The organism is Vibrio minamisatsumaniensis (genome assembly GCF_050337445.1).
GTDB lineage: Bacteria > Pseudomonadota > Gammaproteobacteria > Enterobacterales > Vibrionaceae > Vibrio > Vibrio artabrorum.
In genome coordinates, this window is the sequence record NZ_JAKJSY010000009.1 from 1 (window position 1) to 57,671 (window position 57,671).

Sequence of the window (57,671 nt, forward strand, 5' to 3'; positions counted from 1 at the left end):
AGCTATGTGTTTGATTTTTATCATCTTGTTTAATATAAATATAAAATTAAGTGATTATTTATCAATCTTATTGGTGGCTAGAGATGCATTGGTTAATAGTAATGGAAAGTTAGGAATCATCGATCTGGTAAATATAAGAATTACTGGTTATCTATTCCCTCACAATTATCAATTTAATGCTGTCGAATCGACAAGAGGCTACTTGAATGTTAGAGAAAAAAGACGCAATGAGTGCTATTGCAAGCTACAGAATGGAAAGCACTTTGCGTGGCGTTGACTTAAATCTTTTGACTGTCTTTGATGCAGTAATGCAAGAACAGAATATTACGCGAGCCGCTCATAATTTGGGGATGTCTCAACCTGCCGTAAGTAACGCTGTGGCTCGCCTAAAAGTGATGTTTAATGACGAACTATTCATGCGTCAAGGTCGTGGTATTCAACCGACTCAACGTGCTCGTCAGTTGTTTGGGCCAATTCGCCAAGCGCTACAGTTAGTACGCAACGAACTACCAAGTTCGGTGTTCTCTCCAGAGTCATCTTCTCGTCAGTTTAAACTGGCTATTTGCAGCCCTTGTGACATGCGTTTTGCACCTAAGATTATGTCGACAATCAACGAACAAGCACCAAGCGTTAAACTGCATATGGATGCCGAGTTTGACCGTCAACTTTCTGAGCGTATGCGTTATCAAGAAATTGACTTCGTTATTGATTATGCTCGATTTGATGAACAAGGTTTCTCAAGCACTGAAATTTTCCAAGATGAATTGGTTGTGGTTGCTTCCGCTTTTCACCCTCGTATTAACAGTGAAGTGACAGCAGCAGAATTACATAATGAAAAGCATGCAAAACTGTCTCGTATTCATGGTCAACGTAGCTTCTCTGAACAGGCTTACCGCGACTTAGATTGTATGCCTTTTTATGAAGGTACTAGCTTGAGTAACGTTCTTTACGTTGTCGGTCAGTCTGAACTTGTTACGATTGCACCTCGCTGGATGGTAGAACATGCAGCAAACAAAGAGCAGCTTCAGATTCTGGATTTCCCATTCGATAATGCGGCGATTTCCGGCTTTCTAAGTTGGCATGAATCAAGTGAAAAGGACAAAGGACACATTTGGTTACGAGATCAATTAATGATGATCTGTGGCGAAGTCGTTGCGCTTAACTAAGCCTTAATTCTATGATTTATAAGCCCTTAACTAGGTTTCTAGCTAAGGGATTTTTTATGTTAACAATCGGGGAAAGTATAAAATGCGAGGTGAGATGTACTATTACTGATAACTTAGAACTTCGTCAGTTGCCTTTTTTATGATCGAAGGTACACTTGTGCGCTCAAAAAAGCTTGCAGGTGTAAGCCAAAGGTAAAGAGATGGCCTATTTAGATTTTCATATTGTAAAAAGACTTCGTGACCAAATAGCCCAAGGTGGCAACCGTACAGCGTTGAAGCACAAAGTCGACAATGTATGGCAAGGTATTAGTTGGGAGCAGTTTGGACAGCAGATTGATACGCTTTCATTAGCGCTATTAGCCCAAGGGTTGAGAGTTCAAGATAAGATCGGTATCTTCTCAAATAATATGCCTCAGTGGACGGTGGCCGATTTTGCCTCTTTACAAGCTCGTCTTGTTACAGTGCCTATTTATCCAACAAATACTGCAGCGCAGTCTTCTTATATCATTCAGAATGCCGATGTGAAGGTCTTATTTGTCGGTGAGCAATCTCAGTTTGATGCGGCGGTTAGCCTGTTTGAAGAGTGCGAGCAGCTAGACATTGTTGTGGCTATGTCAGATGGCATCGACCTGCAAGGACACAGCTTTGCCGTATCTTGGAATGACTTCATGGCGCGTGGCGTTGAAGCACAACAAGCCGAACTTGATGTGCGTCTTGCTGATGCAAGCATGGACGACTTACTGACTCTTATCTATACCTCGGGTACCACCGGTCAGCCAAAAGGTGTCATGCTTGATTACTCTAATATTGGTTATCAGTTAGAGGGGCACGATGAGCGTCTAAGCTTAAGCCAAGATGATGTGTCATTATGCTTTTTACCTTTATCGCACGTATTTGAACGTGCTTGGACTTTCTACGTTCTCTATAAAGGTGCAACCAACTGTTATTTGCAAGACACAATGCAAGTACGTGATGCTCTAGGTGATGTGAAACCAACCGTAATGTGTGCGGTTCCACGCTTTTACGAGAAGATTTTCTCTGCGATTCACGAGAAGGTATCCAAAGCGCCATTTCTTCGTAAGGTGGTATTTACTTGGGCGGTGAATATGGGAGCTAAACTCTCGGTTTGTCACCAACAAGGGCGCACACCATCATTGATGCTGAAAAAAAGTCATGCGCTAGCCGATAAGCTTGTGCTATCTAAACTGCGAGCTCTACTCGGCGGTAACATCAACTTCATGCCATGTGGTGGCGCGAAGCTTGATGAAACCATTGGTCGCTTTTTCCATGCTATTGGCATCAATGTAAAACTGGGCTACGGCATGACAGAAACCACGGCGACGGTGTCATGTTGGGATGATCGTTGTTTTAATCCTGACTCTATCGGCATGTCTATGCCGGGCGCAGAAGTGAAAATTGGTGCTAAGGATGAAATTCTTGTCCGAGGCCCGATGGTGATGCGCGGTTACTATAAAATGCCCGAAGAAACTGAAAAAACATTTGATGAGCATGGTTTCTTAAAAACTGGCGATGCGGGCCATTTTGATGAGAATGGTAACCTGTTTATTACCGATCGTATTAAAGAGTTGATGAAAACATCAGGCGGCAAGTACATTGCACCGCAAGTGGTAGAAGGGGCGATCGGCAAAGATCACTTTATTGAACAAATTGCCGTTATTGCTGACACGCGCAAATTCGTTTCTGCATTGATTGTCCCTTGTTATGACTCGCTAGAAGAGTATGCAAAAGAACTGAATATTAAGTATCACGATCGCGTTGAATTGATTAAGCATCACCAAATTGTGGAGATGCTGGAGAAGCGCGTGAATGGGCTGCAACAAGAGTTGGCTAAGTTTGAACAAGTGAAGAAGTTCAAACTGTTACCCAAAGCATTTTCTATGGATGATGGCGAACTGACACCGACTCAAAAATTGCGTCGTAAAGTTATCAACGACAAGTATCAAGATGAAATCGAAGAAATGTATACTGAAAAGCCTAAAGATAAGTAGTTTTTAGGTGAGATAAATGCTCAGTTGTTTGAAAATCCCTCTACGAATGTGATTGCATTTTTAGGGGGATTTTTTATATCTGATGATTTATCGCAATGTGCGAGAGCGCACATCCCAACGATCTCTTTCTATGGGTTTATTATGTGATTTTTTATTATTAAGTGCTTTTTTTTATTCGCTTTCTAGTTGTTAAGGCTGTTTTTTCGATTTTATTTGGTTTTTGTTTGATGGTTGTCTGTTTGATGCTGGTTGTTTCCACTATTGCTTATTAGTGGGTGTTAGACCGAGTGATAATAAAGCGTTAAAGTTGTTTCGTATTACTGATTGTTGTTATCACGACAGACAGTCATAGCCGAGAAAGTGAAAATATTTCGAATTAGGCTACGAATAAGCCCTAGACTATGTAAAACCAGCCCAACATGTTCACCAAATGTGATTGGAAACTGGTGAGGAGAGTAATATGACAACAAAACCTGAAACAGCAATGTTATCTGGCGCTGAGATGGTGGTGCAGTCTCTGATTGAAGAAGGTGTAGAACAAATCTTTGGTTACCCAGGAGGATCTGTACTTGATATTTATGATGCACTGCATGCTAAAACCGACGAAATTAAGCACGTATTAGTACGCCACGAACAAGCTGCTACTCATATGGCTGATGGTTATACCCGTTCTACCGGTAAGCCGGGTGTGGTTCTGGTCTGTTCTGGTCCTGGTGCGACCAATACCGTTACTGGTATTGCAACGGCCTATATGGACTCAATCCCAATGATTGTTATTTCTGGTAACGTACCAAATAACCTGATTGGTAACGACGCCTTCCAAGAGTGTGACATCGTGGGGGTATCACGCCCTATCGTTAAACACAGCTTCTTGGTTAAGAAAGCGGAAGATATCCCAGACGTCGTTAAAAAAGCATTCTATATTTCAACGACAGGACGACCTGGTCCTGTGGTTATTGATTTGCCTAAAGATATTCTCAATCCACAAATCAAGCTTCCTTATGACTACCCAGAAACGATTAAAATGCGTTCGTATAATCCAACGCTTACGGGTCATAAAGGACAGATCAAAAAGGCACTAAAAGCACTTCTTGATGCGAAAAAACCGGTCCTTTACGTCGGTGGTGGTGCGGTAATTTCTGAGGCAGATAAGCCGCTGTTAAAATTAGCAGAGGCACTGAATTTACCCGTGGTAAGTACCTTAATGGGGCTTGGCGCTTTCCCTGGTACCCATAAAAACGCCTTGGGTATGTTGGGTATGCATGGCTTGTATGAAGCCAACATGGCGATGCACAATGCAGACTTGATCTTTGGTATTGGCGTACGTTTCGATGACCGTACCACCAACAACTTAGACAAGTACTGCCCTGATGCGAAGATCATGCACATTGATATCGATCCATCTTCTATCTCGAAGAACGTGAAAGTGGATCTACCGATTGTTGGCTCTGCGGAAAAAGTACTAGAGAGCATGGTGAATCTGCTGGTTGAGCAAGGTGGAACCAATGACGCACAAGCGATGGAAAGTTGGTGGAGTGAAATCCAGCAATGGCAAGAACGCGATTGTTTAGCCTATGACAAATCTTCTGAGCGGATCAAGCCACAGCAGGTTATTGAAACACTGTATAAAGTAACCAATGGCGATGCCTATGTTGCTTCGGATGTTGGTCAACATCAAATGTTTGCTGCGCTATACTACCCGTTCTATAAACCACGTCGCTGGATTAACTCTGGTGGCTTAGGCACGATGGGCTTTGGTCTACCTGCCGGTATGGGCGTTAAGTTTGCCAAACCCAACGAAGAAGTCGTTGTTGTCACTGGTGACGGCAGTATCCAAATGAATATCCAAGAGCTATCAACTGCGTTGCAATACAATATTCCGGTTAAAATTATTAACCTTAACAACCGTTTCTTAGGAATGGTAAAGCAGTGGCAAGATATTGTTTATCAAGGTCGTCACTCTAACTCATATATGGACTCTGTTCCTGATTTCGCGGCGATTGCAGAGGCTTATGGTCATGTTGGCATGCGTATTTCATCTCCAGATGAATTGGAATCAGGCTTGGAAAAAGCATTAGCAATGAAAGATCGTCTGGTATTTGTCGACATCAGTGTTGATGACACCGAGCACGTTTACCCAATGCAAATAAAAGGCGAGGGTATGGATAACATGTGGCTAAGCAAAACGGAGAGAACATAATATGAGACACATCATTTCACTATTAATGGAAAACCAACCTGGTGCACTTTCTCGAGTGGTTGGTTTGTTTTCTCAGCGTGGCTACAACATCGAATCTTTGAATGTATCCCCAACGGATGATCCAACGCTTTCTCGTCTGAACGTGACCACTAATTCTAGCGAAATGCAGCTTGAACAAATCCAGAAACAGCTCCACAAGCTGATTGATGTACTTAAGGTACAAGAGGTCTCTGAGTTTGAGCATCTCGAACGTGAATTGTTGATGATCAAGGTACGAGCAAGCGGTTTTGCTCGTGCTGAAGTGAAACGTACCGCTGATATTTTCCGTGGCCAGATAGTCGATGTAACGGCTTCGCAATATACCGTTCAAATGGCGGGCACCAGTGAGAAGCTGGATGCTTTTATTCAAGCCTTATCTGAAGTAACCGAAGTGCTTGAAGTGGCTCGCAGTGGTGTTGTGGGGATCGCACGAGGTGAGCGAGCCTTAAAAGCCTAAGTTGACTCGTCCAGTATTGAGTAAATTGAAGGTGATTATTTGAAATGGTTATTTCGAATATAATGTGTTTTAGTCGCTTCTAAGCCGCTTCTAAGCCGCTTCTAAGCCGCTTCTAAGCCGCTTTTAAAAGCGGCTTTTATTTTGTTCATTTTCTAGGGTGCTATAATCGGTGCTCTCTTTTTTACCGAGCTAGTAATGCGAAACAAAAAAGCCATCTTAACATTACTGATCATCTCAATCACACTCTGTTCAGCGGTCGCTCTTTATTACTTACAGCGATACAAAGAAGTCAAACAGCAGAGTTTTGATTATTCGGCGATACAAGCTGTCCATCAGCTCGTGTATGCCAAACGAGATTATGACCTGATTAAGACCCAATTGGTCTCCGTCATGGGGTTGCTCAGTCACAGTCAGAGCCTTGTTAATTTTGCGATATCGCCATCTGAACAAACCAAAAGCTTACTCGAAGAGGTTTGGCAATCTGTACTTGTTAATCAGAAATGGTATCGACAGATTTATCTTTTAGACACCACTGGTCAAGAACGCGTTCGAGTCAATTACTCTGTAGACACAGGGAATGTCACGATCCCTCAACAGTTACAAGATAAGTCTGATTCCAACTATTTCCAACACGCTCAAGACCTAGAAAGCGAGCAGATTGGTGGTTGGGGGATTGAGCTTGATGCGGAGAATGGAGAGTTAACCTTCCCTTATATGCCTCCAATCCGTGTATTTACCCCCGTAGAAACCGCAGGTAAGCGAGTGGGGTATCTTGTTATTAACCTTGATATTATGGATTTATCGTCACGTATTAGCTTTTCTCCGGATAATGATCTTAGAGCGGAAGTACTTAATGAGGCTGGCTATTACATATCGAGTAGCGACAGCGGCAAGCTATTTGGTGACTCTATTCCAGAAAGAAAGTCGTACAACCTGAAGAACATCGCACCGAAGACATGGGAATTGATGTCGAATGAGCCGGCTGGACATGTTTTCGAAGATGGGAATTTGTTTGCGTTTAATACGGTTACGCTCGCTAACAATCAAAAGGCTCATCTGCTGATTCAACTTAATCAGGAGCAACTGATGAAGCGAGCTGAGCGCGACCTGAATGATCTCGTTCATGAAGAGATGATCGTTCTGTTTACGGTGCTGGTTTTTGCCTTTCCGTTTGCCTATTTTGTGACGCATTGTCGGCGTCGAAGTCTAGAGAGTAAGTTGGCACGCGCTGCATTAAGCGGGATGTCGGCCGTGATGATCTCTGATAAGCACCATCGAACTATGATGATCAATAGCGAATTTGAAAATATGACGGGTTACAGCAAAAGCCAAGTCATCGGGCATAATGCCTTGCAGTTACTTCTGGAAAACACCGATCAGGAGCTTTCTAGTGACTCAATTTGGCAAAACCTTGAGCAAGAAGTATGGGAAGCAGAGGTTCTGTGTAAGAACAAATATCGCATTCCATTTACTGCCATCATGAGAATTCAGGCGGTTCAAAACAACGCCGGAAGGATCAGCTACTATATAACATCCTTAGTGGATATTACCGTAAGAAAACAGCTTGAAGTTCGCCTACGTTTTTTAAGTGAGAGAGACTCTTTGAGCAACCTTTGGAACCGAAGAAAGTTCGAAGAACAGTTAGCGTACTACGCTCGATTAATTGAGCATTCTCCTAATGAAGCCACGACTTGTTTGGCTTTGGTTGATATCGATAACTTTAAGCGAATTAATGACGAGCTTGGTCACGATGAAGGTGATCGTGTGATAGCGGGTGTTGCTCAGCTCTTACAGAACAGCCTTCGCAGTACCGATTTCGTGGCTAGGGTAGGTGGCGAGGAATTTGCACTCCTGATGCCGCATACTTCATTGCCTGAAGCGAAGCGCATACTGGAACGCTTACGCATTGAGATAGAGCTAACCGCGGGCACTAAAGTAACAGTGAGCATCGGATTCACGGATTTGACGAGTAACACTACTCGTTCATACAAATGCGCGGATGTTGGGCTCTATCAATCGAAATCTTCTGGGCGTAATACCGTTTCTATGTATCCAAGTCATGCTGATGTTGCTTAACGTTTTATCGATCCGGCTTCTATGTTTTATTCGAAATCGCATTGTTGAGCGAGCGATATCACAAAATTCATACAGTTAGACTAAAGTCTAATGTCGGTACTAATTTGAGCTAAAATAAATGATAAGTAAACGACATTGTTTCAGATTGCATCACGCTAAGCCCTATACAAAATAGAGTGTTGAGCCGATGTAAAGGACGATACTGTTTGGCCCTTATCAATAATTTGACTGGCAGCCATCATGAAGTTCGCTGAAGCAAGAGTTTAAGGGATCATACTGTCTGGTTAAAAGAGGCGTGGTATGTTTGTCGATTTTTTAGTGAGGCTAACTATAGGTGCATTAGCGGTTCTTGGCTTTCAACTTAGCGCGTTGTATTTTTTACCTATGGTTGTACTGCTCAATACTCATCACAAAGAGTTTTTTGGGTGGTAGTTCTGTGAATCAAAAGGGTGTGCGCTTTTGTTTATGTTGACGGAGCTGCGCACTGGCCATTTAGGAACGTTTTTTTCATAAAAAAAGAGGGCCGAAGCCCTCTTTTCTATTTTATACGAATCGGTTCATTGTTATAGAACGTGAACAGATGCTGTATTTGTCGTACCAGAAGCAACTAGAGCACCAGATACCATCACTACGATGTCGCCTTTGTTACCTAGACCTGATTGTAGAGCAATCTCTTTACCGTTGATGTAGAAAGCGTCAGTGCTTTCAATTGAATCAACAAGAACTGGCTTAACACCTTTAGTTAGTACAAGCTGTGCAGCAGTCTTAGCGTTAGTCGTCAGCGCTAGAATGTTGGCTGTTGGGAAGTACTTACGTACTGAACGTGCAGACTTGCCGCCGTCAGTTGCTACCACAATTAGAGGAGCAGCTAGTTTTTCAGCTGTATCCACTGCGCCTTTACATACAGCTTCAGTGATGCGTAGACGTGGGCTGTCTAGACGAGAACCCAGTTCAGCTTTAAGAGCAGAATCAGTACGGTTTGCGATTTGAGCCATAATAGTCACAGCTTCAACTGGGTACTTACCTTTAGCCGTTTCACCAGAAAGCATTACTGCATCCGTACCATCCATGATTGCGTTCGCAACATCACCCGCTTCAGCACGAGTTGGACGTGGGTTGCTGATCATAGAGTCAAGCATTTGAGTTGCAGTGATAACCATCTTACGTGCGCGGTTACACTTCTCGATCATCATCTTCTGAGCGAAGATTACTTCTTCTGCTGGGATTTCAACACCTAGGTCACCACGAGCAACCATGATGCCGTCAGAAGCTTCAAGGATTGAATCGAAGTTATCTACACCTTCTTGGTTTTCAATCTTAGAAATGATGTGGATGCTCTCGCCGCCGTTAGCGTTTAGAAGTTCACGGATTTCTTTCACATCGTCTTCTTTACGGATGAAAGAAGCCGCTACGAAATCAACGCCTTGCTCACAGCCAAACTTAAGGTCAGCTTTGTCTTTTTCAGAAAGCGCTGGAAGTTGAACAGAAACGCCAGGAAGGTTAACACCTTTGTTTTCGCCTAGAGCACCGTTGTTAAGAACTTTACACTTAACTTCAGTGTCTGTGGTTGCGATAACTTCCATTTCGATCAGGCCGTCATCAACAAGAATCGTGTTACCCGCAGATAAGTCTTTCGCGAAACCTAGGTAAGTTACGGCTACTACGTCTTTGTTACCAACAACTGTAGCATCAGTTGTGAAAGTGAACTCTTGACCAGCTACTAGATCTACGTCGTTACCATCTTCAAGTTTGATAGTACGGATTTCTGGACCTTTAGTATCTAGAAGGATAGCAAGTTGCTCGCCTTTGTTTTCCATTACTTTACGGAAGTTCGCGATACGAGTGCCGTGCTCTGCGAAATCACCGTGAGAGAAGTTAAGACGCATAACGTTCATGCCAGCATCTACTAGTTCAGTTAGCTTCTCTACAGATTCAGTTTTAGGGCCAATCGTACATACGATTTTGGTCTTTTTCATGGAAGGTACTCTCCGGTAAGTATTGTTACAATTTCAAATTTATTTAAGTTCTGAAGAATTGGTCCGCTACATCAACATTTTGTGCCTGTTGTGTAAAAGCGCGGGACTTCCAATATGTCCTTCAGAGTTGTAAGTCTTTCATCAATTTTAGTCATTTTATGACCAAAATATTTTGATTCAATATCGGTTTTCTGTGACTTACCCCACTATATAGGTGGTAAGTTGCAAAAAAATAACAGTCAGTTTTGTAATTTTTTTTCTTTTCGGGTGCGGATTCTACCACCTAATGAGTTCAATATCACGGCTTAACAATTGTCTTAGGACAAGGTTTTATCGCTATTTATTAATTTTTTGGATCGAAATAAATGGACTAAATAGTTTCGTTGTAACTATAATAAGTTTCACATCGAAACATTATGGTCTTTTATAAATGTCGAAACGAAACACTCAGCTCAGAAGACATGCAATTTCACAGCTAGTGAACGAAAAGGGGGAGGTTAGTGTTGATGAGTTATCCGCTAAATTCGAAACCTCTGAAGTCACTATTAGAAAGGATTTGGCGTCTTTGGAAACAAACGGTCAACTCTTACGCCGTTATGGTGGTGCGATTTCGTTACCGAAAGAAGTGGTCAACGAAGAGTTGGGTTATAAGGTTTCGAATCGAAAGGTTTTGTTGGCAAAAGCCGCTGCAGATTTAATTCGCGACCATAACCGTATTGTGATCGATAGTGGTAGTACTACGGGGGCCCTAATTCAGCAGCTTAATGCCAAGCGTGGTTTGGTTGTTATGACCAACTCATTGCACGTTGCGAATGCGCTTAATGAGCTTGAAAGTGAGCCGACGTTATTGATGACTGGCGGCACGTGGGATACCCATTCGGACTCTTTCCAAGGCAAAGTCGCAGAGTCGGTGCTTCGCGCTTACGATTTTGACCAACTATTTATTGGGGCTGATGGTATCGACCTTGATAGAGGCACAACCACGTTTAACGAACTGGTTGGCCTGAGCAAAGTAATGGCTGAAGTATCACGAGAAGTGATCGTGATGGTTGAGTCGGAAAAAGTGGGACGAAAGATCCCGAACTTAGAGCTGGCATGGGAACACATTGACATCTTAATTACCGATACAGACTTGGGCGAAGAATCTAAAGCAAGTATCGAATCACATGATGTTCGCGTGATCCTGACTGATCCAGCGTAAAAACAAATTTAAATATTATGCATTTCCCTTCCTATAATTGATCTTAATAAAGATATGGCCTTTGCTTGCTGCCAATAGGAATAAAACAACATTGATGGAGTGAAACTATGTGTGGAATTGTTGGTGCAGTAGCACAGCGTGACGTCGCCGAAATCTTGGTCGAAGGCCTTCGCCGTCTAGAATACCGTGGCTACGATTCAGCAGGTGTTGCTGTTGTTGATACCGAATCGAACCTAACTCGTGTGCGCCGCCTAGGTAAAGTACAAGAGCTCGCTGACGCGGTAGAAGAGCAACAGGTGATTGGCGGTACCGGTATTGCTCATACACGTTGGGCGACACACGGTGAACCGTCTGAAGCGAACGCACATCCACACATGTCGGGCGATATTGCCGTGGTACACAATGGTATCATCGAAAACCACGAAGCACTGCGCGCTCTGCTGCAAGAACGTGGCTACGTGTTTACTTCACAAACGGATACCGAAGTGATTGCTCACTTAGTGGAGTGGGAACGTCGCACTTCAGCTTCTTTGCTTGAAGCGCTACAGAAAACGGCAAAACAGTTAGACGGTGCTTACGGTACGGTTGTTATTGATCGCAAAGATCCTAGCCGTATTGTTGTGGCCCGTTCTGGTAGCCCTATTGTGATCGGTTTTGGCGTCGGTGAGAACTTTCTTGCCTCTGACCAGTTAGCGCTGCTAAGCGTCACTCGTCGCTTTATGTACTTAGAAGAGGGCGATGTGGCTGAGGTAACTCGTCGTGATGTGACGGTATTTGATGTCGCGGGCGAGCGTGTTGAGCGTGAAATTGTTGAATCAAACGTAGAACACGATGCCGGTGATAAAGGCCAATATCGTCACTTCATGCAGAAAGAGATCTTTGAGCAACCCACTGCGTTAATCAACACGATGGAAGGTCGTATCTCTGACTCATCAGTTATCACTAACGCGATTGGCGTTAAAGCGGAAGCGATCCTAAGCAAGGTTGAACATGTGCAGATCATCGCATGTGGTACGTCTTACAATTCAGGCATGGCGGCGCGTTACTGGTTTGAGTCTTTAGCTGGTGTAAGCTGTGATGTCGAGATCGCCTCTGAATTCCGCTATCGTGATTTCGTTGTTCGCCCGAATAGCCTACTGGTGACTCTGTCTCAGTCTGGGGAAACCGCGGATACGCTAGCTGCGCTTCGTCTTGCAAAAGAGAAGGGTTACATGTCAGCAATGACCATCTGTAACGTTGCGGGTTCTTCGCTGGTTCGTGAATCTGATTTTGCCTTCATGACTCGCGCAGGCACAGAGATCGGCGTGGCTTCGACGAAAGCCTTCACCACTCAACTCGCCGCAATGCTGATGATGGTCACGTCAATGGGTCGCCTACAAGGTCGCATCAATGAACAGAAAGAAGCAGAGATCGTCCAAGCACTTCATCAACTGCCAGCTGATATCGAGAAAGCACTCGCGTTTGACAAAGAGATAGAAGCGCTAGCACCTGATTTTGCTGATAAGCACCACACACTGTTCTTGGGGCGTGGTGAGTTCTACCCAATCGCAATGGAAGCATCTCTTAAACTGAAAGAGATCTCTTACATCCACGCAGAAGCATACGCAGCGGGTGAGCTTAAGCATGGTCCTTTGGCGCTTATCGATGCCGATATGCCTGTGGTGGTTATTGCACCAAGCAACGACTTACTAGAGAAGCTGAAATCGAACGTTGAAGAAGTACGTGCTCGTGGTGGACTACTTTACGTATTCGCTGATGAAGACGCTGGCTTTGAAAGCGATGAGAACATGAAGATCATCAAGATGCCTCACGTTAGTGAGGTAATAGCACCTATCTACTACACCGTCCCGATGCAGCTGCTTTCTTATCATGTCGCGCTAATCAAAGGTACCGACGTTGACCAACCTCGTAACCTTGCGAAAGCAGTAACGGTTGAGTAAGTCTAGATTATCTGAGAAGTAGATAATAGAAAGCCCATCTCGTGATGGGCTTTTTGTGTCTGTAGCTTAAAGCAGTGGCGTCATTAAGCGCTCAGTGCTTGCTCTAGATCAGCCAAGATATCATCAATGTGTTCAATACCTACTGAGAGGCGAATCATCTCTGGTGATACTCCAGCTTGTTTCTGTTCAGCTTCGCTTAGTTGACGGTGTGTCGTCGAAGCAGGGTGACAAGCGAGAGATTTCGCATCACCAATGTTGACCAAGCGTTTGAAGATTTGCAGTGCATCGTAAAAACGAACCCCGGCTTCGTAACCATCTTTTAAGCCAAAAGATAAAATCGCAGATGGTTTACCCTGCATGTACTTTTCGGCGAGTGGGTAGAATTCTGAATCAGGTAGGCCAGCGTAACTCACCCAACTGACTTTCTCGTGTTGCTTAAGGTATTCAGCTACTTTCAAGGCGTTCTCTGTGTGTCGCTCCATACGCAGCGATAGCGTCTCCAAACCTTGCATCAGCATGAAAGCATTCATGGGTGACAGTGCAGCACCTGTATTGCGTAGGGGAACGGTTCTAGCACGACCAATAAACGCAGCCTCACCAAAGGCCTCGGTATACACCACACCATGGTAAGAAGGCTCTGGCTGATTAAATACAGGGAAGCGGTCCTTGTGCTGTGCCCATGGGAATTTGCCTGAATCGACAATCACGCCACCTAACGTTGTACCGTGACCACCCACGTATTTGGTTAGTGAATGCACCACGATGTCGGCCCCAAAATCGATAGGTTTACACAGCACGGGTGTGGCCACCGTGTTATCGACAATCACAGGCACACCTTGTGCGTGAGCAAGTTCTGCAACACGCTCTAAGTCGATAATATTACCTGCTGGGTTACCAATACTTTCACAGTAAACCGCCTTGGTTTTTTCATCGATCAGCGCTGCTAAGCTTTCTGGTTTGTCATCTTTAGCAAAGCGAACTTCAATCCCTTGGTTTGGCAGCATGTGAGCAAATAGGGTGTAAGTACCGCCGTAAAGCTGAGGTGTTGAAACTATGTTGTCACCGATTTGAGCCAATGTTTGAATCGCATAGTTGATTGCTGCACTGCCCGCACTCACGACCAAACCCGCAATCCCACCTTCTAAGGCAGCCATACGTTTTTCTAGCACATCATTGGTTGGGTTCATTATGCGAGTGTAGATATTACCTGGTACCGCAAGGTTGAAGAGGTCAGCACCGTGTTGTGCATCATCGAATTCGTAAGCAACGGTTTGGTAGATTGGTGTGGCAACCGATTTGGTTGTTGGATCAGTTTCGTAGCCGAAGTGAATCGAGAGTGTTTCGTCTTTCATGAGTCTTCCCTGAACGATTGAATAGTCTGTGTACTTTTTTTATATTGCCGATTTTTTTATAAAAGAAAAGCATCTTTAGTCAAATAGAGGGAACTCGATGAGAGAGTCAGATTGTTGAGCGAGAAGGTGCAGAGCTAGAAAAGCAAAAAGCCAGAGCAGTGTAAACTGTTCTGGCTTTTCTAATTTGGTGGCCCTCCCAGACTCAATTTTTAACATTAACTTATTGTAAATTATAATATTATTTTGTTCTTGTTTTTATTGTTGGTACATTTAGTGGTACATTGCGTTTTAGGTACAACAATCCATAAATTACACTTAGRACAATTTGAAATATTAATTATGTTTAATATTTCAGTGTTTAAAGAGCCCTAGAGCTTTTGTTGCACTTTGTACGCTAATCACAACTTGTCATTATTCATCACTTTAATTACATGCTTTTCTATTTCGGTGCATCTTTTTTGTGATAATTCAGGTAAAAGCTTCACATCAACCTTTAGCGCTACAGTAACGCTTTGTATGCTGCTACCTTTACTTGATCACAGACCGTAGGATTTCTAGTTAATTCGAGTAACCTAACTTTAAGGGTATAGATTATATCTTTGTATTCAAAGTGCCCTTTCTCACCGTAGATTTGATAGCTGAGTTCCCCTTTCTGTGTGGCTGCTTTTGAGGCTAAGTATTGCTCGTAGTTGATATGATCCTTGTTACTAAAGAATGATGTGAAGCTGAGCAAAAAAAACGGAGTCAATTCAATGAAGCCAGTTAATTTTGTTTTGTCTTTTTTCGAGAGTCTTGAGCATCGCCGAATCAGGTTCATATCTTCTAAATCCTTCAGCCGATCACTCACTTTATAGGTGTTTGTACCGAGTTTATCCGCTATCCATTTTCCTCCTATAGGGACTCCACCAATCATTAAATCAAAGTTCTTTGCTAACAACATAGTGACAATAATTAGGTTCTGGGTGCGCTGCTGGCGAAACCCCAACTCTTGAGCTTTTTTCTCTATGTATTGGTAAATGTTGTCGTACTCAACTAGTGATGCCCCCATAAAGTGGGTCTGTCTTGTTGACTCACTGAGGGGGTGAGAGGGTAGAACATAGATCTCAGAGTTTGGTTCAAAGGGCTTTGTCATTGGTTGGAAATCAGCCCATGAGTTGAGTTGGATAAGTGATGAGGGAGTATGTTGTCTACGCGTAAATCTACCATCTGTTTTTTGGCTATCAGTAAGTACTAAAAACTCATTTTGACGATCAAATGGATTAATGAAGTTGTGCAACGGATGTTGAGAAACTGCGGTTTCTTTTAAGTTGTTTTGGGAGGCTTCATTGTTGAACATTGAGTAATTTTCCACGTTTTTTCGATTTTGCTAGATATACCATTATAAATTTATTCTTCCAACTTGATTGATTTTTATGTAAAAAATATTTTTTAATAGTCTTGTCTTATGTGAGTAAATGAGGATGCGTTGGGTTGTTGTGGCGTGATGGTTTGCTGTTGAAGTCGTGGGCATTATCGAGCTCTCTCTTCATTAACTAGAACAATGGATTGTCATTTAATTTGTAACTTACTTGGATTCGAGAGTGGGGAGAGGACATCGATTTTCCGCAGTTCAGTGCCTAGGTGTTGATGGTTAACTAGCACTTGCCCCTTTAGATGGACAGGAAATTCATACGTAGCAGTTTTTTGCATTGTCTGTCTGGTTAGTATTATTACAGTCATATCTACCATACCTATTCACCCATTACATCGACATATTACCCTCTACTGAGTCACCCCTAGTGACTCACAGTACGCAATTAAAATTAACGACACAGACCTATCTATGAACCTAAACACAGGAGTAGATAGGAATGAATGTACGTTCTAGAAAAAACAAAAACCTCAGACTAACCACCAAGAAAACGTTTCTGGGTAGACCTATCCAGACCGAGCACGGTCCACTCTATCTCGACTACTTAGAGAAAATGCACAATACGATTGATATCGCATTGGACGAGTATCCTCGGTTGATGGCTATTCGCGTGGATTTGAGGTTTCCTAAGCTAAGGAAAAATGAAATGAGCGGTAATGTGATGACCGATTTTTTACGCTCATTACAGTCGCAGATTGATCACTCCGGAAAACGAAAGAAAAGAGAAGGGAGTGTTAGGGTGCACCCCTGTAAAGTGCGGATTGCTTGGGTGAGGGAACGCTCTAGCTCGATAAACGACCACTATCACCTAGTACTCATGTTCAACAAAGATAGATTTAACTGGTTGGGGAAAACTCAAACGCAACAGGAGAACTTAGGCTCTTTTATCGTAGAGGCATGGGCGAGGGTGGCCGGTGTCGACTACGAAGAAGCTAATGGATTAGTCCATTTTTCAAAGCGAAAGAATAGCGACAGTGTGGTCATCCACCGCTTGAATTGTAACTCTGATGCGTTTGATGATGCGTTTGATGAGTTCTTCAAGCACATTAGCTATCTAGCAAAAGAGAACACTAAGCACTTTGGTAGCGGTAGACGAAATTTCGGACATAGCCATAAGTAGCTTAAAAAAAACGGTAGTCACAGTTCCTGTGGGAATAACAACAAACCACAGGAACCAATCATGACTCATCAACTCAACGTGGCTCATCAAAGAGCCCACACTATCACTCATGACAGAACCTTCAATGGGAAACCACTCTACTACTTTGAGGATGGTCTCGTCCTCGAATACCTAGAGGAGATAGACCGAGTGCTGACTGAAGCACTAAACAAATATCCAAGAATCTATGCTGTTCACATCAACCTAAACCTACCGAGTGACTTCGGGGGAGATTACCTAACGGTGTTTGCCCATTTCTTTCGTATTTTAGAATCGGAGACTAATGAGCTCTGTAAGGACAAATACACCGATAGAACTTATCGATACCAGCAAACGGTTATTCGCTATATCTGGACGAAGGCGAGTGAGTCCACCAGCGATCACCATCATCTTATCTTGCTCTTTGATAGGGATCTCTTTCAAAACTTAGGCACTGGTCGAGAGGGTTGGGGTCGATTTCTCTACAAAAAAGTGAGGAAGGCATGGGATAGCGTGGTTGAAGCATATTACCGCCAACCATGCTCTGGATTAGGCTACTCTCCTACGAATGAAGGTTTTGAGCTGTTGTCTGACGCTGAAGTGTTCCCGTTGCAGTTAAACGAGTTCTTCTATCGAATCAGTCGTCTCGCGAAGCCCATTACCAACTTGAACGATCACCGAAACAAGAGCTTTGGTTGCAGTCACGACTGACCTTAAAAAAATACAACGCGAGCAATGCCTATGTCATTCACACACAAAAAGGCATTACTCATGGCGAATAGAACCTACCTCCCAAGCATTACTCTTGATAGAACTTTTGAAGATTACCCGCTGTATTACAGCGACAAGGGGTTATACGAGTCAGCACTGACCTCAATGGTCGATGTTTTTGAACAGGCACTCAGTCAGTTTGACATCGCTCTTGCTACACGTTTGGACTTGTTTTTGCCAGAAGACCATCAAGATACCGACCTCAGTATCCTCAACGATTATTTTAATCTGCTTAAAGAAAAGCTTGATACGGATTCTCTGTTCTATGTATGGCGTAAGCGGGAAGACAAGGTGCCATCCCACAACTATCGTGTGATGCTGTTTACTGACTATAGCCAGCACTTTGGTCCCGCTATTTGTTGGGACAAGCGCAACGAATTGGTTGAGCACCTTAAAACGGCTTGGCAAGAAGCGATAGAAAAGCACTACAGCGGCAAAGCGCGTTCATTGGTGTTTCTCAATGACCGAGGGAACTATGGCTTGGGGACACGCTGTAGAAATAAAGACACGAACATCAAACGCACGGTCTTTCATCGCATGAGCAGTCTTGCTGAAGCATGGAAAGAGCAGCGTTACTTCTTTGGTTCTAGCTTGGAATAGACCGACTGCATTTTTTTACAATGGCGGCTTATCACATGGGTATATACAAAGCAGGAGACGATTCCCAGTGAAAATGAAATTTCTACGACTTAAAGACGTGATGTCACTAACAGGGCTAGGCCGCTCCACTATCTATAAATTCATGGCTGATGAAACCGACTTTCCGAAGAGTGTCCCACTCGGTGGACGAGCAGTGGCCTGGCTAGAAAGTGAAATCGAAGAATGGATGGAGCAACGTCTAGCACTGCGAGACAACCAAGAATCCTTTCAGTAATACAAACATCAACTGGGCGCAGGCTAAGCAAAGTCATGCGCCCTTTTTAATTAGAGAGAGATAAAAAATGAGTTATTCAATTTACGTAGATGGCGCAGCCCCACTTAATCTGGATCCGCGCACTTCAAACATAATTTATAACTTTATAAACGTTTAGCTGAGCCATTAACCATGGTAGTCCATGCAGTACACAGGATTTATTTAAAAGATATATGCAAGTCAGGAAAATAAAAATAAGTGATGCTCAGTCAGTGCTAGACCTCATGTATCAATTAGATAGTGAGTCAAAGTTTATGATGCTAGAAGAGGGCGAGAGAACGACTACTCTTGAGCAACAGATTAAATCCCTAGAGTCTTTTAATCAGAGTGGTTCGAAGGTAATGTTCGTTATTCAAGATGGACATGAGATTTGTGGCTTTGTTGCTGGTGTTGGTGGTACATATAGGCGAAACCGACACTCGATGCATTGTATTATGGGTACTAAGCAGTCAGCATCCGGTAACGGTTATGGCAGACTACTATTGGAGTATCTAGAAAACTGGGCTTTAGGCTATGAGTTTACCAGAATGGAGTTGACGGTCATGTGTCACAATGAAAAGGCTGCTCATATTTATCTGAAACATGGCTTTAAGATCGAAGGTACTAAGCGTAATTCTTTAATAGTTGATGGTCAGTATGTCGACGAGTTTTATATGTCAAAGTTATTTCATATATAGTCCGAACGGTGATCCTTGAGATAAATATAGCCTTTGTAATGTGTCAGATGCATCGCCTCCTCTGATATAAACTGTAAATGTGTATTTCCACTAGTTGCTCCTGATTTCTCATAGTACGTGACTTTATTCAGGTTACGTATAGATAGCTTGGTAACTTTGATCGGCGTGTAGTGGGTTAGTTTTACATTGTCGATGGCAACACTAATGGTTTTGACCTTCTTTGTGAAAGTGTAGTTTGTTACGGATACTATTTGTCAGCTGTTCCTAAGCTCATTAATCAGCACCTGCTTAGTCATAATGTTTACAGAACTTAAACTTAGTACATGTGATTCTGACGTGGTGCATGGAGGGGGCATTCGAGTCAGTTGAGCTCGCTGATGACTTTTTCGATGAATGCTTGGCGGACGGGATCTTTAAACTCTGAGTTCCATAATAAGCCTACAGACCACTCAGCGTCCTCACCAGAGAGCGGAACAAAACGGATCTCTGGTTGGCTGATACGGGCGACACTTGCTGGAATGATCGTATAACCCAAACGAGCAGAGACGAGTGCAAGTACAGTGATTATGTCGTCTGCCTCTTCAATCACAACAGGGCGCTGTTGGGCTTCCCACAAGTAAGCGCTGATATGTTTGTTCATTGTTGGGTTCTTTCCTTGACTCAAAGCGAGATAGTTGTGGTGGCTTAAGGATGCCCACAAGTTATCTTCATCGATATTTTCTTTTTCGTGAATGGCTATGGCTAGTCGATCAGAAAACAACGGAATTGCGTTTAGTGGTGGTGTTACAGGTAGTCGATCAAATCCTAATTGTAGATTGCCTACAGTGAGTTCTTCCACTAATTTGTGTGATGGGTAGTCATTCAAACTAACATGTACGTTTGGGTGGTCTTGCTTAAACTGAGCAATATAGTTTGGTGCTTCGTGAAATGATGAGATTCCAAAGCCGATATTTAGATGCCCAGAAGTCCCTTCTGCAACAAATGCAGCCAGAGTTCTAAATGACTCAAATCCTTTCAATATGCGCTTTGCTTCAGGTAGTAAGATTTTTCCCATAGGGGTTAGTTCTGCGCCATGTCGACCACGATCAAATAATTCAACATTTAGCTGTTCTTCGAGGCGTTTTATCTTTTTCGTTAGCGCAGACTGTGTGATGTATAGGTGTTCCGAGGCTACGCGGAAGTTCTTGTCATCGGCAAGTTGGCAAAAAGTGCGAAGTAAATCTGTATCCATTCCGGTTTGGAATCAAAAATTGAATTTGTTTCATTATAACTAATCATTTGTCTCTTTTATAGTCAATTGCAAATACGGACACCCAAAGGGTGAGATACCACAAAGAGGCTAAGTTGTAGGCAAGTAGTCCTGCATAAAATGATTTAGCTGTGATAACTCTCGATACAAGTGTCTGATGCTCTTTTTAGATTGCGATTTCGAGGGTTAGCATGAGCTGAAGTTAAAACTCCCGAGTTAAGCCAAGGACAACTTGAAACAAAATCTAAGAAAAAGATTAAGCAAGATAACTCACGATGAGTTCTCTGAATAAAAAACCCTACTCTTCGCTCTAACAATACTTTTATAAGATGAGTCGGATCCAATAATGTGGAAGGAAATACTATGAAAAAAACACTAATGAGCCTAACAACCGCGTCTATTCTTGCTGCCGGCGCAGTCAATGCTGCTGATTACAAGCTAACAGTCCCTCATGTAACGAGTACTGACGGCTATAACCACCAGTCATTACTAGTTTTCAAGAACTTCGTTGAATCGCGCTCGAATGGTCAAATTGAGGTAGATATCTACCCATCAGGCCAGCTGTGTTCAAATGCAAAAGAGTGTATTGCCGGTGTGCAAGCAGGTATGTTTGATTACTTCCAAACAACCATTCCTGAGCTAGGTAACTACTGGCAACCTGTTGGCGCATTTGACCTACCTTACATGCTACCAAATGACCGTGTAGCAGAGTGTGTTTATGACAACGAAAAATTCATCGGTGATGTTCGTGGTGAGCTTCTGAAAAAAGCACCAAACGTTCGCTTGATGGCGGTTTCTAACTCTGGTGGTTGGAGAAACATCGCAACAACTAGCAAGCAAGTTAAGAGCCCTGAAGACGTGAAAGGTCTTAAACTGCGTACCGTACCTGCAAAAGTACAGCAAGAGCTAGTGACAGCGCTTGGCGGTGCACCAACGCCTATCGCTTGGCCTGAAGTATACACTGCGCTTTCGACAGGCATGGTTGATGGTACTAAGAACGGCGTTGTAGACATCATCATGAACAAATTCCACGAAAGCCTTGGTTACATGATCCTTGATGGTCATGGCTACATGGGTGGTGCATGGGTATTTAACGACCGTAAGTTCAAGTCATTCCCTGATGGTCTGAAGAAAGTGGTTATTGACGGTATCGCTGCACAAAACCAATACCTACGCTCATATCCAAAACACAAAGAGTACTCAGCGTATGAAGAGTTCAAGAAAGCTGGCGGTGTAATTTACAACCCAAGTGCAGCTGAAAAAGACGCGTTTAAAGCGGCGGCTGCTCCAGTGAAAGTGTCATTCTTGAAATCAGCAGGGGCAGAAGGTCAGAAATGGCTTGAGCGTTTTGAGAACGAAATCAGAACCTGTGAAGCAAACATTCAAGCTGACTACGATATTCAGTTTAACTAATTTGCCAGCGTATCTTTGATACGCAGTAAATCAGGGTGCACTTCCCTAATGTGCGCCCAAACCAATCACCTCGGTGAAATGACCTAAGTTGATAAAGCCAAGCCTGATAGAACAAGGCAGAGCAACAAACTCATCAACAAAGTTTTTCGTGATTTAGTCCTAGTGTGATTCACATCAGCGATGTGATTGGGATCTTTTTGCCCAAATTTTGGAAGCCGCCCTAATGAAACTTGTCCAAACCCCAAATGGCTTTACGATCAGCCATAAAAACAGAACAGTATTTGAACACTCTGAAAAAAGCCCTGCGTTGTATCTAGGCATTGGTCAAGGCACCTTTGATATGTACCGCGGCAACTTTGATATTTCCGATTATGTTTCAGAGCGTTTACCGCTTAAGAAATTCTCAATTTCTGAAAACTCAGACGATGTAGTCGTCATCTTCTCTGTTGATGGCGAGGCTGCATTAGAAATGCGTCTGTTTGAGACCGCTGAAACTCGTCTAAAAGCCGAGTTTACAGCCCTTGATGATAAATTTAACCGTTTCTGGATCCGTGTAGCGGCGACAGAAAACGAAGCTGTTTACGGATGTGGTGAGCAGCTAAGTTACTTAAACCTTCGCGGTAAGAACTTCCCTCTATGGAGTTCAGAGCCTGGCGTTGGTCGTAACAAGAACACATACACCACCTGGCAGGCAGATGTAAAAGATAAAGCTGGTGGCGATTACTACACGACTAACTACCCTCAGCCGACGTTTGTGTCAGACAAGAAGTATTTCTGTCATCTAGAGACAACGGCGTACGCTGATTTTGACTTCACGCACTCTGATTACCATGAGTTGCAGTGTTGGAATATTCCTGAGTATCTATTGCTTGATGCAGAAGAATCATTCCCTGCATTAATGACCAACATTACTGACGTGTTTGGTCGTCAGCCAGCCTTACCTGAGTGGGTCTACAACGGGGTTATTTTAGGCATTCAGGGTGGTACTGAAATCACCCTAAACAAAGTTGCTGCAGCGCGTAAAGCGGGTGTAGAAGTTTCAGGTGTTTGGTGTCAAGACTGGCAAGGCATCAAGATGACTTCGTTCGGTAAGCGTTTGCAGTGGGATTGGAACTGGAACGCTGACCTTTACCCTGAGCTAGATACGAAGATCCATCAAATGAAAGAGGATGGTGTCCGTTTCCTCGGCTACATCAACCCGTATGTTTTAGAAGACTTCCCTCTGTATGAAGAAGCATTCGAAAAAGGTTATTTAGCAACAAAAGAAGACGGCTCAAAATACGTGGTCGACTTTGGTGAGTTCTACTGTGGTGTGGTTGATTTCACGAATCCTGAAGCCTGCGAATGGTACAAAGGCGTCATTCAAACCAACATGATCGACTTTGGTCTCGATGGCTGGATGGGTGACTTTGGTGAGTATCTGCCAACAGACTGTTCGCTGCACAACGGCGTCAGCGCCGAAATTGAACACAATAAGTGGCCTTATCGCTGGGCGAAAGTGCAACATGAAGCGATTGAAGAGGCGGGTAAAACTGACGACATTCTGTTCTTCATGCGTGCAGGTGCGACGGGTATGCAAGGATACTGTCACGCACTATGGGCAGGCGACCAGTCGGTTATTTGGGAGAAGGACGATGGTCTAGCGTCAGTCATTCCAGCAGCTTTGTCAGCTGGCTTAATGGGCAACGGTATCAGCCACAGTGACATTGGTGGATACACCACACTACATGGCAATACACGATCGAAAGAGTTGTTCCAACGCTGGGCTGAAATGGCGGCATTTACTCCAATTATGCGTAGTCATGAAGGTAACCGACCGGATGATAACCATCAGTTTGATACCGATATTGAGACTCTGACTCATCTTGCTCGTATGACGAAGATTTACAAACACCTTAAGCCATATATCAAGTCAGCAGTGGAAGAGAACGCAGCCAAAGGTATGCCAGTGCAGCGCCCGCTGTTCATGCACTACGAGCAGGACTCTGAAGCGTACCAAATTCAATACCAATACTTATTTGGTCGCGACCTATTGGTCGCTCCGGTATACAACCAAGGTGAACAGGTTAAAGAGCTTTACCTGCCTGAAGATGAATGGGTGCACGTATGGAGTGGTGAAACCTTCAATGGCGGTTGGATCAAAGTCGACGCGCCTATTGGTCAGCCTCCGGTGTTCTACCGCAAGCAGTCAAAAGATGCGCAGCTATTGGCCGCGATTAAGAGCATCTAGCTAAGTACCTAATTCACTTAGCTAACTTAATAATAAAACAATAACTCAGTGCCTCCAGAAATGGAGGTACTCCCCAAATTCGTTTGAACAAAATCTGGAATAACTATGTCTGATCTAATCCTAAACAGTAAAGAGTCATTTGTAATGGACTCAATTGAGGGCACGCTTTACACCAGTACGCGTGAAAACTTAACCTTCCTCGACTTTGATAATGACATCAAAGTAGTAGCGCGAAGCGACTGGAACAAGGACAAAGTCGCCCTTATCTGTGGTGGCGGCTCTGGCCACGAACCTGCTCACGCGGGCTTTGTGGGTAAAGGGATGCTGACTGCTGCGGTATGTGGCGATTTGTTTGCGGCACCAAGTGTCGATGCGGTGCTCAATGCTATTTTGCATGTCACTGGTGATGCGGGCTGTTTGGTCATTATCAAGAACTACACAGGCGACCGTTTGAACTTTGGTTTAGCTGTAGAGAAAGCCAAAGAGATGGGTCGAAAGGTAGACCTGATTGTCGTTGGTGATGACATATCTATTCCGGGCAACCCTCAGCCACGTGGTATTGCGGGTACATTGTTCGTACAAAAAGTCGCGGGTTATGTTGCTGAAAGCGGTGGTTCGCTGGAAGAAGTGAAGCAAGCTGCGATTGAAGCTCATGATAAAACCGCGTCTATTGGCGTCGCGCTAACTAGCTGTTCACTTCCGGGTGAAAGCAATGACCGTATTGCGCAAGGAAAAGCAGAGCTAGGTTTGGGTATTCATGGTGAAGCGGGTATCGAAACCATCGACCTACCAAAGGCAAAAGCGCTTGTTTTAACTATGGTCAGCAAATTAGTGGAAGCGAAGCCAACCGCAGACAACGCCATTTTGATCAACAACTTAGGTGGCTTGTCACCTATCGAGATGAATATTGTCGCGAAAGAGGTAATGGAATCTTCGCTAGGTAAAAAAGCGAAATTCATCGTCAGTGGCGCATTGATGACTGCGATTGATATGAAAGGCTTCTCGATCTCTAGCATCCAGCTTACTGATAGCATTAGTAAGGCGTTAGTTTCTCCTGTCGAAACCGCTGCTTGGCCTGGTGTTGTCGCTCGCCGCGAAGTTCCAGTCACACAGTGTCAAAACCAGATCTCTAAGAAAGCATTCACTGCTTCGCACGATGATGAAACCGCACTTGTGTTGACCAAAGTATGTCAGTCAATCATCGACATTGAAGCTGAACTAAACCACTTAGATTCGATTGTAGGTGATGGCGATACTGGCTCTACGTTTGCCGCTGGTGCTCGTAACATTTTGGCTCAACTTGAGGCGAAACAGCTTCCTCTGCAAGATAAAGCCAAGCTACTGACCACGATTGCTGATTGTTTAACGTCGGTGATGGGTGGCTCATCAGGTGTATTGCTGTCGATTATGTTCACTGCCGCTGGTCGAGACTTTGAATTGAATGGCTCACTACCTAAAGCACTGCAAGCAGGTTTAGGCCAGATGATGGCTTACGGTGGCGCGAAACCAGGTGATCGCACCATGATCGACGCACTCTATCCTGCGCTAGAGGTTTGGGCTGACAAGGGCTTTAACTCAGCTATTGAAGCGGCTAAAGCAGGTGCTGAATCAACCGTTGCCATGACCAGTGCTAAAGCGGGGCGCTCTTCTTACCTAAACAGCGACAGCTTAACAGGTACCAAAGATCCAGGTGCGTTTGCAGTCGAAACAGTGTTTAGCCAATTTTAATCCAATTAAAGGGTCACTCTGAGTAGTGACCCGAGTCAGTACGTGAAACAGAATTAGAAAAGGACTCCATTATGGACAACATTATTATTTCCCCAAGTAAGTACATTCAAGGTGAAGGCTCATTAGATAATGTCGGTAAATACGTATCGGTGTTTGGTAAAAAACCACTAGCCATTGCTGATGATTTCGTTATGGGCTTGGTTCGTGATCGAGCTGAGACCAGCATTGTCGGTGAAGGCCTACAAGCAAGTTTTGATACCTTTGGCGGTGAGTGTTCTCGCGTTGAAATTGACCGTCTAATCGAGGTGAGTAAGCAGCAGGGTAATGATGTCATCATTGGTATTGGCGGTGGTAAGACGCTCGATACAGCCAAAGCTGTAGCTTATTACTCAAAAGTGCCAGTGGTGATTGTTCCAACTATCGCATCTACTGATGCTCCTACCTCTGCGCTTGCGGTGATCTACACGCCAGATGGTGAGTTCAGTGAGTACCTACTGTTCCCATCAAACCCGAATATGGTCATCATGGATACCGGCATTATCGCAGCCGCGCCTGTACGCACGCTTGTTGCAGGTATGGGTGACGCGCTATCGACTTACTTTGAAGCGCGCGCTAACGGTCTGTCAGGTAAGGCGACTATGGCTGGTGGAGCGCCAACGCGTTCAGCTCAGGCACTCGCAAAACTGTGTTACGAGACGCTAATTGCAGACGGCGTGAAAGCGAAAGCAGCAGCGGAAAACGGTGTTGCAACCAAAGCGGTTGATAACATCATTGAAGCGAACACGTACCTATCAGGTATCGGCTTTGAAAGCTCAGGTCTTGCGGCAGCACATGCTATCCACAATGGCCTAACTAAACTAGAAGAGTGTCACCACCTACTACACGGTGAGAAAGTGGCATTTGGTACGTTGACTCAGCTTGTTTTAGAGAACGCACCTCAAACGGAAATTGAAGAAGTGCTTAACTTCTGTCGCTCTGTAGGCTTGCCAACCAACCTTCACCAAATGGGTGTTAAAGAGCTTAACAACGAGAAGTTGATGGAAGTGGCGGAAGCATCTTGCGCTGAAGGTGAAACCATTCATAACATGCCTTTCCCGGTAACTGCTCAGTCAGTTTACGCGGCTATCCTAACCGCGCATAAGCTGGGTTCTTAGCCCATAAATCTCTTAAAATAGAAAACGGCTCTCAGTTGATTGAGAGCCGTTTTTTAATCTATGAATATTGTGTGCTTTAGGCAATTAGGCACACAAGAAACGCAGGGAGCCCCGAAAGCAATAGCCGAATACAGAAGGTGCTGTTTTCAGAAAAACGTTCATCGTCAATTTCATCCACAACGCTTCTATCGACCATGGAGTCAGTGACTTGGTCTTCTCTGTCTGTTGTTGGCCCAATCCCCCCGAGTGGCGGGTACATGTAGAACAACGCTGCTGTTCCCCAAAGCATGATCGTGACGAAGAATGCGTAGTCAGATAAGTATTTAAGACCAAAGAACTGAGTGGAGGCTTCAATGCCGACAATTAATGTAGAAGCAATGAGGTTGCTGATAATGAAGAACTTGATTGATTTAAGCATTGATCCTCATCTTCCTGAGCATGGTGTTGACGGGTGATAGAGGATACTAAGCTAAAATTTATGGTGGCGCATTAAAAACGGTAGCAGTGCTACCGTTTTTAATTTGGGAAGTTAGTGATGTCTAAAAACTGACATTTTTGAACACCAGCATACAGCCAAGGAAGAGTAAGAAGGTGTGAACGATCTTGTGATAGTCAATTTTGTATTTCTGTAAGTAGTGGTAGCCAATCATACCGCCTGCTAAACCTACAGCAAACGCAGGTAGGGCAGAGATAACATGCGAGACGACGGCATCGGTGATCAAGCCTTCGTTCCAGAAGCCGATGTTCGCGCCGATCATTTGCAGCATAAAAAAGAAGGCGAGTGTTGATTTAGTTTGATCCGCTGTCCATGGCTGCATGGAGGTATAGGCAATAACGGGTGGTCCTGACTCGCCAACACTGGCTCCCAGCACGCCCGAGGTAAAACCTGCGCCAACAGTGATAGGCACAGAGGTCTTTTTAAATAAAGGCTTAGTCGATATCATCGAATGTAGACTTGATAGCACAAGTACAATGCCCATGGTTAACAGAATGTACTGTGACGGCATGGTTGCAAGCAGTTTTGCACCGACAAAAGAAGCAGGAATCGATCCTGCAAATAAGATCAAACCCGTTTGACGCTGGATAGAGTGTCGCATTTTCCACACGACAGGCAACGTCACTAGCCAACCAAAAATGCCTGCAATAGGCACCGCAGTTTGTGCACCTACTATCATTGATAGCAGTGGTACAGAGACGAGTGCAGAGCCAAAGCCAGTCAAACCTTGTGCGAATCCAGCTAAGGCTATGATCATCGAAATGAATATTATCGTAGTGTCCATGCGTCTATTTTCTGATCTAAATGAATGAAGGCTCATTATAGATTTATTGAAATTAATTGCCATTGCTTGTGTCACATTTTGTTGTTTTTTGTCTGTTTGGTTTCGATTCGTGACCATCATCTCGGTTGAGTTTTACCCCTTTCGTATAATAACCACTCAATAAATAGGCTTGTTGAACGGGTCAGAATGCCAATGCGTCAATTTATGGATTGGGTATCGGCATTTTGATTTCAAATTTTTAATGAGGTTAGTGATGGATAATTTCCAAGCACAAAAAGTGAACTTGTACGGGCTAAGTGCAAGACAGCATACAGACGCAAGGGGAACAGAAGCATTCGATAAAGTGTATGGGCTCGGCTACGAAGTTGGCCATGAAGATTGGTCACCCTTCCCACGTGTGAACAAATTGCGCCAAACGTTTCTTGATAGACCGTACGAAATTGATGTTGAAAGGCTGCGATTAGTAACTGAATCGTACAAGCGTAATGAGTCGATGCCGCGAATTCTGCAATGTGCTTATGCCTTTGAAAACATCCTCCTCAACAGCACCTTGCACATCTATCCAAATGATCTGATTTTGGGGGAGATAGCTGCTCCTGCAAAAGCATCACCGATTTATCCAGAGTTTTCTGTCGATTGGATTATTGACGAGATCTTAAACTCGCCGTTTGAAGAGCGTGCTAATGATCAGTTTTATATTCGCAACGAACAAGATAGAGCTGAAATCTTAGAACTGTGCCAGTACTGGAAAGGAAAAAGCGCCAACGAGTTTATCACGGCTCACCTTGATGATGACCAAAAGAAAGGGTCACACATGGGAGAGAAAGTATTTCAGACCAACAACTACCACTTTGCGGGCATTGGTCACTTCACGATGGACTTCGAAAAGCTAATGACTTTAGGTTACAACGGAGTATTACAGCAGGCGAGAGAAGCGTTCGCTCAACTTTCTAAGCAAGACCCTGACTACAGCGAAAAGCGCGACTACTACAAAGCGACCACCATTACTCTCGAAGCTGCTATCAAGTACATTACGCGTTACGCCTTGCTAGCGGAAGATATGGCGTTTTCTGAATCTGATTCCGTGAGAAAGGAAGAGCTGCAAGCGATTTCGACCAACTGTTATCAAATTGCTGGTGGAGCACCGCAAAGCTTTTGGCAAGCGGCTCAGCTATTCAATTTTGCGGTGACTTTAACGCAAATCGAAGGGAATGGTCACTCAATCTCTTACGGGCGTATGGACCAATGGATGCTGCCGTTCTACAACCTAGATGTGGTGGAGAATGACGTCCCTAAAGCGTTTATCCTCGAAGTCCTTGAAGTGCTTTACGTCAAGATGAACAACCCAATCAAGCTAAAAGATAAAGGGACGGTTAAAGTACGAAATGGCCGTGGCTTTGGGGGTGAGAGCTTAACCATTGGTGGTGTCGATGAGCATGGTAACGATGCCACCAACGACCTCACCATGCTGATGCTGGAAGCTTCGGTGCATACTCGCATGATGAACCCGTGGGTCTGTTTACGTATGCACGAAAACACGCCTTATGAACTAAAAATCAAAACCATAGAGTGCGTTCGCGCGGGCTATGGACACCCTAAGCTGTTCAACGACGGCCCAGCAATTAAAGCAATGCTGGGTAAAGGAGTGTCTCTTGAAGAGGCGCGGAGCTATGCAGTTGTTGGTTGTGTTGAACCCACCATTCCTGGAAAAGAGCACGGTTGGCTAGATGCTGGGTATGTTAATACCGCTAAGATGATGGAGATGGTGATCAACGGCGGGCGAGTATTATCTGGCCCAAATGCAGGCATGCAGCTAGGCCCTGATACCGGTAGCTTGGAAACTTATCAAACGTTTGAAGAGGTGTTGGAAAGCGTTGATAAGCAGTTCGCTTATTGGTGTGATCAACTGTGCAGCTGTCTTAATGTGACGGATAAGATGCATAGAATGATTAAGCCGACCCCGTACATTTCGGCATTCTTTGAAGGTTGTATTGAGTCAGGCAAAGACATGACATTTGGCGGTGCTAAATACAATGGTACTGCTCCTCAAGCTGCAGGTATTGCGACATGTGCGGATTCACTCGCCACGATTAAAAAGTTGATGTTTGATGACCAAAAGTACACAGGTAAGCAATTGCTCGATGCCGTGAAGGAAAACTGGGATGGCCACCAGAAGCTGTATGCATTGGTCAATAGTTCAAAGATCCCACATTATGGCAACGACATTGACGAAGCGGATGAGCTGTTTACCTTCATGTTTGAGTGTTACTGCCGCCACATTAAAGGGCGAGAAAACCCGCGTGGTGGAAAATTCAGTCCTGGGGTCTACACCGTGAATGCCAATGTGGGAATGGGGTTATATACCAACGCCTCACTGGATGGGCGTAAAAATGGTGAGCCGATCTCAGACAACATGGGACCTGTGCATACGGCGGGAGGATCGCATGATACTCAAGGGCCAACCGCTGTGATTAACTCAGTGACTAAAGTCGACCATAGCTTAGCGACCAATGGCACACTGCTTAACCTCCGTTTCCCTGAAGATGCCGTTTCTGGCGTAGAGGGGCGCGATATCTTAGTGAGTTTCGTCGATGAATATATGAATAAGCAAGGCATGCATGTTCAGTTCAACATCATGAGCTCTGAGAAGATGCGAGCGGCGCAAAAGAACCCTGAACTCTACAAAGATATGCTGGTGAGGGTTGCAGGTTACAGTGCTTACTTCGTTGAGCTAGGTAAACCGTTGCAAGATGACTTGATTCAACGTACCGAACTTAGGTTCTAACGAGTCTCCTTCATGACTTCAGCATAGGCTGCTGAAGCCTTGAAGGAGCGTTTAACAAGTCAGAGGTAAAAGTGTCAGACTTAGCAAAGGTACTTAACATACAGAGGTTTACGCTGCATGATGGCCCCGGTATTCGTACTGAAATATTTCTTAAAGGCTGTCCGCTGCGCTGTGATTGGTGTGGAAACCCAGAAAGCTTCAATCGTCGTATTGAGGTAGGGGTGTTTCAAAATAAATGTATATCCACCGAGCACTGTGGATCTTGCCAAGAAGTCTGCCCGAATAGTGACATGCTGATTTATTCCGATGCTGCTTTATCTCAGGTTGATCGCCATTTGTGCACAGGGTGTTTGAACTGTGTAGAAGAGTGCCCTTCTGAGGCGATTAAGCAGTGGGGAGAGTCGATGTCGGTCGATGATTGCATGGCGCTGATTAGAAAAGATCGTGGTTTTTACGATCGCTCTGGTGGTGGCGTCACTGTGTCCGGTGGTGAACCTCTACTACAAAGTAGTTTCGTTCGTGAACTCTTTAAGGTGTGTAAGCAGGAAGGCATTCATACCTGTTTGGAGTCCAGTTTCTATGCCAACTGGAATCGTATTGAACAGGTGCTTCGTTACACAGATCTATTCATTTCAGATATTAAGCTGATGGATGACCAAGCTCATAAACGCCATACTGGCGTTGAAAACCGCAAAATACTGCGTAACTTAAAGTTGCTCGTGGCTGCTGACAAAGATCTGATACTAAGAATCCCAGTTATTCCGACGGTAAACGAAGACGATGCCAACATAGCAGCGACAGCGGATTTTATTGAGCGTGAGCTGAGTGGTCGGGTACAGGTAGTACAGCTCTTGAGTTTCATGCGTCTAGGCGAGGAGAAGTACCAGTCATTAGGGCTTGAGTACAAGATGCGCGATCTCGTTTTCGATCGTCATGAATTTCAACAGCGAGTTGGCAATATTGCTGACTATTTTAATCAACGCGGAATTCGCTGTGTAGTCGGGACAAAGGCGCAAGATGCCGCCTGACTAATGCAATATGATAATAACACTGAGGCAATAACGTGAAACTAAAACAACAGAACTGGGGCGAGGTCGCAGGACAGTCGATACCTGTACAGCTTTTTACCCTCGAAAACAGCCAAGGTCTGAGCTTATCGGTCACAAACTATGGCTGTATCGTAACTTCGCTAGAGGTGCCTGATCGACAAGGCCATAAAGCGGATGTAGTGCTAGGCTATGAAAGTCTAGACAAGTATCTCCAAGGCCATCCGTTTTTTGGTGCAGTCGCCGGTCGCTATGCTAATCGTATAGAGAATGGATGCTACACACTAGATGGTGAGTCATTTGAGTTGGAAACCAATGAACTGCCAACAGGGCAACATCTGCACGGGGGAAGCAAAGGGTTCGATAAGTACGTGTGGAACTTCGCCATTGAGCAGCAACAAGATGCGATTTTCATCCATTTTAGCCGTGTGTCGACCGATGGCGAATCAGGTTACGGTGGCAACTTGGTCGCAAGCCACAGCATAGGTTTGGATGAAAACAACCAAGTCCACTTCAACTTCAAAGCAACCACCGACAAACCAACAGTCGTTAACTTGTGCAACCACAGCTATTACAACTTAGGCGGGCATGACTCAGGAAGCGTCGATAGTCATGAGTTAAGACTGTATGCCAGCTTCTACACGCCTGTTGATGACAACTCCATTCCAACCGGTGAAATACGAAGTGTTCTAGGCTCAGGTTTCGATTTTACGGAGACGAAGTGTATAGCGGACAACAAAGCGAGTATGCCCAATGGTGGCTTTGACCACAATCTAGTACTTGATGGTTCTAAGGTTGAGGGTGAGTATAAGTACGCTGCTGAGCTGTATGAGCCTAATAGTGGTCGTATGATGACAGTATTAACCACTCAGCCGGGTGTTCAGTTTTACAATGGATTCAAGCTATCCAACAAGCAGTGGGTTGGCCGTCACGGTGAGCGCTATGAGTCTTGTCATGGCATGTGTCTTGAGACCCAACATTTCCCTGATAGCCCTAATAAAGCGCATTTCCCTTCAACGCGCTTGAATCCGGGCGATGTGTATGAAGAGAAAACCATTCACCGTTTTTCAGCAAGATGATGACATTCGAGGGACAAAAAAACGGCTTGTCATGAACAAGCCGTTTTCAGTTATGTTGGTTTTACTAAGAGCAAATGACTAACTTAGTATCGCCTTTCTTAGCCGCCGCTTCGATAGTTGGGCTTGGCTTCTTATCGGTCAGGAAGTAAGTGACATCTTCAATGTTGGCCAAAGTGATCGAGCCTTTGGGGATGAACTTGCTAGAGTCCATCGCGACCAATACGTGGCGCGCTGACTTCATGACTGTTTGAGTTATCATGGTTTCGTTAAGATCGTACTCGAGCAGAGTACCATCCACATCGACAGACGCGGCACTGGTCACAAGGTAGTCAAACCTAAAGTTTGAGATGAAATCCATCGCCTCGGTGCCAACAATACCGCCATTGAACGCTTTTACTTTGCCACTAGGGATCAAAACATCAATCGACTTATTGGTGTGTAAAACGCTGGCGACTCGAAGACTATTGGTGATGACCTGCAAATTGTTCTTCTTCGCTAAATGACTCGCGATAACTTCAGCCGTTGTACCTATGGTAATAAACACCGTTGAGTTGTCAGGAATCAAGTCAGCAATTGCTTTGCCAATCGCATGCTTCTGCTCAGTATCAGAAACTTTACGAACTTCATAATCTAGATTGTTCTTAGTAGCTGGAGAGCTTGCACCACCGTGATGGCGAATGACCAATCTATCATTGTTGAGCTTCTTGATATCGCGACGAATGGTTTGTGTAGAGACATCAAGCATTTCTGCGAGTTCTTCTACACTGTAATAGCCTTTGTCGTTAACGAGCTTAATTAACTTATCTTGTCTGGGATTAGTCACTTCAATCCTTCGCTTTGTTTATTTTTGTAATTTTTGGTCCACTTCTAATCTAGTCGGGATTCCTTCTCGACCACCTCTTTTGGTGCATTTTAGCGCGGCAACCATATTAGAGAAAACAATAGAGTCACGACTTTGTTTTGATTCTGCGACCGCTACCGCTAAAGCGCCATGGAAAACATCGCCAGCACCTGTTGTATCTACAACATTTACCTTAATCACGGGTTCGTGGCAAATTTCGTCACCTTCTAGCCAGTAACACCCCTTAGAGCCTACAGTAACATAAACTTTGCCATCTGTTTGTTTTTGCGCGACTTTCAAGCCCTCGATAGGGTCACTGGTGCCAGTGAATTTCTCTAGACCAGGCTCTGAGAAGGCGACGTGATCCGCTAGTTTGACTAGGTCATCGATTGGATCTGGAGCAATGTCTGCGTCTAAAACCGAAGGGATGTTGTATTTTTTTGCTTGTTCTAGCGCGTATTTGGCACCTTCTGGCCAACGCACGTCGGTTAAAACTGTCTTATATTGAGAGAAATCGACACGTTCGAGTGATTTAGGATCGCGGCTGAGTGACTTATCTTGGTAGTTAATGATCATGCGCTCACCTTCGTCATCGACCATAACAGCCGAGAACGCAGACGACGCACCCTCAATATGTACCATCTTATCTACATTAACGCCGTAACCGCTTAACTCTGAGAGCAGGGTATCGGCGACGCCATCTTGGCCAACTCGGCCAATGAAATCGACGCTATGACCAAGTTGAGCAACTGCAACAGCCGCTGTAGCAGCAGGGCCTCCGCCAACTTCGAAATAATCTTTAGCGACGTACTTACCACCAGTGGTTGGTAAGTTGTCTACACGTTGAATTCGGTCGAGTACTGTAATGCCTACGCATGCGATTGTCATGATTCTTCTCTTCGTAATCTAGTTTGTTGATCTGCTGAGTTGCAAAGTATGGGAACCAGTATATCTATATTTGGAATTTTGGTTGGGATAGTAATCACAAAACAACCGAAATGGACACAAAACAACAAAATGTGACATTTGTATCGGTCAGGGATGAGATTAGAGTTTATATTAGGTGCCAATTAACCACTAATGTGAAGGGATTGGAAATGTCGACGATTGGATTTATTGGTTTAGGTCAGATGGGTACACCAATGGCACTAAATCTGATCAAAGGCGGTCACACGCTAAAAGTTTTTGATATCAACCAGGCTGCGGTTCAAGAGCTTGTAGACCAGGGAGCAGTCGCTGCCACATCACCAGCGAATGCGGCTATAGACGCAGAGTTTGTCGTTACCATGTTGCCTAATGGTGCTCTTGTTAAGCAGGTAGTGTTAGGTGATGAAGGCGTTCTTACTACTCTAGATAAAAACGCTCTGTTAATTGATATGTCGACGATTCATCCCCTAGAAACGGATGCGTTGATTAAAGAGGTAACTGATAAAGGCTTCTCAATGATGGAAGCGCCTGTGGGACGCACATCAGAGCATGCGGTTAAAGGCGAGCTATTGATCATGGCTGGTGGTTCAAAACAGCAAGTTGAACGAGCACAGCCACTGTTTGATTGCATGGGTAACGAAACCGTTGACTGTGGCGGAGCGGGTAAAGGTATCCGTGTGAAGATTATTAACAACTACATGAGTATCGCGCTCAATGCCCTGTCAGCAGAAGCGGCAACCCTGTCTGAAGCCATTGGTCTTGAGTGGGAAACGGCGATGAAAGTTATGAGTGGCACTCCTGCAGGTAAAGGGCACTTCACCACAACTTGGCCAGGTAAGGTACTAGCAGGTGATCTGTCGCCTGTGTTCATGGTTGACCTTGCGCATAAAGACCTAGGTATCGCTCTTGATCTGGCAAACCAGGTCAATGTTCCTATGCCTTGTGGTGCGGCTTCGCGTGAGTTGTACAGCATTACTCGAGCTGCTGGTCGCGGACGTCAAGACTGGACATCTGTCTTGGAACAGTTGCGTGTTACTTCCGGTTTGGAGCCAAAAATCAAGTAACCCCTTCATTCTTGAATCTGCAGCTTTGTTAACTGCGCTAATTCACCGGAACGCCGGCCGCCCTAATCACATAAAACACTTATGTTCATAGGGCTGAATTGTCTTGTTGCCGCGCTGCAATTCCAATTATTTTGGGCTGAATTCATCATGTTATATCCATCGAAATGAAAGTTATTCAACAATAATTGACATTTCAGACCTCGTATTTCACTCCTACCCCCGATTAAGAGAGTGATTTTACAAAACTCTATGTTGGCCCTGCTCCATTTTCGTTGGAGTAGGATCTTTTTTATGCGCCGATGATAATGGGCATATAAACAAAGGGTTACTTAAATAGATGCACTATAATTGTAAAAAAGAGGGTGGGTTCTATCTCTTTGATTTTAAGTTATATTTCATGTCTTTCATTTGGTTCAGTATTACAGATAAGTAGCGCTTTAGGGCCAACTTCTTGCTCTGGTTCTTTATTCATTTGATAAATATAGCTTGCATAAACCCCCTTTTTTATGTGTTTTGTGATCGTGTGTACATTAATGGTAATTTGTGTCACTTTATGGACATGAAGTGTTATCTAGCTAACAGAAACAGACAAGTTAGATTGGTACTTTATATTCAACGAAACAATGGTGTTCAAAATACATTTAACATAAGGGAATAAGCACAATGCCTTACGTATCTGGTAAAACAATGATTCAAGAAGCGTGGGAAAACGGCTATGCCATCGGCGCTTTCACTGCTCATAACCTAGAAACATTCAAAGCTGTACTTTTAGCTGCGGAAGAAGAGAAATCTCCAATCATGATTCAGATTGGTCAAAAGGCTATCAATGAAATGGGGATGAAGCCACTGCGTGATGCTGTAGATTCGTTGATTCAACATCACCAAATTACGGTGCCTATCTGTATCCACCTAGATCACAGCCGTAAGTTCGAGCAGTGCATGGAAGCTGCAACTCGTGATTTTCAGTCACTAATGTTCGATGGTTCAGCACTGCCATTTGAAGAAAACATCCGCATTACTAAAGCTGTGGTAGAAGTTGCCAATGCGCTTGGTTTAGGCGCTGAGGGTGAGATTGGTAAGATCGGTGGCACAGAAGACGATATTACCGTGGACGAGAAAGATGCCATGATCACAACCGTTGAAGAGGCGCTCGATTTTTCTGAACGCACAGGTGTAGATTACCTAGCTGTGTCTATTGGTACTGCCCACGGTGTATATAAAACAACGCCTGAGCTGAAGTTTGATCGTCTATCTGAAATTAAAGCTGCGGTTAAGAAGCCGATTGTGCTACACGGCGGCTCAGGTGTACCTGATGACCAAGTGGTTGAAGCGATTAAACGTGGTGTGGCGAAGATCAATGTTGATACTGAGCTTCGTCAAGGCTTTATCCACGGCGTTCAGGCACATTGGAAAAATAACGAGTCTGACTACATTCTTGCGGACGTAATGAACACAGGTATTGCTTCGATGAAAGAGGTGGTACGTCATAAGATTCGCCTGTTCGGTTCAAACGACAAAGCAAAATAATAATAAGCAGATTTTAAGCAGGGTGTTGAATGTCTCGCACCCTCAAACTTTCTAATCCAATAATGGTGTTTCTATGTTAAGAGCCATCGAAAAAGCGCTAAACACGGTTACAACGCCACTCTCTAGGGTGTTGCGTCATGTAGCCGGTATTTTGCTGTTGGTAATGACAGTGATTGTTGTCGCGCAAGTTCTGTTTCGCTACATACTCAATATCCCACTAAGCTGGACTGACGAATCGTCTCGATTCCTAATGATCTACATGACCTATCTTTGTTTGCCGTTCGTCTATTTGACGGACAAAAACATTGCGATGACCTTCGTCACTGAAATCCTAGAAAAGAAAATGCCTAGGCTGTTTTCTTTCCTTGGTCTGCTAGCCCATATTTCAGCAATTCTGGTGTTTGCTGTGTGGATTAAATTCGGTTGGAACTTCTTCCAAACAGGTGCGGTAATGGCTGACAGCCTGCCGATCCCTATGTTCTACGTATACATTATTCCACCGGTAATGATGGGTGTGACCATCTTGTATGCCTTGCAAAAGTGTGTTGCTTCGCTTCGTGGTGTTTTTGGTGACTTTGTAGATGTATCGCACACGGCTAAGACAGCTGAATTATTTGAAGCGCCTGCTGCTGAAGAAGCACCTGAGCAAGCGCAAAAGCAGTCATTTGAACCAGAAACTGAGGCTTAAGAGGGTGTTATAATGGTTTCTCCAATTTTCTTACTCTACTTTATGATTCTTCTGATCATTGGTGTGCCGGTGTTATTTACGCTTGGCCTGTCACCTATGATCACGCTATTTCAAAACGACCAGATGCTGTTTGCCAATATGCTTTATCAGCGTCTGTACTCGGGACTAGATAGCTTCCTGCTATTAGCGCTGCCTTTCTTTATGTTAGCTGGCGAGTGTATGACGGCTGGAGGTATTACGCCACGTATCATTGCTTTTGCTCAAACTATGGTGCAGCACCTACGTGGTGGTTTGGGTCATGTGGTTATTCTAGCCGCAACCATCTTCGGTGCACTGACTGGTTCAGCGGTAGCCGCGACTTCGGCGATTGGCGGTATGCTGATCCCTGAAATGAAGAAGTACAAATATGATACTGGCTACTCTGCGGCATTAACGGCGGCAGCGACGGTTCTAGGTAACATTATTCCGCCATCAGGGATCATGCTGCTGTACGCATTTGTTATGAATACCTCGGTTGCCGCAATGTTCTTGGCGGGTGTGACTCCAGGTATCATCTTCTGTATTGGTCTAATGATCATGAACAGCTACCAGATCCGCAAATACCCGAACGTGAAACCGATGGAACGTGCCCCTGCAATGGAGCGTAAACAAGCTTTCCGTCTTGCAATGCTTCCTCTACTGACTCCAGTGATTATTCTTGGTGGTATTTATGGCGGTATTTTCACGCCGACAGAAGCAGCGGCGGTTGCGGTAGCGTATGCGATTGCTGTGTCACTATTCATCATTAAAGTGACAAACACCAAAGCGACTTACGCACTGTTTGCAAAGGTAGCGGTGAACGCAGCGTCAATCCTAATTATTGTTGCAGCAGCGAGTGGTTTCGCTTCATTGATCAGTCTGTCTGGCGTATCGAATATGGTCGCTGACTTCATGAACGGAATTACTGACAACCCATACTTACTGTTTGCGATTATCAACGTTCTACTGTTCATCATCGGTATGTTCCTAGATGCGGGCCCTGCGATTCTTATTTTCGCGCCAATCTTTGCTCCAATCATGATTAACGCGGGTATTGACCCGGTTCACTTTGGTGTAGTGATGTGTGCAAACCTCTCTATTGGTCTAGCTACACCTCCAATGGGTCTCGTACTGTTTGTAGCATCAGGTGTATCTAAAGTTTCTGTATCGGAAATCTCTCGCAAGATAATTCCTTTCCTAATGGTTGAAATCGCGTTGATTTTCATCGTGTCGTGTTTCCCACAACTGGTTATCGGGTTACCGAAGCTAGTGGGCATTATGTAGTTGGTTCTACAGCAAGCCTTTATGCGCGGCTCTTGGCTTCTGATCAAGTGTCGCGATTCAAGAATCAGGAGAAATTAAATGATTAATGACAAAGGTAATTTACAAGCGAAAGCACAAAAAATATTGGGCGCGCTTGGCGGCATCGAAAACATCGCCGAAGGGAACATTGATAACTGTGCGACACGTCTACGAATTCAAGTAAAAGATATGGGCGCGGTAGACGAAAACATGCTTCGTCGCCAAGGTGCTCTAGGCTTTATTCGCCTTCCTGAAAACCAAATTCAAGTGGTGTTCTTCGATGTTCATAGCTTGGCTGACGAATTAAGAAAGCAGGCGGAGTGCTAATCAATAGCAGCTCCACACGCATTGAATAAAAAGATTAGATTATTAAGGTAACGTTGAAATGAAATGGATAAATACTCGCTCTCATGCTTTCTGGTTAGAAACTGAAACGGATCGTATTTTTGAGTTTGGCCGCAACTCGGTCGTGCCAAATGGTTTTGGTTGGATTGGTAACAACGGCAACGTTCGTGAAGAGATGGGCACACGCCTTTGGATTACAGCACGCATGCTTCACTGTTACGCACTGGCTGCGCATATGGGGCGACCGGGTGCTTATGATTTGGTAGAGCATGGTATCGCCGCGCTAGAAGGGCCATTGAAAGACAAAACTCATGGCGGTTGGTTTGCGACCATTGATAACGAAGGCGAAGGCATTATTGATTCGTCGAAGCAGGGTTATCAGCACGCTTTTGTACTTTTAGGTGCAGCGAGCGCCGTGACTACGGGTCATCCACGTGCGCAAGCGTTACTGGATGAGGCGATCAGTGTATACGAGAACCACTTTTGGGTAGAAGAGAAACAAATGTGCTTTGAGTCTTGGGATCAGGCTTGGACTGAAACGGAAGACTATCGTGGTGGTAACATGGCAATGCACTCGGTAGAAGCGTTTTTGATTGTTTACGATGTGACTAAAGATAAGAAGTGGTTGGATCGCGCACTCAATATTACTGAGTTCATGATCAACAAAACGGCGAAAGGTCTTGGTTACCGAGTCAATGAACATTTTGATTCAGACTTTAACCCTCTACCTGATTACAACAAGGATACACCAGCGAGCCACTTCCGTGCTTACGGTGGTACACCCGGTCACTGGATTGAGTGGGGCCGCTTGATCTGTCATCTGCGCGCAACACTGCAAGAAATTGGTGCTCACTGCCCGGATTGGTTGCTTGAAGATGCTATTGGTTTGTTTGATGCCACTGTACGTGATGCGTGGCATGTCGATGGTGCGCCTGGTTTTGTTTACTCTGTTGACTGGGAAGGTAAACCAGTTGTGCGTGAGCGTATTCGTTGGGCTCCAGTTGAAGCTATCGGCACGGCTTATGCTCTATACACAGTCACAGGGGATAAGAAATACGAAGATTGGTATCGTACATGGTGGGATTACTGCCGTACCTACTTGATCGATTACGAAGGTTGCTCGTGGTGGCAAGAGCTGGATGTCAACAACCAAGCTGGCGGCAGCGTGGTTTGGGATGGCAAGCAAGATATTTACCATCTAATGCATTGTCTCGTTATTCCTCGTTTACCATTGACTCCAGGTCTAGCACCAGCGTTGGCACAAGGGAAGTTGGATGAGAACTTAAAATAACCACATTTCAGCGAGTCGAACTATATGCCAGCTTCTCAAAGGAGCTGGTTTTTTATATATAACATATACCTACAAACAGGTGTGTTGAGGCAAAAAAAGAATGGGGAGTGTGATTACTCCCCATTGTCGTTTTTATCGTTGCTGGTGGTGTTACTTTTCTTTAATGATTTCACACCCTTTAGGTACCGTTATAATCGATATATCCTTGCCTTCCTTTTGTGCCTTTTGTACATCAACTTTGTATTGAGTGCATTTGCCCACACTGACGTTGATTGCACCTGTTTCTGCAGGTGGGTTACCTCCTAGCGCTCCTCCTCCCTGAGCGAAAACAAAAGGCGTGATTAGGGTTGCAAGTAAAACAAGAGTGTTTGTTGTAGCGTGATTCATGGTGCTTCTCTCCTAGTGACTTTGAGATTAATCAGAGGTTGATTCGGCTTTAGGCTGGCACTGAGTGGCATCAGAAACTTGTCCGTTCAACTTGCCGCACACATCGGCAGTCCAGTGAAGCAATACGCCAGCAACGAGGGTGGATTGTGGGCCTTGTTTACCATTCCACTGCTTTTCTAAATAGTCCTTAGAGACGTTCGGTGCACCGCCGAGTGCAGCGGTTGCTAGAAATGAGGTGGTCATTGAGGCAGCGACTAGAGTAGCTAATAGGAGTGGCTTTAGATTCATGGTGTTTTCCTTATCAAGTAGAACTAGGGTTCATGAAATTTGAATTGCCGAAGGTTAGAAGGTGTAGACAAAGGTGCCAGCGCTTGAGGTGACTTCGATTTCTTTCACGCTTTCTACTGTGCAGTTGTTGCTGTATCCGGTGTAGGTTTCACCGAATTTCAACGAAACGTTTCTAGATAGCTCTGAGGCTGTACCTGCGGGTAGACGGCAGTTGCCTCGATTGATGACCACATCGGTTATAGCTGTGCTATCAGTGGTAGCTTGAACATCAAAGACCAGTGTTCCCCAATGTGGGTTGGTGGATATCGACACTTCAATATCGGCGGTGACGGTTTGCGCAGCTTCTTGCTCGTTGCAAGCCGCAATACTGAATAGCAATAGGGCCATCATGATGGTGCGAATGAGGGTATTCATAGGTATCTCTCCGTAGTGGTGAGTTAAATTTGGGATGCACTGATTCCATCGTGTTCACGCATGAACCGCTCAAGATTGAAATCAGTGGGATAGGTAAAAGAAAACGTCGACACACTGGCCTCATCAATCAGAGGTAGGGCTAGGGTGCGTATCGTGTGTTGGCCGGATAATCGAAAGAGCAGCAAGAGCGCGTCACACTGAACCGAGAGTCCCAGTGGCTCAATGAGCGCCTTCTCTTGCTGCAATATTTGGCTCGATATCTTGAGCATACGGTTGTGCAGTAATGCCGTGTGTACCGCATTCAATACTTGCCGTTGCTCGTCACTCCACTCGCGAATGGTGGGCAATGCCACATGTACTTTGGCTAACCATGCTTGCTCTTTTGAATGTGCTGAACCCTTGTGTGGTAAGGGTTTGTCTCTCTCCGAAGAGGACCCTTGCCCATAATTCAGTGCATCAGGAACTAGCGGTAGTAAGTACTTGTTGGTCAGTTGCCAATAGAGCATTTCCTGTTTGTTGAGCTTCAGTAATTGCTCTGAGGTTTTGCGATAAACATGGGGCATGCTCATCGAATCACACTCCACGTTAAACACGTCCACAATGACTTCATCGAGGTAGCGTTTAATGCTGCGCGTGGTGCGGTGGATATCGAATAGGGCTAATTGCTGCTGCAACTCTCTAACGGTAATCCATCGATGTTGAGGAATAAGCATCAGCGTGTGCAGCAAAGCGGATAACCCTTCAATGCTGGTTTTATTGCTCATGACTACTCTCTCAATACATCAAAGCTCCACACCGGAGTCGGACATTTAATGTCGGGAGAATAGAGGTGGGTCAGACACATAATGTCCAACGGTGAAAACAGCATCAATCGGCATCACCAAAGCGTGAGCCGATTAACATTAACGAGGCTTATGCTTATCACTGAGCTCGGCAATCGCTGCCAGTAACCCAATTAACAGCACCACCAGAAACCCTAAAGTGGATAGGGCTCCGATGGCACCGAAGAACGGAGATAATGAGAACAACGTGATGAGGGCAGTGACAAGTTTGATGATTTGTAGAAGAAGGGAAGTCATGAGTTATTGCGGGGTGACTACTATCTCGTTGTAGGCTTCCATATCGACATAGGCAAGAAAGTTACTCTCCCATAGCCGATACAGCTCTTTAGCATCAGGGCTACCCTGCATTGGTAGCCAGCCACGATAGGCCACAAAGAACTGCCCAACTCGAAAATCAAAATCCAAATTGCGCTCAAGCTCTGGATAGTAGTTCCCCATATAAGCAAAGTCGGTGATGTACTCAATGCTCCATTCTCCTGTTGAGGTTTGGCAAATAGCCATTTCAACCGGATGAAAGCCGCCTTCTTCCGCGCTGTAACTTTTATCGCGAAAGTTAAACACCAGATAACGGCTGGTGGTCAGTGCTTCATTACTTAGCAAATGAGCGGTGAGTTGCTCACTTAGCAGCTTTTGCAGTTTCTTTGACACAGGTAATAATGATGCTGTGAAGTTTAATTTGGACATAGTGAGTCCTCCTTGTTTCAGGATTCAAATAAGAAATAACAGAGTGAGAATTATTGGAACGTGCCGACCATCGTCAGTTGCACGTCATCAAAGACGTTTCTGGAAAGGTGGCGAGCAAAGGCTTTCATCCATACCGAGAGCAGCTCTTGTACCTCTGGGTGGGATAAATCAGTGCTCCCGACATCGGGTTGATAGCACCAGCGATTAGCCTGGTGAAAATACAACTCAGGCTCAACGGTTGTGCTGTTGTCATCGGGATAAGAGAAGCTGGCAAAGAACACCACCAACCAAGGACTAGAGGCTGACTCACGTTTAAGTTGCACCTCAATGGGATGTAAACCTTGTCGATGTCGGTAGTAACTCATTTGGCGACAGTTCGGCACAAGTCGTTCAGCGTTCTCTGGGAGAGTGTATCGATTCAAAAGTGCTTCCAGTGACGAATGTAAAGCATCATCAATAGAAAGCTCACCATAATGTTGCTCAATCATAACCAACCTCTTTCAGCAAATGAGGTGCAGGTATCGCCTGTCACGATATGGTCGAGAACGCGAACATCCACCAGCGCTAATGCATCTTTGAGTCTTTCTGTTATGCGTCTGTCCGCTTGAGACGGCGTTGAGTCACCGGATGGATGGTTATGGGCAAATATCACCGCTGCGGCATTGACTTCCAACACTGCTTTCACCACTTCACGTGGGTAGACGCTGGCCGCATCCACAGTTCCTTGAAACAGTTCTTTAAACTCAATCAGTCGGTTTTGGTTATCCAGTAGCAATAAGGCAAACACTTCACGCTCATGGCTGCCTAGCTTACAGCGCACATACTCTTTAGTGGCATCAGGATTGGTTAGCGCATCACCACGCACGTAGCGCGTAGCCAGTATCTCAGCGGCATGCTCTAGGATTTCATTTTCCTGATAGCGTTGCTGCTTTTGGTAATCGGAAGTTTTGGGATTCATTTCAAGCTCCTGTCGGAATCAATGATGGGGTTTCACATTGATGACATATGCCTGAAGATTTTTGGATTTAGGGCTTTAGTTACCTAATCATAATTTTAAAGTGAAAAATAAAGAGAGATAATAATCAAATCACTATAAATCATGTGCTTAGGTTGTTTTTTTTGATCTTTATTACGTCATTGGTTTCACTGGGAGTTGATGAATATGTAGTTGCTATCACAACAAATAACCATATGTTTTTGCTAGATTAGTCCTCTAATTAAGGTAATCGAATAAGGTTGTGTAGAGTGTGGTCTGATAAAGAGTCGAGTATTGACTTTCTCAATTTTAGTGAATTGTCTGAGTCTATTAGAGACTTAATTGTCGAAGAAGATCTCTTACCTCTAAGCATAGGTGTATTTGGAGACTGGGGTGCAGGAAAGTCCTCAGTTCTAGAGCTAACTAAAGATCGCATAGCTGCGGAGAATTCTGGTCATATTCAAATTCATTTTGATGCATGGCTGTTTCAAGGTTACGACGATGCAAAAGCTGCTCTACTAGAAGCTATCGCTAGAGAATTAATTAGCGTGGCTGAAGCTAGAGGAAATCAAACGGTTATATCTAGAGCTAATAAGGTTTATAAGAGAGTCGATAAAATTAGAGCCTTAGGTATGGCAATGGATATCGGAGCAACTGCATTTGGTATTCCTACCGGAGGTGCAATATCAAAGTTAATCGGTTTTGCTAGGGATGCAACTGATGAGGATGGTATTAATGAAGACAGTGATACCCAAGGGGCTATTGCCGCCGGGCAAAAGCTAGTGAGAGATAGTCAAAATCTACTAAAGGCGGAAAAAAAACTTTCTCCACCAGAAGAGATTATGGCGTTTAGAGATGAGTATGCGTCATTGTTGGAAGTGCTGGATTCTCCTTTGATTGTCTATGTAGACAACTTAGATCGATGCTCTCCCGTAAATGCGATATCTACGTTAGAGGCTATACGGTTGTTTCTCTTTTTGCCTAATACTGCTTTTGTTGTTGCTGCAGATGTAGATATGATCCGAACAGCTGTGCAGGAATACCATAAAGGTTCTAGTAAAAGGCATCAAACCGATTATCTGGATAAGCTGATTCAAGTACCAATTCACGTTCCTAAACCTGGTCAATTAGAGATTCGAGCATACGTGTTGATGCTAATGGCTCAAGATTTGGCTTTGGAAGATGTTGTTTTAAACCAATTGAGATCGAGACTTGAAAAGGATCTGCGTGAGGCATGGAAAGGCGAGCAGAGAACGATAGATGAGCTCTTCAATGGAATGGATTTTAATGAGAAAGAAAAAGCGGTTCTCGTCTTGAAAACGGCAGAAAAGCTAGCGCCAATATTGGCGACTTCGCCAAACATCAATGGTAACCCTAGAATTGTTAAGCGCTTATTGAATCAGATAAAAATGAGGAAGAAAATAGCTTCAAGGAGGGGAATGCTACTTGATGAAGCAACGTTAACTAAGTTAGTTATTTTTGAACGTTGTGTCGGAACTAATGCAGCACGATACCTATATCAGCTAATAGAAACCGAAGACGGAAAGCCCGACTTACTATTGAAGTTAGAGGAAGGTGATAGCTCATTTGATTGGCCTGATGAATGGCTCAGCGAAAAGGATTTTATTATGGCTTGGGCTAGACTTCCTCCTTCATTTTCAGACAAGAACCTCCTACCAGCAGCTTACTTGAGTAGAGAAAGTATACCACTTGGCCAAATTAACACCGTTATATCTGCTGCTGCACAGAATCTGCTAATCGCTTTAATAAAGCAAGCGAATCGAACAAGTAAAGCTAATACAAGATTAATCAATGAGACTCCGAAAGAAGAATACATGGCTGTAATGGAGGGGTTGATTGAAAACTTAGGGCACATTGAAGATTATACCAAGATGCCTAGCGGTGTAATGGGAGGAGTATTGCTCGCTGATCATGATGAGAAATGTAAGGCACTGTTTAAGGAGTTTTTAATCTCATTGCCGAAACAACGATGGATAACATCGCTAATAAAAAGTATGGAGAGTAAATAAGATATGGGTACATCGGCATCTAGTTCTGGTCCAAATAATAGTAGCCCGCTTATTCCACCATGGGCGGAACATAGTGAACCATTGGAGATCATTCCTGGGAATAGTGATGGGGAGGAGTCTGATGGTAATCAACCAAATGATTCACATGAAATAGATAATGGTTCTATTCAGGAGCTTATTCCTGGCCCTAAAGCTCCAACATTACCTAGTTCTCGTTTTTCGGGAGCAAGAAGAGCATTTGGTGATTATGCCAAATCAGGAGGAGGTGAAAAAGAGTTACACCGAGCACTGAAGAAGTATTCAACTAGCTCCAAAGGTGGTGGTAGTAACATGGCTCGCAAGCTGGCAGGAGGGATAACTGCTGGTTCAGCTTTGTTTAGCTTAGTAAGTGGAGACTCAGTAAAAGCTGGAGACAAAATACTGAATCTCTCTGATCTATCCGGTTTGTCAGTTGATCAAGCGATTGATCGAATATCAGAACATTTATGTCCGGAGGCTTCTGATTCAGATCAGATAAGAATTGCGGTGGATTATGCCCTAACAGAGGCTTTACAGGACCAAGATGAGTTTGATGAGAGTGCGTTCTCACCTGATTTAGTTGGTGATATTGTAGCCAATTATTTGACTGATTTAGTTTTTCAAGAAGTTCTAAATGATATGGGAGACGCTTGGCTTCATGCTGAAACGCATTTAAAACAACTTGAGATGGAGACTGAGCTACGGGAGTTGGTAAAAGTTGTTACTCAAACACAACTCCACAATGTTACGGGAGGGAATTATTCCGTTATGACAAGGGATACAATCGCTCAGATTCAGATAAATGTGATAGCCAAAACAATTGAAGAATGGGAGAGTTATTAATGCAACAATGTTATTTTGATAGTAATCCTGAGCATTTACCTGATCATACGATAGACTGTTATCCTGTTCAGATATATGGAACCCATCCATATGATCCTGATAAATCAAGTCTGGCATCTAGAAGTCTAATAAACAAAATTCGAGATTTAGGCGTTAACATCGATTCTAAGTCGTTGGACTTGCTAACAATTGCCACAGCTGTCACATCTGCTGAGACGTTTGTTTTGAGAAAAGATGCACCAGATGCGTGGTCGCGGCAATTAGAGCTATTTATACCTGTATATGATAAAAAATTGTGGCAGGGTGTCGCTGAAGAGTTAGCTTCAGTGCTTGGTTATCTTACAGGGGATAACTGGAAATTAAACTTTGAAACAACACAGTTAGAGTTACCTCAACCTAAAACGAGCAAAAAGGCCAAAGACAAAGCTAAATCTCTTGTCGGCTTAAATTGTGTCAGTCTTTTTTCTGGTGGTTTAGATAGTGCGGTTGGTGCTATCGATATGATTAATGGCAGTAATGTTGATAAACCATTGTTGATCAGTCATAGCTATAAAGGTGATGGTAAGAAACAAAAAGATATTAAGTCTTTGTTAAGAGGGAAATTTAGTGAGTTTTCTTTTGATATATCTCCTAAGATAATTAAAAGTAGACGCGGAAAAACAGATGTGTCTATGAGAGGGAGAAGTTTCAATTTTATTGCGTTAGCGGTGTTAGGTGTTAATGCACTCAGGTCCGCAAACAATGATGATTCAATCTCTAGGATAGTCATTCCTGAAAATGGTTATATTTCACTAAACCCTCCGCTTACGCGAAGACGGATAGGTTCCCATAGCACTAGAACAACCCACCCTTTCTATATATCGAGATTGGAACTTTTACTAAACAAAGTTGGTTTTAATATTTCACTTGAAAATCCCTACCAAATGAAGACTAAAGGCGAAATGGTCTCTGAATGTGTTGACAAGGTAGCTATTAAGAAAGCTGTTGTTTTAAGCGTTTCATGTAGTAATTGGCATAGAAAACATATCCAATGTGGTAGATGTGTGCCATGTTTAATAAGAAGAGCGGCCGTGTTCAAAGCCGGATTTACCAAAGATGCCCCCTATGATGCTGAGAATCTAGGTATTGTAAAAAAATACAAAGGTGAGCGAGATGACTTGCTTGCTGTTTCGATGGCAATTAATAAGTACCGCAATACTGAAGATTTCAAAGCTTGGATCCGGCAGAGTGGATCGTTACCTCAGGATAGACAGCTAAGGGACCAGCTTGCTGATGTTGCAAAGAGAGGTTTGCTGGAAGTTGAACAGTTCTTAAAGAGCAGGAAAGTTAAATGATGGATTTGCACTGCCACGTTGATCTCTATCCTGATTTTGAAGTGGTGCTCAAAGATATCAAAGATACTGGGTTCTATATCTTGTCTGTTACAACAGTCCCTTCTGCTTGGGAAGGGACGAAAAATCTAACTAAGGATATCCCCCGGGTTAAGACTGCTTTAGGTTTCCATCCTCAAGTTGCACATTTGCGTGAAAATGAATTAGCTTTATTTGAAAATTTAATCGCTGAGACTCGTTATATTGGAGAGGTTGGCTTAGATGGCTCCAGAGGGTTCAAAGCATATTTTGCAATCCAAACAAAAGTTTTTACTGAGGTATTAAAACTGTGTCAGCGATTTGAGGATAAAATTCTAACAATTCACAGTCTAGGTGCCGTTGAAGAAGTATTGGATTGTTTGGCAATGTATCCTGGATCAGGGGTGCCTATTTTTCACTGGTTTCTTGGGACTAAGAAACAAATTGATAAAGCTGTCCAGCTAAGTGGTTTTTTTTCAGTTGGTCCAGCGATGCTCCTAAGCGCTAGAGGTAGAAAGGTGGTTGGGTGGATCCCTAAGGATAAGATGCTGTTAGAATCTGATGGGCCATTTGCTAAATTGGGTGAAAGGTCATGTTATCCATCAGATGTGAGGGTAGTTATAAATTATTTGTGCGATCTTTGGGGGATGACAGAAAGAGAAGTTCATTCACAACTAGCGATAAATCTTCGAACACTTCTGATGTAGTTAGGCTTGGTAGCATCCACCAGAATATATGAATGAAGTTGTCAACATTGCTGACAGCTTCATGCGCTTTGAACGTTATTGATTAATTTGCCGCACAAACCGACCAGCTACCCTTAGAAGCCTCCTCGATATAGTTACTCCGCCAGCGTAGCATTTCTCGACGTTGATTAAGATATAAAGCCCGGTTGTAAATACCTCGAATTTGGTTTTTGTCCACGTGAGCTAGTGCTAGTTCAATGACGTCATTATGAAAGAGTTTAGTTTCATTTAGTGTCGTGCTAGCCAGAGCTCTTAGATCATAGGAAACCAAACGGTCTTTAAAGACCATACGTTTAAGGGCAATGTTAGCTGTTTGGCTGTTACTCTATCTGACGGAAAAACATAATCGCGATGACCACTTATCGGTTTCATTACTTCCAATAGCGCCAGCATCTGCTCTGTGAGCGGGATGCGGTGCTCTCTTATTCTTTCATTCTCTTGGATGGAATATTCCATATCTTTTCTTCCCACTAAATCTTACGTCTATTTCCTTTGGTGGAATTATGGGCTGTTACCCTGCCAACTTAAGCCCTTTTCGACTTGCGAGTGAGACATTCCCCTCAGCGGAAGCGGTTATATGATCGCTCCACCAGCACATAAGCTTTCTGCGTTGCTCAAGATATTCAGCACGATTATAAGCTTTCCGAACTTCATTCTTATCAACATGAGCTAGCGCAGCTTCAATAACGTCAGGATTGAACCCTTGCTCGTTAAGAGTGGTACTTGCTAATGCTCTTAGTCCATGAGAAACCAACTGTCCTTCAAACCCCATCCTTTTCAGCGCCATATTAGCACTCTGACTATTTACATGGCTTTTCGGATCTTTGTTACTTGGGAAAATGAATTCTCTATGACCACTGATTGGCTTCATTATTTCTAAAAGTGCCAAAGTTTGCTCTGTAAGAGGGATTGTGTGGGGACGCTTCATCTTCATTCTTTCTTCAGGAACAACCCACACTTTATTTTGAAAATCGATGTCCTGCCAACGAGCTGTAGCGCTTTCAATTGGTCTTGTCATTGTGTGTAGTTGCCACTCAAGTAAGCAACGAGTAGATAGTGTAATGTTTGCACCAGCTATAGCTTGCATCAACTCTGGTAGTCTTTCTGGTTCGATAGTTACCATATGCTGGCGTTTAGGGGCCGGAAAGAGCTTAGTGATGTCTGCTAGGTAGTTTACTTCAATGTCACCGGATGCTACAGCAAGGCGCATAACCTCATTGATTATACGACACAGTCTTTTAACTGTTTCTAAAGTTCCTTGTGCTTTTACTGGCTCAAGAATACTGAGTACCGTTCTGGGTTTGATGTCTTGAATGGGGACATTCCCAAGTTTAGGTAGGATATGTTTCTCAAGAGCACGATAAGCTTTATCTGCTGTTTCTGGTTTTACGCTCTCTCTCTTGAGTGCCAACCATCTATCAGAAAATTTACCAAAGGTATTTTCAAGCTCTGCTCTTTCTTTTAAAAGCTGTTCATCTTTATGCTGTTTTGGATCGATATTGAGAGCTAAAAGAGTTTTTGCTTCAGAACGTCTTTTCCTTGCCTCGGCAAGAGAGACATCAGGAAAACTACCAAAGCTTATGTTGTTTCTTTTTTTGGTTATTGGATGAGTGTATTTCAGAATCCATAACTTTGTGCCATTCGTTTTAACACGCAATTGAAGGCCATCACCATCAGAAAGAGTGTATTCTTTGTCGGATTCTTTAGCTTGTTTAACTTGGGTGTTAGTTAAAGGGACTACTCTTTTTGCCATGATGTACCACCAAAATAGTCGATATTTAGCCGTTGGTACATTCGATGGTACATTAAAACGTGGATGTTACAAGATGAGCATAGACAGCTATAGACAAAGATTGCTTGCTAAGTATTGATTTTACTGGGGTAGATAGACGTCGGTAGACATAAATAGAAGAGAGAGTGGTGGCCCCTCCCAGATTTGAACTGGGGACCGAACGATTATGAGTCGTGCGCTCTAACCACTGAGCTAAGGGGCCGTAGGGCATAGATTATAGGGGAAGCGTTCAATGGTGTCTAGACACTATAGGGGCCAATTCCGCTTACATCTTAGCCACTTAAATCATACAGGCACAAAAAAGGTGAGCCAACGCTCACCTTTTATTCTGCATGCTTAAATATTAACCCGCATTCAAGCGTGTGATTACTCGTCTAGGAAGCTACGCAGAGTTTCTGAGCGGCTTGGGTGACGAAGTTTACGCAATGCTTTTGCTTCAATCTGACGGATACGTTCACGAGTTACGTCGAACTGCTTACCCACTTCTTCAAGAGTGTGGTCAGTGTTCATGTCGATACCGAAACGCATACGCAGTACTTTAGCTTCACGAGGAGTCAGGCCAGCAAGAACGTCTTTAGTTGCACCACGTAGACTGGTGGCCGTTGCAGAGTCTAAAGGAAGCTCGAGAGTGGTATCCTCGATGAAATCACCTAGGTGCGAATCTTCGTCGTCACCGATTGGTGTCTCCATTGAGATTGGCTCTTTAGCGATTTTCAGTACTTTACGGATCTTATCTTCCGGCATTTGCATGCGTTCAGCCAGTTCTTCCGGAAGTGGTTCACGGCCCATCTCTTGTAGCATTTGACGAGAGATACGGTTTAGTTTGTTGATCGTTTCGATCATGTGAACCGGGATACGGATAGTACGAGCTTGGTCGGCAATTGAACGAGTGATTGCTTGACGGATCCACCACGTAGCGTAAGTCGAGAACTTGTAACCACGACGGTATTCAAACTTATCTACGGCTTTCATCAGACCGATGTTACCTTCTTGGATGAGATCCAAGAATTGTAAACCACGGTTTGTGTACTTTTTAGCAATCGAGATTACTAGACGTAAGTTCGCTTCAACCATCTCTTTCTTCGCACGACGAGCTTTCGCTTCACCGATAGACATACGACGGCTAATATCTTTGATGCTTTGAACGGTCAGAGACGTTTCACGTTCGATCATATCCAGTTTTTGGATAGAACGGCGAATGTCGTGCTCGTTACGTTTGATTTTTTCTACGTATGGCTTGTCTGAAGCAAGCACTTCATCCAACCACGCTTCGCTTGATTCGTTGCCTGTAAATAGGGCAATGAATGATTTCTTCGGCATTTTAGCGTACTCAACCGTTTGACGCATGATCAGGCGTTCTTGAGTACGTACACGATCCATTGAAGTGCGAAGTTCATTGACTAGGTAATCAAACTGTTTTGGCGTTAGACGGAACTCTTTGAATACGTCTTGCATCATTGTTGTTGCAATCGTGGCTTTCGGGCTTTCGTGGCCGTATTCATTGATCGCTAGCTGACGGTTTTGGTAGCTGGTGCGAAGTGCTGTAAACTTCTCTAGAGCAAGCTCAGGATCAATACCTGTATCTTCTTCTTCCGCTTCTTCTTCGTCTTCCGCTTCTTCGTCGTCTTCGTCGTCTAGATCTGTTTCAGCCAGTTCTGAGCCGATGTGTGTTGCCGTTGGTGCAGCCGTGCCATCGTCGTCTGGGTCAACAAAGCCATTAATTAGATCGGTTAAGCGAATTTCTTCTGCTTGTACGCGATCAAACTGTTCCAGAATGTATGGAATGGTACCTGGGTACTCAGCCACAGAGAGTTGAACAGTATTGATGCCATCTTCAATGCGTTTAGCAATATCGATCTCGCCTTCACGAGTCAGTAGCTCAACGGTACCCATTTCACGCATATACATACGAACAGGGTCAGTAGTTCGGCCAATTTCGCTCTCTACGCTGGAAAGCGCAGCGGCAGCAGCTTCAGCTGCATCTTCATCTATATTGGCATCGTCATCATTCAGCGCAAGATCATCAGCATCAGGCGCAGTTTCAACTACCTTGATACCCATGTCGTTAATCATTTGAATGATGTCTTCTACCTGTTCAGAATCCACGATTTCTGCAGGTAGGTGGTCGTTTACTTCGGCGTAGGTCAGATAGCCTTGTTCCTTGCCTTTAATAACAAGTAATTTTAGCTGTGACTGCGGATTTTGATCCATAGATGATATCCAACTTCAGGTCTGGTGAAGGATGTTGCATTCTCAAATGCAAACCAATTATGTTAACAAATTTATTAAATGCTGACTAATCAAACAGGGTTACGCTTTTAGATCTCGCATTAAAGCGAGTAGCTCCCTTTTTTCTTCGGCTGATAAACCGACACTTCTTGCTTTGGCCTGCAGGTTTTCAATTTGTTTTTCAACGCACTGGGCAAGGATATTGTCCAATGAATCTAAAAATATGTCTTCTTGGTTGTCTTCGTCGAGGGGGATTTCCCAGCTCGCAAGACGAGACAGAAGAGCCTCATGTTTATTTTCTCGCCAATGTTCTAATAATTGGCCTGTGCTGATATGGGGATTCACTCGGCAGATATCAAGTACTTCGACGAATAAACTTAATCCAGGTAGTGGTAACCCCTTAATGCTTGATAAATCCGGTATCATATCAGCATAGCTCGGATTTTGGATAAGCAAAGCAATAACCTCACGCATTGGCGTGCGCTTAAGCTCTTTATGCGGTTGAGGTGCCGGGTTCTTTGTGTGAACGCGAGCACGTCTCAATTGATTATCAAATCCAGTCCGCTCATCGAGCAGTTTTTCGAGCAGCTCTTGGAAGTAAACGTCTGGGATTTTGTTAATCAAAGCGCTGGCGTGTGCACGCAGTGCTGATTTCCCTTCTGTTGTTCCTAAGTTTAGTTTATGCAGTTCGATGAGGTTATCAAACAAGTAAGTCGAGAGCGGCGTCGCATTTTGCACGAGTTGTTCAAACGCGCTTTTGCCGTGTTCTCTTATATAACTATCAGGGTCTTCGCCATCCGGCAAAAATAGAAACTTTAATGTATTACCTGTTTTTAGAAACTCTAATGCGTTTTCTAATGCACGCCACGCTGCTTCTTTACCCGCTCGGTCACCGTCATAACAACAAACCACGGTGTTGGTTTGTCGGAACAACAATTGAACGTGATCCCCAGTGGTTGAGGTGCCCAGTGACGCGACCGAGTAATCGACACCGTATTGTGCCAGAGCAACGACATCCATGTAACCTTCAACCACAAGTATCTGAGGCGGTTCACGGTAGGCTTGCATCACTTCATAAAGACCGTAAAGCTCTTTGCCTTTATGAAAGATAGGTGTTTCTGGTGAGTTCAGATATTTCGGTGTGCCGTCTTCTAATACACGACCGCCAAATCCAATCACTCGGCCACGGCGATCACGAATTGGAAACATCACGCGGCCACGGAATCGATCGTATCGGTTGCCTTTATCGTTCTCGATTAACATGCCACCAGTAACCAGCATGTCTTGGGCTTCTTTTTGTTGCCCAAAGTTTTTACGAACAAGGTCCCACTCGTCGGCCACGTAACCAATACCAAACTTCTGGACGATTTCGCCAGAGAGCCCACGATTCTTTAGGTACTCAATCGCTGGTTTGTTGCTTGATATCTTAAGTTGTGAGCGATAAAAGTTGCTGATGCCGCCCATTAAGTCATAGAGATTACGTTTTTGTTCGCTGTTGGCTCTGGGTGTTGTTGATATTTCACCGCTGCGTTGCTCTCTTGGGACCTCTAACCCTAGAAATGAAGCAAGTTCTTCAATCGCTTCCACGAAATCGAGGCGTTCGAACTCCATCATGAAGTCGATAGCATTGCCGTGCACGCCACAGCCAAAGCAGTGATAAAACTGTTTTTCTTGGCTGACGCTGAAAGAGGGGGTTTTCTCGTTGTGAAATGGGCAACAAGCACCGTAGTTTTTGCCTTTTTTCTTAAGTTTCACGCGTGCGTCCACAATATCGACAATGTCGAGACGCGCTAGGAGATCATCGATGAAACTACGCGGGATGTGTCCTGCCATAAAACCTTAGAAAAATACACTAACTGGGAGTGGGGTAATAATAGTTTGAATGGGTTACAGATACAAACAAGCCGTGCGTTCCGAAGGATTGCACGGCTTGTTGCAATTTGATTTGGGATTAAGCGAGTTTAGAACGAACTAAACCACTAACTTTACCCATATCTGCACGCCCTTGAATTTGTGGTTTCAAGATAGCCATTACTTTACCCATGTCTTGCATGCCCGTAGGTTGAGCTTCAGCAATTGCGCTATCAAGTAGTGCAATGACTTCTGCTTCCGTTAGCGGTTGAGGCATAAAGCCTTCAAGTACCGTAATTTCTGCTTTTTCCACGTCAGCAAGATCTTGACGATTTGCTGATTCATATTGAGCAACAGAATCGCGACGTTGCTTAACCATTTTAACTAATACAGCAAGAATGTCGTCGTCGTTCAGAGTGATCCGTTCGTCAACTTCACGTTGCTTGATTGCTGAAAGAGCTAAGCGGATAGTGCCAAGGCGCGGTTTGTCCTTGGCTTTCATCGCTAATTTTTGCTCTTCTTTGAGTTGTTCAATAAGAGCCATAACTCAGTCCTTATGGATTAAGTTATTAGTACAGGCGAACGCGACGTGCGTTTTCGCGAGCTAGCTTCTTAGCGTGACGCTTTTGAGCTGCTGCTTTAGCGCGTTTGCGAACTGTAGTTGGCTTTTCGTAATGCTCACGACGACGCACTTCAGAAAGGATACCTGCTTTTTCACAAGAGCGCTTGAAACGACGTAGTGCAACGTCGAACGGTTCGTTTTCACGTACTTTAACTATTGGCATATGCCTTTCACCTCAGGGGTTATTCATTATCGCTGGTCATTCAGTACCAAATCAGAGAAGTTACCCATCGAGCTAACTCTCTATTCGCGTTTGGCTATTAACCAGCTTGATCAAAAATGGTGCGGAATTTTAATCCGATCACAGTGGCTTTGTAAAGCACTTTGTCGATTATAGTCTGTACAATATTTGTTTGAAGCGCTTAGGCAGGGTAATATTGCGTTAATTTCCCATTTTAGACGAAAGCGTGCCGAGAAAATTATGCGCATTATTGGTATTGAAACCTCTTGTGATGAAACAGGAATCGCGATTTATGATGATGAGCAAGGGCTGCTTTCTCATCAATTATATAGCCAAGTAAAGCTGCACGCCGATTACGGTGGTGTGGTGCCTGAGCTAGCTTCGCGTGACCACGTAAAAAAAACAATTCCTCTGATTAAAGCGGCATTAGCGGAAGCGAATCTGACCTCGAAAGACATTGATGGTGTGGCTTACACCGCTGGCCCGGGGTTGGTGGGTGCACTGCTTGTAGGTGCAACGATTGGTCGTAGTATTGCTTATGCGTGGGGCGTGCCTGCTGTGCCTGTTCACCATATGGAAGGTCACCTGCTTGCGCCAATGTTAGAAGATAACCCACCTCCATTCCCATTTGTGGCTCTACTGGTTTCTGGTGGCCATACCATGATGGTCGAAGTGAAAGGTATTGGTGAATACCGAATCCTTGGTGAGTCGATTGATGATGCCGCGGGTGAAGCGTTTGATAAAACCGCGAAACTGATGGGCTTAGATTACCCTGGTGGTCCACTGCTATCTCGCTTGGCAGAAAAAGGCACTCCGGGTCGTTTTAAGTTCCCGCGCCCAATGACCGATCGTCCGGGTTTAGATATGAGCTTTTCTGGTCTGAAGACGTTCGCAGCGAATACCATTCGCGACAACGATAATGATGACCAAACGCGTGCTGATATCGCCTACGCGTTCCAAGAAGCGGTTTGTGCAACCTTAGTCATCAAGTGTAAACGCGCCTTGGTAGAAACGGGCATGAAACGTATAGTGATTGCTGGCGGTGTAAGTGCCAACAAACAACTGCGTGTTGAGCTTGAAGCTCTTGCCAAGAAAATCGGTGGTGAGGTGTACTACCCACGCACAG

At 44.2% G+C, this 57,671-nt stretch carries 51 protein-coding genes, 1 tRNA gene and 1 pseudogene (1 of these 53 running past the window's edge); 30 read left to right on the top strand and 23 right to left on the bottom strand.

Going from position 1 to position 57,671, the window contains the following annotated elements; translation table 11 throughout:
• Positions 1 to 206: 206 nt before the first annotated feature.
• The 5 genes from leuO to L4B77_RS00965 all read left to right on the top strand — a co-directional run bounded on the left by leuO (position 207) and on the right by L4B77_RS00965 (position 7,947).
• On the top strand, positions 207 to 1,166 hold the full coding sequence (leuO, locus tag L4B77_RS00945) for a transcriptional regulator LeuO (protein WP_261838795.1): 960 nt from the start codon (positions 207 to 209) through the stop codon (positions 1,164 to 1,166).
• Positions 1,167 to 1,366: 200 nt separating this feature from the next.
• Positions 1,367 to 3,175, top strand: a complete 1,809-nt coding sequence (locus L4B77_RS00950) for an AMP-dependent synthetase/ligase (protein WP_372040546.1) — start codon at positions 1,367 to 1,369, stop codon at positions 3,173 to 3,175.
• A gap of 460 nt (positions 3,176 to 3,635) precedes the next feature.
• A complete protein-coding gene (locus tag L4B77_RS00955) occupies positions 3,636 to 5,375 on the top strand; it encodes an acetolactate synthase 3 large subunit (protein ID WP_429748145.1) in 1,740 nt (579 codons plus the stop codon).
• Between the two features lies 1 nt (position 5,376).
• Positions 5,377 to 5,871: an acetolactate synthase small subunit gene (gene ilvN / locus L4B77_RS00960; RefSeq protein ID WP_261838798.1), complete on the top strand. Its 495-nt coding sequence runs from the start codon at positions 5,377 to 5,379 to the stop codon at positions 5,869 to 5,871.
• A 195-nt stretch (positions 5,872 to 6,066) separates the two neighbouring features.
• A complete protein-coding gene (locus L4B77_RS00965; protein WP_429748146.1) occupies positions 6,067 to 7,947 on the top strand; it encodes a sensor domain-containing diguanylate cyclase in 1,881 nt (626 codons plus the stop codon).
• Positions 7,948 to 8,510: 563 nt separating this feature from the next.
• On the opposite strand, the gene pykF is transcribed toward L4B77_RS00965, so the two are convergent.
• Positions 8,511 to 9,923, bottom strand: a complete 1,413-nt coding sequence (gene pykF / locus L4B77_RS00970) for a pyruvate kinase PykF (RefSeq protein WP_261838800.1) — start codon at positions 9,921 to 9,923, stop codon at positions 8,511 to 8,513.
• 430 nt (positions 9,924 to 10,353) lie between these two features.
• Between pykF and L4B77_RS00975 the strand changes: the two genes are divergently transcribed.
• Positions 10,354 to 11,124, top strand: coding sequence for a DeoR/GlpR family DNA-binding transcription regulator (locus L4B77_RS00975; RefSeq protein WP_261838801.1), 771 nt, complete (start codon positions 10,354 to 10,356; stop codon positions 11,122 to 11,124).
• A 107-nt stretch (positions 11,125 to 11,231) separates the two neighbouring features.
• Entirely contained in the window at positions 11,232 to 13,064 is a 1,833-nt protein-coding gene (gene glmS / locus L4B77_RS00980) for a glutamine--fructose-6-phosphate transaminase (isomerizing) (protein WP_429748147.1), read from the top strand.
• A gap of 83 nt (positions 13,065 to 13,147) precedes the next feature.
• Here glmS and L4B77_RS00985 read toward each other — a convergent pair whose 3' ends face one another.
• Both L4B77_RS00985 and L4B77_RS00990 read right to left on the bottom strand, forming a co-directional pair.
• A complete protein-coding gene (locus tag L4B77_RS00985) occupies positions 13,148 to 14,416 on the bottom strand; it encodes an O-acetylhomoserine aminocarboxypropyltransferase/cysteine synthase family protein (protein WP_136973934.1) in 1,269 nt (422 codons plus the stop codon).
• A 499-nt stretch (positions 14,417 to 14,915) separates the two neighbouring features.
• Positions 14,916 to 15,752: a hypothetical protein gene (locus tag L4B77_RS00990; protein WP_102938371.1), complete on the bottom strand. Its 837-nt coding sequence runs from the start codon at positions 15,750 to 15,752 to the stop codon at positions 14,916 to 14,918.
• A 514-nt stretch (positions 15,753 to 16,266) separates the two neighbouring features.
• On the opposite strand from L4B77_RS00990, the gene L4B77_RS00995 reads away from it, so the two are divergent.
• From L4B77_RS00995 to L4B77_RS01015, 5 genes are all read left to right on the top strand, one after another.
• The gene (locus L4B77_RS00995; protein WP_011149425.1) at positions 16,267 to 16,947 is read left to right on the top strand and encodes an inovirus Gp2 family protein; all 681 of its coding nucleotides are present in this window, start codon (positions 16,267 to 16,269) and stop codon (positions 16,945 to 16,947) included.
• A gap of 60 nt (positions 16,948 to 17,007) precedes the next feature.
• Positions 17,008 to 17,676 carry an inovirus Gp2 family protein gene (locus L4B77_RS01000; RefSeq protein ID WP_011149426.1) on the top strand — a complete coding sequence of 223 codons (669 nt, stop codon included), beginning with the start codon at positions 17,008 to 17,010 and terminating at the stop codon, positions 17,674 to 17,676.
• Between the two features lie 60 nt (positions 17,677 to 17,736).
• On the top strand, positions 17,737 to 18,336 hold the full coding sequence (locus tag L4B77_RS01005; protein ID WP_088720842.1) for an inovirus Gp2 family protein: 600 nt from the start codon (positions 17,737 to 17,739) through the stop codon (positions 18,334 to 18,336).
• Between the two features lie 73 nt (positions 18,337 to 18,409).
• Positions 18,410 to 18,610: an AlpA family transcriptional regulator gene (locus L4B77_RS01010; RefSeq protein ID WP_429748211.1), complete on the top strand. Its 201-nt coding sequence runs from the start codon at positions 18,410 to 18,412 to the stop codon at positions 18,608 to 18,610.
• A 212-nt stretch (positions 18,611 to 18,822) separates the two neighbouring features.
• On the top strand, positions 18,823 to 19,326 hold the full coding sequence (locus L4B77_RS01015) for a GNAT family N-acetyltransferase (protein ID WP_429748148.1): 504 nt from the start codon (positions 18,823 to 18,825) through the stop codon (positions 19,324 to 19,326).
• Between the two features lie 361 nt (positions 19,327 to 19,687).
• Here the strand turns inward: L4B77_RS01015 and L4B77_RS01020 are convergent, their stop codons facing one another.
• On the bottom strand, positions 19,688 to 20,557 hold the full coding sequence (locus L4B77_RS01020; protein ID WP_429748149.1) for a LysR family transcriptional regulator: 870 nt from the start codon (positions 20,555 to 20,557) through the stop codon (positions 19,688 to 19,690).
• A gap of 381 nt (positions 20,558 to 20,938) precedes the next feature.
• Between L4B77_RS01020 and L4B77_RS01025 the strand changes: the two genes are divergently transcribed.
• The 4 genes from L4B77_RS01025 (at position 20,939) to L4B77_RS01040 (ending at position 27,100) form a co-directional block, all read left to right on the top strand.
• The gene (locus L4B77_RS01025) at positions 20,939 to 21,988 is read left to right on the top strand and encodes a TRAP transporter substrate-binding protein (RefSeq protein ID WP_429748150.1); all 1,050 of its coding nucleotides are present in this window, start codon (positions 20,939 to 20,941) and stop codon (positions 21,986 to 21,988) included.
• 223 nt (positions 21,989 to 22,211) lie between these two features.
• On the top strand, positions 22,212 to 24,218 hold the full coding sequence (locus tag L4B77_RS01030; RefSeq protein WP_429748151.1) for an alpha-glucosidase: 2,007 nt from the start codon (positions 22,212 to 22,214) through the stop codon (positions 24,216 to 24,218).
• Between the two features lie 105 nt (positions 24,219 to 24,323).
• Positions 24,324 to 25,946 (top strand): dihydroxyacetone kinase subunit DhaK, encoded by a 1,623-nt coding sequence (locus L4B77_RS01035; RefSeq protein WP_429748152.1) that lies wholly within the window; start codon positions 24,324 to 24,326, stop codon positions 25,944 to 25,946.
• 71 nt (positions 25,947 to 26,017) lie between these two features.
• Entirely contained in the window at positions 26,018 to 27,100 is a 1,083-nt protein-coding gene (locus tag L4B77_RS01040; RefSeq protein ID WP_429748153.1) for a glycerol dehydrogenase, read from the top strand.
• 76 nt (positions 27,101 to 27,176) lie between these two features.
• Here the strand turns inward: L4B77_RS01040 and L4B77_RS01045 are convergent, their stop codons facing one another.
• Both L4B77_RS01045 and L4B77_RS01050 read right to left on the bottom strand, forming a co-directional pair.
• Positions 27,177 to 27,518, bottom strand: a complete 342-nt coding sequence (locus tag L4B77_RS01045) for a hypothetical protein (protein ID WP_429748154.1) — start codon at positions 27,516 to 27,518, stop codon at positions 27,177 to 27,179.
• Between the two features lie 121 nt (positions 27,519 to 27,639).
• Entirely contained in the window at positions 27,640 to 28,380 is a 741-nt protein-coding gene (locus L4B77_RS01050) for a sulfite exporter TauE/SafE family protein (protein ID WP_429748155.1), read from the bottom strand.
• A gap of 253 nt (positions 28,381 to 28,633) precedes the next feature.
• Here L4B77_RS01050 and hpfG point away from each other — a divergent pair, with 253 nt between their 5' ends.
• The 3 genes from hpfG (at position 28,634) to L4B77_RS01065 (ending at position 33,290) form a co-directional block, all read left to right on the top strand.
• Positions 28,634 to 31,165 carry a (2S)-3-sulfopropanediol dehydratase gene (gene hpfG / locus L4B77_RS01055; protein WP_429748156.1) on the top strand — a complete coding sequence of 844 codons (2,532 nt, stop codon included), beginning with the start codon at positions 28,634 to 28,636 and terminating at the stop codon, positions 31,163 to 31,165.
• Positions 31,166 to 31,236: 71 nt separating this feature from the next.
• Positions 31,237 to 32,193: a (2S)-3-sulfopropanediol dehydratase activating enzyme gene (gene hpfH / locus L4B77_RS01060; protein ID WP_429748157.1), complete on the top strand. Its 957-nt coding sequence runs from the start codon at positions 31,237 to 31,239 to the stop codon at positions 32,191 to 32,193.
• A gap of 35 nt (positions 32,194 to 32,228) precedes the next feature.
• Complete coding sequence (locus tag L4B77_RS01065) at positions 32,229 to 33,290, top strand: aldose epimerase family protein (RefSeq protein ID WP_429748158.1); 1,062 nt, start codon at positions 32,229 to 32,231, stop codon at positions 33,288 to 33,290.
• Between the two features lie 64 nt (positions 33,291 to 33,354).
• On the opposite strand, the gene L4B77_RS01070 is transcribed toward L4B77_RS01065, so the two are convergent.
• Both L4B77_RS01070 and L4B77_RS01075 read right to left on the bottom strand, forming a co-directional pair.
• A complete protein-coding gene (locus L4B77_RS01070; RefSeq protein ID WP_429748159.1) occupies positions 33,355 to 34,113 on the bottom strand; it encodes a DeoR/GlpR family DNA-binding transcription regulator in 759 nt (252 codons plus the stop codon).
• Between the two features lie 18 nt (positions 34,114 to 34,131).
• Positions 34,132 to 35,019 (bottom strand): PfkB family carbohydrate kinase, encoded by an 888-nt coding sequence (locus L4B77_RS01075; protein WP_429748160.1) that lies wholly within the window; start codon positions 35,017 to 35,019, stop codon positions 34,132 to 34,134.
• A 209-nt stretch (positions 35,020 to 35,228) separates the two neighbouring features.
• Here L4B77_RS01075 and yihU point away from each other — a divergent pair, with 209 nt between their 5' ends.
• The 6 genes from yihU (at position 35,229) to L4B77_RS01105 (ending at position 41,293) form a co-directional block, all read left to right on the top strand.
• The gene (gene yihU / locus L4B77_RS01080) at positions 35,229 to 36,122 is read left to right on the top strand and encodes a sulfolactaldehyde 3-reductase (RefSeq protein ID WP_429748161.1); all 894 of its coding nucleotides are present in this window, start codon (positions 35,229 to 35,231) and stop codon (positions 36,120 to 36,122) included.
• A gap of 663 nt (positions 36,123 to 36,785) precedes the next feature.
• Entirely contained in the window at positions 36,786 to 37,649 is an 864-nt protein-coding gene (locus tag L4B77_RS01085; RefSeq protein WP_429748162.1) for a class II fructose-bisphosphate aldolase, read from the top strand.
• 73 nt (positions 37,650 to 37,722) lie between these two features.
• Entirely contained in the window at positions 37,723 to 38,337 is a 615-nt protein-coding gene (locus L4B77_RS01090; protein WP_429748163.1) for a TRAP transporter small permease, read from the top strand.
• Between the two features lie 12 nt (positions 38,338 to 38,349).
• Complete coding sequence (locus L4B77_RS01095; RefSeq protein ID WP_429748164.1) at positions 38,350 to 39,639, top strand: TRAP transporter large permease; 1,290 nt, start codon at positions 38,350 to 38,352, stop codon at positions 39,637 to 39,639.
• Between the two features lie 78 nt (positions 39,640 to 39,717).
• A complete protein-coding gene (locus L4B77_RS01100; RefSeq protein ID WP_429748165.1) occupies positions 39,718 to 39,984 on the top strand; it encodes a PTS sugar transporter subunit IIB in 267 nt (88 codons plus the stop codon).
• A gap of 58 nt (positions 39,985 to 40,042) precedes the next feature.
• On the top strand, positions 40,043 to 41,293 hold the full coding sequence (locus tag L4B77_RS01105; protein WP_429748166.1) for an AGE family epimerase/isomerase: 1,251 nt from the start codon (positions 40,043 to 40,045) through the stop codon (positions 41,291 to 41,293).
• Positions 41,294 to 41,443: 150 nt separating this feature from the next.
• Here L4B77_RS01105 and L4B77_RS01110 read toward each other — a convergent pair whose 3' ends face one another.
• The 8 genes from L4B77_RS01110 to radC all read right to left on the bottom strand — a co-directional run bounded on the left by L4B77_RS01110 (position 41,444) and on the right by radC (position 44,866).
• Entirely contained in the window at positions 41,444 to 41,680 is a 237-nt protein-coding gene (locus tag L4B77_RS01110; protein WP_429748167.1) for a hypothetical protein, read from the bottom strand.
• 27 nt (positions 41,681 to 41,707) lie between these two features.
• Positions 41,708 to 41,968, bottom strand: a complete 261-nt coding sequence (locus L4B77_RS01115) for a hypothetical protein (RefSeq protein ID WP_429748168.1) — start codon at positions 41,966 to 41,968, stop codon at positions 41,708 to 41,710.
• 54 nt (positions 41,969 to 42,022) lie between these two features.
• Positions 42,023 to 42,382, bottom strand: coding sequence for a hypothetical protein (locus tag L4B77_RS01120; RefSeq protein WP_429748169.1), 360 nt, complete (start codon positions 42,380 to 42,382; stop codon positions 42,023 to 42,025).
• Between the two features lie 23 nt (positions 42,383 to 42,405).
• The gene (locus L4B77_RS01125) at positions 42,406 to 43,146 is read right to left on the bottom strand and encodes a WYL domain-containing protein (protein WP_429748170.1); all 741 of its coding nucleotides are present in this window, start codon (positions 43,144 to 43,146) and stop codon (positions 42,406 to 42,408) included.
• Between the two features lie 138 nt (positions 43,147 to 43,284).
• Entirely contained in the window at positions 43,285 to 43,461 is a 177-nt protein-coding gene (locus L4B77_RS01130; RefSeq protein ID WP_017044431.1) for a hypothetical protein, read from the bottom strand.
• 3 nt (positions 43,462 to 43,464) lie between these two features.
• The gene (locus L4B77_RS01135) at positions 43,465 to 43,908 is read right to left on the bottom strand and encodes a DUF2787 domain-containing protein (RefSeq protein WP_239930040.1); all 444 of its coding nucleotides are present in this window, start codon (positions 43,906 to 43,908) and stop codon (positions 43,465 to 43,467) included.
• Between the two features lie 50 nt (positions 43,909 to 43,958).
• Positions 43,959 to 44,396: a DUF2787 domain-containing protein gene (locus L4B77_RS01140; RefSeq protein ID WP_429748171.1), complete on the bottom strand. Its 438-nt coding sequence runs from the start codon at positions 44,394 to 44,396 to the stop codon at positions 43,959 to 43,961.
• Complete coding sequence (radC, locus tag L4B77_RS01145) at positions 44,393 to 44,866, bottom strand: RadC family protein (RefSeq protein ID WP_001915017.1); 474 nt, start codon at positions 44,864 to 44,866, stop codon at positions 44,393 to 44,395. Before radC ends, L4B77_RS01140 begins: the two co-directional genes overlap by 4 nt.
• Positions 44,867 to 45,153: 287 nt before the next feature.
• Between radC and L4B77_RS01150 the strand changes: the two genes are divergently transcribed.
• Genes L4B77_RS01150 through qatD form a run of 4 tightly spaced genes read left to right on the top strand, consistent with a single transcriptional unit; the run spans position 45,154 to position 49,831 of the window.
• Positions 45,154 to 46,914 (top strand): KAP family P-loop NTPase fold protein, encoded by a 1,761-nt coding sequence (locus tag L4B77_RS01150; protein ID WP_429748172.1) that lies wholly within the window; start codon positions 45,154 to 45,156, stop codon positions 46,912 to 46,914.
• A 3-nt stretch (positions 46,915 to 46,917) separates the two neighbouring features.
• Positions 46,918 to 47,775, top strand: a complete 858-nt coding sequence (locus tag L4B77_RS01155; RefSeq protein WP_001896809.1) for a hypothetical protein — start codon at positions 46,918 to 46,920, stop codon at positions 47,773 to 47,775.
• Entirely contained in the window at positions 47,775 to 49,109 is a 1,335-nt protein-coding gene (qatC, locus tag L4B77_RS01160; RefSeq protein WP_142577696.1) for a Qat anti-phage system QueC-like protein QatC, read from the top strand. Before L4B77_RS01155 ends, qatC begins: the two co-directional genes overlap by 1 nt.
• Positions 49,106 to 49,831, top strand: coding sequence for a Qat anti-phage system TatD family nuclease QatD (qatD, locus tag L4B77_RS01165; protein WP_033929410.1), 726 nt, complete (start codon positions 49,106 to 49,108; stop codon positions 49,829 to 49,831). Before qatC ends, qatD begins: the two co-directional genes overlap by 4 nt.
• An 82-nt stretch (positions 49,832 to 49,913) precedes the next feature.
• On the opposite strand, the pseudogene L4B77_RS01170 reads toward qatD, so the two are convergent.
• The 7 genes and pseudogenes from L4B77_RS01170 to rpsU all read right to left on the bottom strand — a co-directional run.
• Positions 49,914 to 50,340 (bottom strand): annotated as a pseudogene (locus L4B77_RS01170) (tyrosine-type recombinase/integrase); the annotation flags it as partial.
• 41 nt (positions 50,341 to 50,381) lie between these two features.
• Complete coding sequence (locus L4B77_RS01175) at positions 50,382 to 51,623, bottom strand: integrase domain-containing protein (protein ID WP_429748173.1); 1,242 nt, start codon at positions 51,621 to 51,623, stop codon at positions 50,382 to 50,384.
• A 165-nt stretch (positions 51,624 to 51,788) separates the two neighbouring features.
• Positions 51,789 to 51,864 (bottom strand) — tRNA-Ile (locus L4B77_RS01180).
• Positions 51,865 to 52,028: 164 nt separating this feature from the next.
• Positions 52,029 to 53,873 carry an RNA polymerase sigma factor RpoD gene (gene rpoD, locus L4B77_RS01185; RefSeq protein WP_429748174.1) on the bottom strand — a complete coding sequence of 615 codons (1,845 nt, stop codon included), beginning with the start codon at positions 53,871 to 53,873 and terminating at the stop codon, positions 52,029 to 52,031.
• A gap of 99 nt (positions 53,874 to 53,972) precedes the next feature.
• The gene (gene dnaG / locus L4B77_RS01190; protein WP_261838810.1) at positions 53,973 to 55,724 is read right to left on the bottom strand and encodes a DNA primase; all 1,752 of its coding nucleotides are present in this window, start codon (positions 55,722 to 55,724) and stop codon (positions 53,973 to 53,975) included.
• A 118-nt stretch (positions 55,725 to 55,842) separates the two neighbouring features.
• The gene (locus tag L4B77_RS01195; RefSeq protein ID WP_429748175.1) at positions 55,843 to 56,286 is read right to left on the bottom strand and encodes a GatB/YqeY domain-containing protein; all 444 of its coding nucleotides are present in this window, start codon (positions 56,284 to 56,286) and stop codon (positions 55,843 to 55,845) included.
• 25 nt (positions 56,287 to 56,311) lie between these two features.
• The gene (gene rpsU, locus L4B77_RS01200; protein ID WP_004396009.1) at positions 56,312 to 56,527 is read right to left on the bottom strand and encodes a 30S ribosomal protein S21; all 216 of its coding nucleotides are present in this window, start codon (positions 56,525 to 56,527) and stop codon (positions 56,312 to 56,314) included.
• A gap of 258 nt (positions 56,528 to 56,785) precedes the next feature.
• On the opposite strand from rpsU, the gene tsaD reads away from it, so the two are divergent.
• A protein-coding gene (gene tsaD / locus L4B77_RS01205; protein ID WP_019826876.1) for a tRNA (adenosine(37)-N6)-threonylcarbamoyltransferase complex transferase subunit TsaD crosses the window boundary here: on the top strand, positions 56,786 to 57,671 show its 5' portion. Its footprint extends 131 nt past the window's final position; the window shows 886 of its 1,017 coding nt (coding positions 1-886); its start codon is at positions 56,786 to 56,788; its stop codon lies off the right edge, out of view.

What these genes read in the sequence shown, in the direction of transcription:
- leuO (WP_261838795.1), top strand. Translation starts at nt 207, where the DNA reads ATGTTAGAGAAAAAAGACGCAATGAGTGCTATTGCAAGCTACAGAATG.
- L4B77_RS00950 (WP_372040546.1), top strand. Translation starts at nt 1,367, where the DNA reads ATGGCCTATTTAGATTTTCATATTGTAAAAAGACTTCGTGACCAAATA.
- L4B77_RS00955 (WP_429748145.1), top strand. Translation starts at nt 3,636, where the DNA reads ATGACAACAAAACCTGAAACAGCAATGTTATCTGGCGCTGAGATGGTG.
- ilvN (WP_261838798.1), top strand. Translation starts at nt 5,377, where the DNA reads ATGAGACACATCATTTCACTATTAATGGAAAACCAACCTGGTGCACTT.
- L4B77_RS00965 (WP_429748146.1), top strand. Translation starts at nt 6,067, where the DNA reads ATGCGAAACAAAAAAGCCATCTTAACATTACTGATCATCTCAATCACA.
- pykF (WP_261838800.1), bottom strand. Translation starts at nt 9,923, where the DNA reads ATGAAAAAGACCAAAATCGTATGTACGATTGGCCCTAAAACTGAATCT.
- L4B77_RS00975 (WP_261838801.1), top strand. Translation starts at nt 10,354, where the DNA reads ATGTCGAAACGAAACACTCAGCTCAGAAGACATGCAATTTCACAGCTA.
- glmS (WP_429748147.1), top strand. Translation starts at nt 11,232, where the DNA reads ATGTGTGGAATTGTTGGTGCAGTAGCACAGCGTGACGTCGCCGAAATC.
- L4B77_RS00985 (WP_136973934.1), bottom strand. Translation starts at nt 14,416, where the DNA reads ATGAAAGACGAAACACTCTCGATTCACTTCGGCTACGAAACTGATCCA.
- L4B77_RS00990 (WP_102938371.1), bottom strand. Translation starts at nt 15,752, where the DNA reads ATGTTCAACAATGAAGCCTCCCAAAACAACTTAAAAGAAACCGCAGTT.
- L4B77_RS00995 (WP_011149425.1), top strand. Translation starts at nt 16,267, where the DNA reads ATGAATGTACGTTCTAGAAAAAACAAAAACCTCAGACTAACCACCAAG.
- L4B77_RS01000 (WP_011149426.1), top strand. Translation starts at nt 17,008, where the DNA reads ATGACTCATCAACTCAACGTGGCTCATCAAAGAGCCCACACTATCACT.
- L4B77_RS01005 (WP_088720842.1), top strand. Translation starts at nt 17,737, where the DNA reads ATGGCGAATAGAACCTACCTCCCAAGCATTACTCTTGATAGAACTTTT.
- L4B77_RS01010 (WP_429748211.1), top strand. Translation starts at nt 18,410, where the DNA reads ATGAAATTTCTACGACTTAAAGACGTGATGTCACTAACAGGGCTAGGC.
- L4B77_RS01015 (WP_429748148.1), top strand. Translation starts at nt 18,823, where the DNA reads ATGCAAGTCAGGAAAATAAAAATAAGTGATGCTCAGTCAGTGCTAGAC.
- L4B77_RS01020 (WP_429748149.1), bottom strand. Translation starts at nt 20,557, where the DNA reads ATGGATACAGATTTACTTCGCACTTTTTGCCAACTTGCCGATGACAAG.
- L4B77_RS01025 (WP_429748150.1), top strand. Translation starts at nt 20,939, where the DNA reads ATGAAAAAAACACTAATGAGCCTAACAACCGCGTCTATTCTTGCTGCC.
- L4B77_RS01030 (WP_429748151.1), top strand. Translation starts at nt 22,212, where the DNA reads ATGAAACTTGTCCAAACCCCAAATGGCTTTACGATCAGCCATAAAAAC.
- L4B77_RS01035 (WP_429748152.1), top strand. Translation starts at nt 24,324, where the DNA reads ATGTCTGATCTAATCCTAAACAGTAAAGAGTCATTTGTAATGGACTCA.
- L4B77_RS01040 (WP_429748153.1), top strand. Translation starts at nt 26,018, where the DNA reads ATGGACAACATTATTATTTCCCCAAGTAAGTACATTCAAGGTGAAGGC.
- L4B77_RS01045 (WP_429748154.1), bottom strand. Translation starts at nt 27,518, where the DNA reads ATGCTTAAATCAATCAAGTTCTTCATTATCAGCAACCTCATTGCTTCT.
- L4B77_RS01050 (WP_429748155.1), bottom strand. Translation starts at nt 28,380, where the DNA reads ATGGACACTACGATAATATTCATTTCGATGATCATAGCCTTAGCTGGA.
- hpfG (WP_429748156.1), top strand. Translation starts at nt 28,634, where the DNA reads ATGGATAATTTCCAAGCACAAAAAGTGAACTTGTACGGGCTAAGTGCA.
- L4B77_RS01075 (WP_429748160.1), bottom strand. Translation starts at nt 35,019, where the DNA reads ATGACAATCGCATGCGTAGGCATTACAGTACTCGACCGAATTCAACGT.
- yihU (WP_429748161.1), top strand. Translation starts at nt 35,229, where the DNA reads ATGTCGACGATTGGATTTATTGGTTTAGGTCAGATGGGTACACCAATG.
- L4B77_RS01085 (WP_429748162.1), top strand. Translation starts at nt 36,786, where the DNA reads ATGCCTTACGTATCTGGTAAAACAATGATTCAAGAAGCGTGGGAAAAC.
- L4B77_RS01090 (WP_429748163.1), top strand. Translation starts at nt 37,723, where the DNA reads ATGTTAAGAGCCATCGAAAAAGCGCTAAACACGGTTACAACGCCACTC.
- L4B77_RS01095 (WP_429748164.1), top strand. Translation starts at nt 38,350, where the DNA reads ATGGTTTCTCCAATTTTCTTACTCTACTTTATGATTCTTCTGATCATT.
- L4B77_RS01100 (WP_429748165.1), top strand. Translation starts at nt 39,718, where the DNA reads ATGATTAATGACAAAGGTAATTTACAAGCGAAAGCACAAAAAATATTG.
- L4B77_RS01105 (WP_429748166.1), top strand. Translation starts at nt 40,043, where the DNA reads ATGAAATGGATAAATACTCGCTCTCATGCTTTCTGGTTAGAAACTGAA.
- L4B77_RS01110 (WP_429748167.1), bottom strand. Translation starts at nt 41,680, where the DNA reads ATGAATCACGCTACAACAAACACTCTTGTTTTACTTGCAACCCTAATC.
- L4B77_RS01115 (WP_429748168.1), bottom strand. Translation starts at nt 41,968, where the DNA reads ATGAATCTAAAGCCACTCCTATTAGCTACTCTAGTCGCTGCCTCAATG.
- L4B77_RS01120 (WP_429748169.1), bottom strand. Translation starts at nt 42,382, where the DNA reads ATGAATACCCTCATTCGCACCATCATGATGGCCCTATTGCTATTCAGT.
- L4B77_RS01125 (WP_429748170.1), bottom strand. Translation starts at nt 43,146, where the DNA reads ATGAGCAATAAAACCAGCATTGAAGGGTTATCCGCTTTGCTGCACACG.
- L4B77_RS01130 (WP_017044431.1), bottom strand. Translation starts at nt 43,461, where the DNA reads ATGACTTCCCTTCTTCTACAAATCATCAAACTTGTCACTGCCCTCATC.
- L4B77_RS01135 (WP_239930040.1), bottom strand. Translation starts at nt 43,908, where the DNA reads ATGTCCAAATTAAACTTCACAGCATCATTATTACCTGTGTCAAAGAAA.
- L4B77_RS01140 (WP_429748171.1), bottom strand. Translation starts at nt 44,396, where the DNA reads ATGATTGAGCAACATTATGGTGAGCTTTCTATTGATGATGCTTTACAT.
- radC (WP_001915017.1), bottom strand. Translation starts at nt 44,866, where the DNA reads ATGAATCCCAAAACTTCCGATTACCAAAAGCAGCAACGCTATCAGGAA.
- L4B77_RS01155 (WP_001896809.1), top strand. Translation starts at nt 46,918, where the DNA reads ATGGGTACATCGGCATCTAGTTCTGGTCCAAATAATAGTAGCCCGCTT.
- qatC (WP_142577696.1), top strand. Translation starts at nt 47,775, where the DNA reads ATGCAACAATGTTATTTTGATAGTAATCCTGAGCATTTACCTGATCAT.
- qatD (WP_033929410.1), top strand. Translation starts at nt 49,106, where the DNA reads ATGATGGATTTGCACTGCCACGTTGATCTCTATCCTGATTTTGAAGTG.
- L4B77_RS01175 (WP_429748173.1), bottom strand. Translation starts at nt 51,623, where the DNA reads ATGGCAAAAAGAGTAGTCCCTTTAACTAACACCCAAGTTAAACAAGCT.
- rpoD (WP_429748174.1), bottom strand. Translation starts at nt 53,873, where the DNA reads ATGGATCAAAATCCGCAGTCACAGCTAAAATTACTTGTTATTAAAGGC.
- dnaG (WP_261838810.1), bottom strand. Translation starts at nt 55,724, where the DNA reads ATGGCAGGACACATCCCGCGTAGTTTCATCGATGATCTCCTAGCGCGT.
- L4B77_RS01195 (WP_429748175.1), bottom strand. Translation starts at nt 56,286, where the DNA reads ATGGCTCTTATTGAACAACTCAAAGAAGAGCAAAAATTAGCGATGAAA.
- rpsU (WP_004396009.1), bottom strand. Translation starts at nt 56,527, where the DNA reads ATGCCAATAGTTAAAGTACGTGAAAACGAACCGTTCGACGTTGCACTA.